The sequence below is a fragment of the Acidimicrobiales bacterium genome, from assembly GCA_035533595.1.
In the GTDB taxonomy this organism is placed as follows: Bacteria; Actinomycetota; Acidimicrobiia; order Acidimicrobiales; family Bog-793; genus DATLTN01.
Map to the genome: position 1 here is coordinate 57091 of DATLTN010000061.1, position 56662 is coordinate 113752.

At 73.1% G+C, this 56662-nt stretch carries 54 protein-coding genes and 1 pseudogene (2 of these 55 running past the window's edge); 18 read left to right on the forward strand and 37 right to left on the reverse strand.

Going from position 1 to position 56662, the window contains the following annotated elements; genetic code table 11:
• The 5 genes from VNF07_11670 to moeB all read right to left on the reverse strand — a co-directional run.
• Positions 1–45: the start of an FtsX-like permease family protein gene (locus tag VNF07_11670; protein ID HVB06893.1), read on the reverse strand. The gene continues 2517 nt to the left of window position 1, outside the view; only the first 45 of its 2562 coding nucleotides appear in the window; it begins with the start codon at positions 43–45; the stop codon falls past the left edge of the window.
• A gap of 33 nt (positions 46–78) precedes the next feature.
• Positions 79–795 (reverse strand): ABC transporter ATP-binding protein, encoded by a 717-nt coding sequence (locus VNF07_11675; protein HVB06894.1) that lies wholly within the window; start codon positions 793–795, stop codon positions 79–81.
• Positions 796–923: 128 nt separating this feature from the next.
• Positions 924–1943 (reverse strand): DUF6596 domain-containing protein, encoded by a 1020-nt coding sequence (locus tag VNF07_11680; protein HVB06895.1) that lies wholly within the window; start codon positions 1941–1943, stop codon positions 924–926.
• Positions 1940–2326 (reverse strand): YciI family protein, encoded by a 387-nt coding sequence (locus VNF07_11685; protein HVB06896.1) that lies wholly within the window; start codon positions 2324–2326, stop codon positions 1940–1942. Before VNF07_11685 ends, VNF07_11680 begins: the two co-directional genes overlap by 4 nt.
• Before the next feature lie 405 nt (positions 2327–2731).
• A complete protein-coding gene (gene moeB, locus VNF07_11690; GenBank protein HVB06897.1) occupies positions 2732–3904 on the reverse strand; it encodes a molybdopterin-synthase adenylyltransferase MoeB in 1173 nt (390 codons plus the stop codon).
• 131 nt (positions 3905–4035) lie between these two features.
• Between moeB and VNF07_11695 the strand changes: the two genes are divergently transcribed.
• The 5 genes from VNF07_11695 to VNF07_11715 all read left to right on the forward strand — a co-directional run bounded on the left by VNF07_11695 (position 4036) and on the right by VNF07_11715 (position 9076).
• Complete coding sequence (locus VNF07_11695) at positions 4036–4638, forward strand: nitroreductase family protein (protein ID HVB06898.1); 603 nt, start codon at positions 4036–4038, stop codon at positions 4636–4638.
• 81 nt (positions 4639–4719) lie between these two features.
• Positions 4720–5580, forward strand: a complete 861-nt coding sequence (locus VNF07_11700) for an EamA family transporter (GenBank protein ID HVB06899.1) — start codon at positions 4720–4722, stop codon at positions 5578–5580.
• A 67-nt stretch (positions 5581–5647) separates the two neighbouring features.
• Positions 5648–6025, forward strand: a complete 378-nt coding sequence (locus VNF07_11705; GenBank protein ID HVB06900.1) for an FKBP-type peptidyl-prolyl cis-trans isomerase — start codon at positions 5648–5650, stop codon at positions 6023–6025.
• Positions 6026–6055: 30 nt separating this feature from the next.
• A complete protein-coding gene (locus tag VNF07_11710) occupies positions 6056–7066 on the forward strand; it encodes an LLM class flavin-dependent oxidoreductase (GenBank protein HVB06901.1) in 1011 nt (336 codons plus the stop codon).
• Between the two features lie 60 nt (positions 7067–7126).
• The gene (locus VNF07_11715; protein HVB06902.1) at positions 7127–9076 is read left to right on the forward strand and encodes a S9 family peptidase; all 1950 of its coding nucleotides are present in this window, start codon (positions 7127–7129) and stop codon (positions 9074–9076) included.
• 46 nt (positions 9077–9122) lie between these two features.
• Here VNF07_11715 and VNF07_11720 read toward each other — a convergent pair whose 3' ends face one another.
• Positions 9123–9689 carry a TIGR03086 family metal-binding protein gene (locus VNF07_11720; protein HVB06903.1) on the reverse strand — a complete coding sequence of 189 codons (567 nt, stop codon included), beginning with the start codon at positions 9687–9689 and terminating at the stop codon, positions 9123–9125.
• 96 nt (positions 9690–9785) lie between these two features.
• Here VNF07_11720 and VNF07_11725 point away from each other — a divergent pair, with 96 nt between their 5' ends.
• On the forward strand, positions 9786–10490 hold the full coding sequence (locus tag VNF07_11725) for a hypothetical protein (protein ID HVB06904.1): 705 nt from the start codon (positions 9786–9788) through the stop codon (positions 10488–10490).
• An 88-nt stretch (positions 10491–10578) separates the two neighbouring features.
• Complete coding sequence (locus tag VNF07_11730; GenBank protein ID HVB06905.1) at positions 10579–11238, forward strand: hypothetical protein; 660 nt, start codon at positions 10579–10581, stop codon at positions 11236–11238.
• A gap of 93 nt (positions 11239–11331) precedes the next feature.
• Here the strand turns inward: VNF07_11730 and VNF07_11735 are convergent, their stop codons facing one another.
• Entirely contained in the window at positions 11332–13632 is a 2301-nt protein-coding gene (locus VNF07_11735) for an Ig domain-containing protein (GenBank protein ID HVB06906.1), read from the reverse strand.
• Between the two features lie 416 nt (positions 13633–14048).
• Between VNF07_11735 and metH the strand changes: the two genes are divergently transcribed.
• The 6 genes from metH to VNF07_11765 all read left to right on the forward strand — a co-directional run bounded on the left by metH (position 14049) and on the right by VNF07_11765 (position 23483).
• Positions 14049–17510: a methionine synthase gene (gene metH / locus VNF07_11740; GenBank protein ID HVB06907.1), complete on the forward strand. Its 3462-nt coding sequence runs from the start codon at positions 14049–14051 to the stop codon at positions 17508–17510.
• Positions 17511–17581: 71 nt separating this feature from the next.
• Complete coding sequence (locus tag VNF07_11745) at positions 17582–18292, forward strand: tetratricopeptide repeat protein (protein ID HVB06908.1); 711 nt, start codon at positions 17582–17584, stop codon at positions 18290–18292.
• A gap of 2 nt (positions 18293–18294) precedes the next feature.
• Positions 18295–19158: a dihydropteroate synthase gene (folP, locus tag VNF07_11750; protein ID HVB06909.1), complete on the forward strand. Its 864-nt coding sequence runs from the start codon at positions 18295–18297 to the stop codon at positions 19156–19158.
• The gene (gene holA, locus VNF07_11755; GenBank protein ID HVB06910.1) at positions 19158–20204 is read left to right on the forward strand and encodes a DNA polymerase III subunit delta; all 1047 of its coding nucleotides are present in this window, start codon (positions 19158–19160) and stop codon (positions 20202–20204) included. Before folP ends, holA begins: the two co-directional genes overlap by 1 nt.
• On the forward strand, positions 20201–21025 hold the full coding sequence (locus VNF07_11760) for an inositol monophosphatase family protein (protein HVB06911.1): 825 nt from the start codon (positions 20201–20203) through the stop codon (positions 21023–21025). Before holA ends, VNF07_11760 begins: the two co-directional genes overlap by 4 nt.
• A gap of 142 nt (positions 21026–21167) precedes the next feature.
• A complete protein-coding gene (locus VNF07_11765; protein ID HVB06912.1) occupies positions 21168–23483 on the forward strand; it encodes a sodium-translocating pyrophosphatase in 2316 nt (771 codons plus the stop codon).
• 110 nt (positions 23484–23593) lie between these two features.
• Here the strand turns inward: VNF07_11765 and VNF07_11770 are convergent, their stop codons facing one another.
• A complete protein-coding gene (locus VNF07_11770) occupies positions 23594–24682 on the reverse strand; it encodes a DUF459 domain-containing protein (GenBank protein ID HVB06913.1) in 1089 nt (362 codons plus the stop codon).
• Positions 24682–26118, reverse strand: a complete 1437-nt coding sequence (locus VNF07_11775; protein HVB06914.1) for an MBOAT family protein — start codon at positions 26116–26118, stop codon at positions 24682–24684. The genes VNF07_11770 and VNF07_11775 overlap by 1 nt, the downstream gene beginning before the upstream one ends.
• A gap of 291 nt (positions 26119–26409) precedes the next feature.
• Here VNF07_11775 and VNF07_11780 point away from each other — a divergent pair, with 291 nt between their 5' ends.
• Positions 26410–26703 (forward strand): WhiB family transcriptional regulator, encoded by a 294-nt coding sequence (locus VNF07_11780; GenBank protein ID HVB06915.1) that lies wholly within the window; start codon positions 26410–26412, stop codon positions 26701–26703.
• Between the two features lie 56 nt (positions 26704–26759).
• Here the strand turns inward: VNF07_11780 and VNF07_11785 are convergent, their stop codons facing one another.
• The 5 genes from VNF07_11785 to VNF07_11805 form a co-directional block, all read right to left on the reverse strand.
• Positions 26760–28271 (reverse strand): sensor histidine kinase, encoded by a 1512-nt coding sequence (locus VNF07_11785; protein ID HVB06916.1) that lies wholly within the window; start codon positions 28269–28271, stop codon positions 26760–26762.
• Positions 28268–29152 (reverse strand): histidinol-phosphatase, encoded by an 885-nt coding sequence (locus VNF07_11790; protein ID HVB06917.1) that lies wholly within the window; start codon positions 29150–29152, stop codon positions 28268–28270. Before VNF07_11790 ends, VNF07_11785 begins: the two co-directional genes overlap by 4 nt.
• Positions 29153–29242: 90 nt before the next feature.
• Positions 29243–30442 carry an ArsA-related P-loop ATPase gene (locus VNF07_11795; protein ID HVB06918.1) on the reverse strand — a complete coding sequence of 400 codons (1200 nt, stop codon included), beginning with the start codon at positions 30440–30442 and terminating at the stop codon, positions 29243–29245.
• Positions 30443–30466: 24 nt separating this feature from the next.
• Positions 30467–31417 (reverse strand): ArsA family ATPase, encoded by a 951-nt coding sequence (locus tag VNF07_11800; protein HVB06919.1) that lies wholly within the window; start codon positions 31415–31417, stop codon positions 30467–30469.
• Positions 31418–31442: 25 nt separating this feature from the next.
• Positions 31443–31676, reverse strand: a complete 234-nt coding sequence (locus VNF07_11805) for a DUF3107 domain-containing protein (GenBank protein HVB06920.1) — start codon at positions 31674–31676, stop codon at positions 31443–31445.
• 139 nt (positions 31677–31815) lie between these two features.
• Here VNF07_11805 and VNF07_11810 point away from each other — a divergent pair, with 139 nt between their 5' ends.
• Entirely contained in the window at positions 31816–32331 is a 516-nt protein-coding gene (locus tag VNF07_11810) for an NfeD family protein (protein HVB06921.1), read from the forward strand.
• Complete coding sequence (locus tag VNF07_11815) at positions 32328–33287, forward strand: SPFH domain-containing protein (GenBank protein HVB06922.1); 960 nt, start codon at positions 32328–32330, stop codon at positions 33285–33287. The genes VNF07_11810 and VNF07_11815 overlap by 4 nt, the downstream gene beginning before the upstream one ends.
• 12 nt (positions 33288–33299) lie before the next feature.
• Here the strand turns inward: VNF07_11815 and VNF07_11820 are convergent, their stop codons facing one another.
• The 15 genes from VNF07_11820 to cysS all read right to left on the reverse strand — a co-directional run bounded on the left by VNF07_11820 (position 33300) and on the right by cysS (position 45876).
• The gene (locus VNF07_11820) at positions 33300–34445 is read right to left on the reverse strand and encodes an HD domain-containing protein (protein ID HVB06923.1); all 1146 of its coding nucleotides are present in this window, start codon (positions 34443–34445) and stop codon (positions 33300–33302) included.
• A 207-nt stretch (positions 34446–34652) separates the two neighbouring features.
• Entirely contained in the window at positions 34653–35777 is a 1125-nt protein-coding gene (locus VNF07_11825) for an Mrp/NBP35 family ATP-binding protein (GenBank protein ID HVB06924.1), read from the reverse strand.
• 95 nt (positions 35778–35872) lie between these two features.
• Positions 35873–36724 (reverse strand): hypothetical protein, encoded by an 852-nt coding sequence (locus tag VNF07_11830; protein HVB06925.1) that lies wholly within the window; start codon positions 36722–36724, stop codon positions 35873–35875.
• Positions 36717–37166: a cytochrome c-type biogenesis protein CcmH gene (locus tag VNF07_11835; protein HVB06926.1), complete on the reverse strand. Its 450-nt coding sequence runs from the start codon at positions 37164–37166 to the stop codon at positions 36717–36719. Before VNF07_11835 ends, VNF07_11830 begins: the two co-directional genes overlap by 8 nt.
• Complete coding sequence (locus VNF07_11840; GenBank protein ID HVB06927.1) at positions 37159–37653, reverse strand: TlpA disulfide reductase family protein; 495 nt, start codon at positions 37651–37653, stop codon at positions 37159–37161. Before VNF07_11840 ends, VNF07_11835 begins: the two co-directional genes overlap by 8 nt.
• A 50-nt stretch (positions 37654–37703) precedes the next feature.
• Positions 37704–39701 (reverse strand): cytochrome c-type biogenesis CcmF C-terminal domain-containing protein, encoded by a 1998-nt coding sequence (locus VNF07_11845; protein HVB06928.1) that lies wholly within the window; start codon positions 39699–39701, stop codon positions 37704–37706.
• A gap of 13 nt (positions 39702–39714) precedes the next feature.
• Positions 39715–40212 carry a cytochrome c maturation protein CcmE gene (locus tag VNF07_11850; GenBank protein HVB06929.1) on the reverse strand — a complete coding sequence of 166 codons (498 nt, stop codon included), beginning with the start codon at positions 40210–40212 and terminating at the stop codon, positions 39715–39717.
• A complete protein-coding gene (locus VNF07_11855) occupies positions 40209–40352 on the reverse strand; it encodes a hypothetical protein (protein ID HVB06930.1) in 144 nt (47 codons plus the stop codon). The genes VNF07_11850 and VNF07_11855 overlap by 4 nt, the downstream gene beginning before the upstream one ends.
• Positions 40349–41110: a cytochrome c biogenesis protein CcsA gene (gene ccsA / locus VNF07_11860; GenBank protein ID HVB06931.1), complete on the reverse strand. Its 762-nt coding sequence runs from the start codon at positions 41108–41110 to the stop codon at positions 40349–40351. The genes VNF07_11855 and ccsA overlap by 4 nt, the downstream gene beginning before the upstream one ends.
• Positions 41107–41775, reverse strand: coding sequence for a heme exporter protein CcmB (locus VNF07_11865; protein HVB06932.1), 669 nt, complete (start codon positions 41773–41775; stop codon positions 41107–41109). The genes ccsA and VNF07_11865 overlap by 4 nt, the downstream gene beginning before the upstream one ends.
• Positions 41765–42472: a heme ABC exporter ATP-binding protein CcmA gene (ccmA, locus tag VNF07_11870; GenBank protein HVB06933.1), complete on the reverse strand. Its 708-nt coding sequence runs from the start codon at positions 42470–42472 to the stop codon at positions 41765–41767. The genes VNF07_11865 and ccmA overlap by 11 nt, the downstream gene beginning before the upstream one ends.
• A 56-nt stretch (positions 42473–42528) precedes the next feature.
• Positions 42529–43494, reverse strand: coding sequence for a GDP-mannose 4,6-dehydratase (gene gmd / locus VNF07_11875; GenBank protein ID HVB06934.1), 966 nt, complete (start codon positions 43492–43494; stop codon positions 42529–42531).
• Positions 43495–43542: 48 nt separating this feature from the next.
• Complete coding sequence (locus VNF07_11880; protein HVB06935.1) at positions 43543–44019, reverse strand: universal stress protein; 477 nt, start codon at positions 44017–44019, stop codon at positions 43543–43545.
• Between the two features lie 155 nt (positions 44020–44174).
• Positions 44175–44375: a cold shock domain-containing protein gene (locus tag VNF07_11885; protein HVB06936.1), complete on the reverse strand. Its 201-nt coding sequence runs from the start codon at positions 44373–44375 to the stop codon at positions 44175–44177.
• Positions 44376–44493: 118 nt separating this feature from the next.
• Positions 44494–45876, reverse strand: coding sequence for a cysteine--tRNA ligase (cysS, locus tag VNF07_11890; GenBank protein ID HVB06937.1), 1383 nt, complete (start codon positions 45874–45876; stop codon positions 44494–44496).
• 22 nt (positions 45877–45898) lie between these two features.
• Between cysS and valS the strand changes: the two genes are divergently transcribed.
• Positions 45899–48469 carry a valine--tRNA ligase gene (gene valS / locus VNF07_11895; protein ID HVB06938.1) on the forward strand — a complete coding sequence of 857 codons (2571 nt, stop codon included), beginning with the start codon at positions 45899–45901 and terminating at the stop codon, positions 48467–48469.
• A gap of 8 nt (positions 48470–48477) precedes the next feature.
• On the opposite strand, the gene VNF07_11900 is transcribed toward valS, so the two are convergent.
• The 3 genes from VNF07_11900 to VNF07_11910 all read right to left on the reverse strand — a co-directional run bounded on the left by VNF07_11900 (position 48478) and on the right by VNF07_11910 (position 50701).
• Positions 48478–48903, reverse strand: coding sequence for a VOC family protein (locus tag VNF07_11900; GenBank protein ID HVB06939.1), 426 nt, complete (start codon positions 48901–48903; stop codon positions 48478–48480).
• 79 nt (positions 48904–48982) lie between these two features.
• Positions 48983–49771: an SDR family oxidoreductase gene (locus VNF07_11905; GenBank protein ID HVB06940.1), complete on the reverse strand. Its 789-nt coding sequence runs from the start codon at positions 49769–49771 to the stop codon at positions 48983–48985.
• A gap of 126 nt (positions 49772–49897) precedes the next feature.
• The gene (locus VNF07_11910) at positions 49898–50701 is read right to left on the reverse strand and encodes a TIM barrel protein (GenBank protein ID HVB06941.1); all 804 of its coding nucleotides are present in this window, start codon (positions 50699–50701) and stop codon (positions 49898–49900) included.
• Between the two features lie 71 nt (positions 50702–50772).
• Here VNF07_11910 and VNF07_11915 point away from each other — a divergent pair, with 71 nt between their 5' ends.
• A complete protein-coding gene (locus VNF07_11915) occupies positions 50773–51987 on the forward strand; it encodes an alpha-hydroxy acid oxidase (GenBank protein ID HVB06942.1) in 1215 nt (404 codons plus the stop codon).
• Here VNF07_11915 and VNF07_11920 read toward each other — a convergent pair.
• From VNF07_11920 to ahcY, 5 genes and pseudogenes are all read right to left on the reverse strand, one after another.
• Entirely contained in the window at positions 51914–53410 is a 1497-nt protein-coding gene (locus VNF07_11920) for a hypothetical protein (protein HVB06943.1), read from the reverse strand. The genes VNF07_11915 and VNF07_11920 overlap by 74 nt on opposite strands.
• 74 nt (positions 53411–53484) lie before the next feature.
• Positions 53485–54483, reverse strand: a complete 999-nt coding sequence (locus tag VNF07_11925) for an ABC transporter substrate-binding protein (protein HVB06944.1) — start codon at positions 54481–54483, stop codon at positions 53485–53487.
• A 42-nt stretch (positions 54484–54525) separates the two neighbouring features.
• Positions 54526–54750 (reverse strand): annotated as a pseudogene (locus tag VNF07_11930) (formyltransferase family protein).
• Positions 54741–55025: a formyltransferase family protein gene (locus VNF07_11935; GenBank protein HVB06945.1), complete on the reverse strand. Its 285-nt coding sequence runs from the start codon at positions 55023–55025 to the stop codon at positions 54741–54743. Before VNF07_11935 ends, VNF07_11930 begins: the two are co-directional and overlap by 10 nt.
• 396 nt (positions 55026–55421) lie before the next feature.
• Positions 55422–56662 carry the 3' portion of an adenosylhomocysteinase gene (gene ahcY, locus VNF07_11940; GenBank protein ID HVB06946.1) on the reverse strand. The gene runs 223 nt beyond the window's last position, so 1241 of the gene's 1464 nt are visible here — the last part of the coding sequence; its start codon lies beyond the right edge, outside the window; its stop codon occupies positions 55422–55424.

Sequence of the window (56662 nt, forward strand, 5' to 3'; positions counted from 1 at the left end):
GGCGGGGCGGGATTCGGCGAGGGGTGCGAAGACAGCGGTGGTCATCGGGGCTCCTTCGGAATCGTGCGTTCGGTCGCGCTACGCGCGGGGCGACGCGAGGGAGGACTCGGCAAGGTCGGGGGCGATGTCGTCGACGGCTCGCCCGTCGCGGATGAAGATCACCCGGTCCGCCCACGAGGCGAGGTGCGCGTCGTGGGTGACCACGATCGCGGCCACGCCGCGCTTGCACGCGTCGAGGATCATCCGCATCACCGCCTCGCTGTTGAGCGAGTCGAGGGCGCCCGACGGCTCGTCGGCGAGGAGGATCTTCCGCTCGCCGACGACGGCGCGGGCGATCGCCACCCGCTGGCGCTCCCCCCCGGAGAGCTGATCGGGGTAGTGCCCGGCGCGATCGGCCAACCCGAGCTGCTCGAGGGCCGCGATCGCCGCCTGCTGCGCCTTGCGCGCCGGGACGCCGTCGAGCTCCAGGGGGAGGGCGACGTTCTCCGCGGCGGTGAGCCCCGGGAGGAGGTTGAAGTCCTGGAAGACGTAGCCGATCGTCCGCCGGCGAAGGCGCGCCTTGTCGTTGCGCGACATCGAGGAGAGCGCCGCCCCGCCGACGTGCACCTCGCCGCTCGTCGGCTCCTCGAGGCTGCCGGCGATCGTGAGCAGCGTCGACTTCCCCGAGCCGCTCGGCCCCATGACCGCGACGAGGTGGCCCTCCTCCACCGAGAGGTCGATCTCCTCGAGGGCACGCACGGCGGTGGCACCCTCACCGTAGGACTTCGAGATCTGATGCAGTTCGAGCAGGCTCATCCCGGGCACACCATCCTTCGCCGCGAGCGCGGCAACTGGTTTAGTAGGACACGTAAGAGAATACGCAGTATCCTACAGACGAGCAGGGGCTTGTCAAGGGAACCGTCCGACGAGGCTTCCCCCGAGCCTCACACGGCGGGCGCGGTGAGCGCCGCGAGGGCCTGCAGCGCTCCGGTCGTCGGCGCGATCGCGACGAGCCCGCGGTAGAGCTGCACGATCGTCGCGCGGTCGACGGCCCCGGTCCGGGCCCGATCGCAGTGCGCGGACTGGATCGCGGCCTCGAGCTGGAAGCGCCCGAGGGGGGCGCCGAGCGCGTGCGCGCGCCGCAGCAGCGCCTCCCCCTCGGCGATCAGGGCGCGGTCCCACAAGGAGGTGTCCTGCTCGTCGAGCGGGGGCCACGGGCGACCCGTTCGGGCGGGCGCGCGGGACTGCGCGAGGGTGAGCAGGGCGGCGAGGCCCCACGCCTCGGGCTCGGAGTCGAGCAGGCTCGCGGTCAGCACCGCGAGCCACCGCGCCTCGTCGGCGATCGATTCGCGGATCCGTTCGTGCTGGTCGAGCCAGTCGATCGCGTAGGCGCCGTAGATGGCCTCGAGCACCGCGGGGAGGCGCGCGGGCAGCTCGGCGCGGTCCGGCACCCGGAACGGGATGCCCGCGTCGCGGATGCGGCGCTTGGCCCGGACGAGGCGCTGTGCCATCGCCGGGGGCTGCAGTCCGAAGACGCGAGCGATGCGGTCGGCGTCGAAGCCGAGCACGACCTGCAGCATGAGCGGGGTGCGCACCGCCGGATCGATGGCCGGGTGCGCGCACGCGAAGAGCAGCTCCAGGCGCCTGTCGGGGATCGCCTCGGGGTCGGGGTCGGCGAGCGTGGTGGCGCCGTGCTCGTGCTCCTCGAGCGGCGCTGCGCTGCGCACGGCGGCGGAGGCGAGCAGGTCGCGGATGCGGTTGCGGGCAACGGTCATGAGCCACCCCTGCGGGTTCTCGGGGACGCCGGTCGTCGGCCAGGTGCGCAGCGCCCGCTCGAAGGCGTCGGCGAGACCGTCCTCGGCAAGGGCGATGTCTCGAGTCGAAGCCGCGAGCAGCGCCACCAGCCGGCCGTAGGACTCCCGCGCGGCACGTGCCGCGGCGGCGCGGGAGTCGTCCACGGTCACCGGACCGGCTGTGCGCCCTGCCACGAGCCGTCCACGTAGCGGGTCGCCGTCGGTCGGATCTCCACGGGGCCCCACGAGACCGACGGCGCCTGTCGCGCCCACTCGATCGCCGCGTCGAGGTCCGCGACATCGATGACGAACGTGCCGCCGAGGCGCTCCTTCGTGTCGGCGAACGGGCCGTCCTGGACGACGAACTCGCCGTTCACGAGGGTGACGGTGGTGGTCGCGTTCGACTGCTGGAGCACCTCGGCGCTCGCGAGCACGCCGGCGTCGTCGAGCGCCTTCGCGTACGCCTGGAAGGCGCGCATCGCCTCGGCGAGCGCCTCGGGTGCGAGCTCCTCGGCGCTCGGCTCGGGGTAGTGGAGCAGGAGTGTGTAGCGCATGGCTGTCGTCCTTTCGGATCGCGTTTCGAGTCTGGCATTGAAGTGACGGGCGAACCGCGACGAAATCGACAGCGACCTCGCCGCGGCCGTGTGGCCCGGTCGAGGGCGGCCGGCCCTCCGCGAACCGAGCGCGAGGCCGACGCGCGGGCTCGTCGTCGTTGCCCTCACTACCGGGCCGGCGCGTCGCCGTTCGGGGTGCGGTGCGGTCGATTCGGGGCACACCACGGGTGCGTGATCGTCGACCACGTCGCCCAGAGATCGGCGCCGGCTGAACGGCGCTTCTTCTCCCTGGTGCGCGCGGGATGTCCGGTTGAGGCTCGCCGCGTTGGGTGCATCGTGCCTCGGTGAATCACTGGGATCGTCCGTCACCCGCCCGAGGGAGACAGGAAGGACGGGCCAAGCCCTTCACGCCGCGGTCGGTGGCTCCTTCACGTGCGGCATGCAGAGCTGGTCGTACTCGGCGATGACGATCTCCGCACCCTCGCCGCAGGCCGGGCAGGCGGGGTCGCGCCGGGACTTGAAGGTCCGGAACTCCTCATCGAGCGCGTCGTAGGCGAGGATCCGCCCGACGAGCGGGTCGCCGAGGCCGAGCAGCATCTTCACGGCCTCGACCGCCTGGAGGGAGCCGATGATCCCGCACAGCACCCCGAGGACCCCCGCCTCCGCGCAGCTCGGCGCGAGCTCGGGAGGCGGCGGCTCGGGGTAGTTGCAGCGGTAGCAGGGGCCGACGTAGGGGCTGAACACCGTGACCTGGCCGTCGAAGCGGAAGATCGAGCCGTGCACCACCGGGGTGCGGGTGACGAGCGAGGCGTCGTTCACGAGGTAGCGCGTCGGGAAGTTGTCGGTGCCGTCGACGACGAGGTCGTACTGCTCGAAGAGCTCGACGATGTTGTCGGCCCCGAGGCGCACGTCGTGGGTCTGCACGATGACGTCGGGGTTCATCGCGGTGAGCGTCTTCTTCGCGGAGTCGACCTTGCGCTCGCCGATGCGGTCCATGTTGTGGAGGATCTGCCGCTGCAGGTTCGAGGCGTCGACGACGTCCATGTCGAGGATGCCGATCGTGCCGACACCGGCCGCCGCGAGGTACATCGCGGCGGGTGAGCCGAGGCCGCCCGCGCCGAGGAGGAGGACCTTCGAGTCGAGCAGCTTCTGCTGGCCCGCCTCGCCGACCTCGGGGAGCAGGATGTGGCGCTGGTAGCGGTTGCGCTGGTCAGCGTCGAGGACGCGCGGGGCGGACCACTCACGCCCCTCGTCCTTCCAGCGGTTGAAGCCCCCGGCCATCGAGACGACGTCCTCGTAGCCGAGCTCCTGCAGGGTCTTCGCGGCGAAGGCGGAGCGCGTCCCGCCGGCGCAGTAGACGACGACCGGCACCGACTTGTCGGTGAGGCGCCCCTCGACCTGGGACTCGAGGTGGCCGCGGGGGATGTGCACCGCGGCGGGCAGCGCGCCTTGCTCGAACTCGTCGGGCTCGCGCACGTCGAGGAAGGTCGCCGTCCCGAGGTGCGCCTCGGCCTCGACCGGGTCCACCTCTCGGATCTGGGCCTTCGCCTCGTTCAACAGGTCCCTGAAGCTCGCCACCGCTGGACACTCCCTTCACGCGCCGGCGCGTCGCGCCACTGCGTCGCTCGCGTAAAGAAACACTACCCGGCGGGTCAGGAATTCCCGAACGGCCGGCGAAGACGTCGACGCGGAGTTGCTAGGTTCCCGCGATGGAGCTCCACGAGGCGATCGACGGCCGCCGGATGACCCGGCGTTTCCGGCCCACCCCCCTCGACGAGGCGCTCGTCTCCCAGCTGCTCGCGTTCGCCGCGAGCGCGCCGAGCGCCGGCTTCTCCCAGGGCGTCGAGCTCCTCGCGCTCGTGCGCGCAGAGCGTCGGGCACGGTTTTGGGAGCTCGCCTCCGCAGTCGAATGGCGCGAGCAGGCACCCGAGGCCGCGGGGCTGATGGCGGCGCCGCTCGTCGTCGTGCCCTTCGCCGACCCCGCCGCCTACACCCGCCGCTACGCCGAGCCCGACAAGGCCTCGTCGCGCCTCGGCGGCCGACCCGCTCGCGAGTGGCCGGTGCCCTACTGGATCGTCGACGCCTCCTTCGCGGCGATGCTCGTCCTGCTCGCGGCCGAGGACGCCGGCCTCGGCGGGCTCTTCTTCCAGCTCCACGGGGAGGCCGACGAGATCCTCGCCGGCCTCGGCGTCCCCGAGGGGCGGGTGGCGATCGGTGCGCTCGCGATCGGCGAGCGCGACGGCGACGCCGCGGGGACGAGCCGTCCGGCGCGGCCGCGCCGCCGGCTGGTGCACCTCGATGACGTCACCTGAGATCGGGGCGCCGCCGCTCGCCGGCAGCGCGGCCCGACGGGACCTCGCCGGCTGGCTCCCCCTCAGCGTCGTCTACGTCGTCTGGGGCTCCACCTACCTCGCGATCCGCGTCGCCGACGAGCCGCTCCCCCCTTCACGATGGCGGCGATCCGCTATTTCGTCGCCGGCCTCGTGCTGCTCCCCTTCGTCACGGGCCGGGGGGCGCACGACGCGGGCGCCGTCGGGCGGCGGGCGCGGCCGAGCGGGCGCGAGCTCGCGAGCTGCGCGCTCGCCGGCGTGCTGATGCTCGCCGGCGGCAACGGCGGCGTCAGCTGGGCCGAGACCCGCATCTCGTCGGGGCTCGCTGCCCTCCTCGTCGCCACCGTGCCGCTGTTCATGATCGCCGGCGAGCGCCTCGTCAGCCGCGCCGCGCCGGCGCCGCGCACCCTCGCCGCACTCGTCGTCGGCTTCGCCGGTGTCGGGGTGCTCGCCTCGCCCGGTGGCCACCATTCCTCCCCGGCCGGCATCGTCACGGTGCTCGGCGCGAGCCTCAGCTGGGCGGTCGGCTCGCTCTGCATCCGCCGCCTCCCGCACCCGGCGCACCCGCTCGCCACCACCACCACCTACCAGATGCTCGCCGGCGCCGTGGCGCTCGCCGGCGCCGCCGCGGCGAGTGGCGAGCTCGCCCACCTCGACCTCGGGGCGGTGAGCCTGCGCTCCTGGCTCGCCCTCGCCTACCTGATCGGCCCGGGCTCGATCCTCGCCCTCACCTGTTACAGCGATGCCCTGCGGCGCCTCCCGACCTCGGTCGTCGGCACCTACGCCTACGTGAACCCGATCATCGCCGTCTTCCTCGGCTGGCTCATCCTCTCCGAGCAGGTGCGGCCGGCGACCCTCCTCGGCGGCACCCTCGTCGTCGGCGCGGTCGCCCTCGTCATCTCCGAGAACCGCTCCCGGCGCTGAGGTGCGGTGCGGCGCCCACGCCGCGCCGCACCGACGGCCCGGGGGCCCTTTGCTCTACGTTGGCCCCATGGCCAACGACGACAAGCCCGAGATCGCGATCCCCGACAGCGCGCCGCCGAGCGCCCTCGAGCACGAGGACCTCGTCGTCGGCGAGGGCGACGCGGCGACGCCGGGCAAGAGCGTCGTCGTCCACTACGTGGGCGTCTCCTGGTCCTCCGGCAAGGAGTTCGACTCCTCTTGGGACCGCAACGAGCCCTTCGACTTCCCCCTCGGGGCCGGCCACGTCATCCCGGGCTGGGAGGAGGGGGTGCGGGGGATGCGCGTCGGCGGCCGCCGGCGCCTCACGATCCCGCCCTCCCTCGCCTACGGCCCCTCCGGGGCGGGCGGCGTGATCGGGCCGAACGAGACGCTCGTGTTCGTGGTCGACCTGCTCGGCGTGCGCTGAGCGCCGGGCAGCCCGGGAAGGGGGACAGGAGTGGAGTTCGGGATCTTCGACCACGTCGAGCGCCGCGGCGCTGACGCCGCCGCGGTCTACCGTGACCGCCTCGCCCTCCTCAGGGCGGCCGACGAGGCGGGCTACTTCTGCTACCACGCCGCCGAGCACCACGGCACGCCCCTGTCACTCGCGCCCTCGCCGGCGCTGCTGCTCGCCGCGGCGGCGACGGTGACCTCGCGGATCCGCCTCGGCCCGCTCTGCTACGTGCTCCCCCTCTACGACCCGCTGCGGCTCATCGAGGAGGTCTGCATGCTCGACCAGCTGAGCGGGGGCCGCCTCGAGCTCGGCATCGGGCGGGGGGTCTCGAGCGTCGAGATGAACTTCTTCGGCATCGAGATGGAGGAGAGCCGCAGCCGCTTCGAGGAGACGCTCGCGATCCTGCTCCGCGGGCTCAGCGAGGAGGAGCTCTCCCACGAGGGCGAGCACTTCAGCTACGACCGCGTCCCGATGGCGCTCGCTCCGCTGCAGCGCCCGCACCCGCCGATCTGGTACCCGACGAGCAACCTCGAGAGCGTCCCGTTCGTCGCCGCGCAGGGCTACCACACGATCTTCCAGGGCTCGCTCGAACGCGTCGCCGCGCAGGTCGAGAGCTACCACGCGCACGCCGCGGGGGAACTCGCCGGGCGCAAGATCGGCCTCCTGCGCTTCGTCGTCGTCGCCGCCGACGACCGCACCGCTTACGAGCGCGCCGACCGGGCGCTCGCCGCCCACCTCGCCCACCTCGACTACCTCTCGCACTGGCAGGGCGCCAAGCGCACGATCAGCCGGGTGCGCAACGTCACCCTCCCCGAGGACGCCGCGCAGGCCGTCGCGAGCGGCTGGGGGGCGATCGGCTCGCCCGAGACCGTGATCGAGCAGATCGCCGCGATGCGCGAAGCGACCGGCTGCAACTACCTCGTCTACAACCCCCTCCTCGGCGAGACCCCCCTCGCGGAGGGGCTCGAGGCGGTCGAACGCTTCGCCGGCGAGGTCCTGCCCGCCCTGGCCTGACCGAAGGGAGCGGCGCCGGGGGGATGCGCCGGTGCGAGACTGACCCCGACAAGGAGGGGCATGGCGAGAACCGCACCGTACGGATCCTGGAGCTCCCCGATCAGTGCCGAGCTGCTCGTGCAGGAGGCGGTCGGCCTCTCCCAGGTCCTCGCGGCGGACGGCTACTGCTACTGGAACGAGCTCCGCCCCTCCGAGGGGGCGCGCAACGTGCTCATGCGGCGCAGCCTGAGCGGCACAGCCGAGGAGGAGCTCCTCCCCGAGGGCTACTCGGCGCGCAGCCTGGTGCACGAGTACGGGGGCCTCTGCTACGCGCTGCACGGCGGGGAGCTCTACTTCTCGAACTTCTCCGACCAGCGCCTCTACCGCCTGCGCCCCGGCGGCGAGCCGCGGCCGATCACCGAGGCCCCCGCGGTGGCGCGCGCCGTGCGCTACGCGGACCCCGTCGTCACCCCCGACGGGGCGCACGTGATCTGCGTGCGCGAGCGGCACCAGATGGAGGGGGTGAGCGGCGCCTCGGGGGTGGAGAACGACCTCGTCGCGGTGCCCACCGACGGCCTCGGCCCGGTCACCGTCCTCGCCGAGGGCCACGACTTCTACGCCGCCCCCCGCCTCTCCCCCGACGGCCGCCGCCTCGCCTACCTCACCTGGGACGACCCGCACATGCCCTGGGACGAGAGCGCCGTCTACCTCGGCGAGCTCGACAGCGCGCTGCGCCTCGTCGCGCCGCGCCTCGTCGCCGGCGGGCCGGGGATCTCCATCTCCCAGCCCCGCTTCTCGCCGGAGGGGGTGCTGCACTACCTCTCGGACGACTCGGGCTTCTGGAACCTCTACGACGAGGAGGGCTCTGGCCTCGCCCCGCTCCCCGCCGAGTTCGGCGGCCCCGACTGGGTCTTCGGCCAGTCCTCCTTCGCCTTCACGCCGACGGGGCGGCTGCTCGCGGTGTGCGCGAGCCCCGGCGGCGACGAGCTCGGGGTGATCGAGAAGGGGGCCTTCTCGCCGCTTCCCCTCGAGTACAAGTCGGTGCACTCGCTCGCCGCCACCGAGGAGGGGGTGGTCGCCCTGTGCGGCTCGCCGACGCTCCCCCTCGCCGTCGTCGCCGTCGCCGAGTCGGGGCGCAGCCAGGTGCTGCGCGAGAGCCGCGCCGCCACCGTCGCCGTCGACTACCTCTCCGTGCCGCGCGCCATCGAGTTCCCGACGACGGGGGGCGGGCGGGCGCACGCGCTCTTCTACGGCCCGCGCAACGCCGAGTACATCGGCCCCTTCGGTGCCCGCCCTCCCCTCATCGTGCAGAGCCATGGCGGCCCCACCGCACAGGCGAGCGCGCTCTTCGACCTGAAGATCCAGTTCTGGACGAGCCGCGGCTTCGCCGTCGTCGACGTCGACTACCGGGGCAGCACCGGCTACGGGCGCGCCTACCGCGAGGAGCTCGCCGGCGGCTGGGGCATCGCCGACGTCGAGGACTGCATCGCGGCGGCCCGCCACCTCGCGAAGGAGGGGCGCGTCGACCGCAACAAGCTGGTGATCCACGGCGGCAGCGCCGGCGGCTTCACGACGCTGTGCGCGCTCACCTTCCACCGCGTCTTCGCCGCGGGGGCGAGCTACTACGGGGTCTCGGACCTCAGCGCGCTGGCGCGCGACACCCACAAGTTCGAGGCGAACTACCTGGAGAAGCTGGTCGGCCCCTACCCCGCCGCGGCCGAGACCTACGCCGAGCGCTCGCCGATCCACCACGCCGAGCAGCTCTCGAGCCCGGTGATCTTCTTCCAGGGCATGGAGGACGCGGTCGTCCCGCCGGCCCAGACCGAGGAGATGTACGACGCGCTCCGCAGGAGGGGGATCGCGACCGCCTACCTCGCCTTCCCCGGCGAGCAGCACGGCTTTCGGCGCGCCGAGACGATCATCGCCGTCGCCGAGGCCGAGCTCTCCTTCTACGCCCAGGTGCTCGGCTTCACCCCCGCCGACGAGGTGCCGAAGGTGGCGATCGCCAACCGCACGACGCTCATCCACTGAGCGGGCGCGCGGGCAGGCCCGTGCCCGGCCGCCCCCGGCCCGTGGCTCAGCGGGGCGTGCGACCGAAGAAGGCGGCGAGGCGGTCGAGGGGCGGCGCGTCCGCGGCGAGCTCGACGGGGACGCCGAAAGCGCCGCCGGGCTCGCGTGGCCGGCCGGCGAGCATCTCCTCGTAGAGGGCGATGCAGCCCGGCACGAGCGCCTCGGGAAGCACCGCCGCCGACTGCCCGGTGGCGTTCGCGAGGTCCCAGCCGTGCACCATGTACTCGTTGGTCCGCATCGCCGCGAGGCGAGCGCCGCTCACGGCGCCGAGGCGGTGCCCCTCGTAGCTGGCCTCGAGCGCCCCCGGCTCGCCGAGCGCGCCGACGAATTCTCCGAGCGCCGCCCGGTAGGCCGCCGCCGGGTCCTCGCCGAGCTGGTCGACGCTGCGGTCGGGCGCGGGCTCGGCACGCAGCATCGTCGTGAACCACTGCGTACCGGTGACGACGTGGTTGAGCAGCGCGCGCACGTCCCACTCGCTGCAGGGCGTCGCCGCGGCGAGCTGTGCGGCGCTCGTGCCGGCGACGAGCTCGCCGAAGGCGCTCCCCGCCTGCTGCAGGTCTTCCAGGCTCCCCACGGCGCCCCCCTTCCTCGGTCGCGCCGATGGTACGTGCGGCGAGAAGACGCTGTCGCTGCGGCCTGCGGCACGGGGCGGAGCCGATAGCTTGCTCGCATGCGCAGATCCCTAGCCACCTCGCTCGCGCTCGGCCTCGCCGGCGCCCTCTCGCTCTCGGCGCTCCCCGCCGGGGCCTCCGCCCCCACCGCGACCTCGGTGCTCGGCGCGGCGAAGAAGGCGATCGCCGGCGAGTCCGGGGTGCACATCGTCGTCGCCGCCGTCTCGGGCAAGACCAGCAACAAGGTCGTCGCCGATCTCGGCGCCAAGACCGGGATGGAGTCGGTGACGTCGGGCAAGGCGCAGGCGACGGTGAAGGTCACCGACAAGGCCGCCTACATCGGGGGCAACTCGACGGGCCTCACCTCGCTGATCGGCCTCACCGCCGCGCAGGTGAAGAAGGTCGGCAAGCTCTGGATCTCGGTGAAGTCCGGCACCAGCGAGTACACCCAGCTGAAGACCGAGACGACGATCGCCGCCGTCGCCAGCATCCTCCCGAACGCGACCGGCACGGCGCTCACGACCGGTCAGGCCGGGACGAGCCCGCTCTACATCTTGAAGTGGACCGTCGCCGCCACCTCGACCGCGCCGAAGCTCTCCGACACCGTGAAGCTGCAGGCCAAGGGGGCCACCCTCCCCGTCGAGGAGGACGAGACCGACTCCGCCGGCTCCGGCTCGACGAAGTTCACCAAGTGGGGCGAGCACGTCTCGATCAGCCCGCCAGCCACCGCCTCGACGATCGATATCTCCAAGGTCACCGGCTGATCTCGTCGCCGGTAGGTCGCGAGGTAGCGACCCCGGCGATCCTCTCTCGCGGCCGGGCCGACCGGCTCGCACCGCGAAGGAGGATGCGATGGCGACGTCGCTCGATGGCTTCCACTTCGGCTCGACCTTCCGGCTGCTCGCCTGGGAGGACCCCGTCGGCGAGGTCGCCGGCGTCGATCCCCGCTCGAGCTACGTGACCCGCTACTGGCTCCCCTTCCTCGGCCCCTCGACGACCCTCCTCCTCGGCCTGCTCGCGGCGCGCCTCGACGCCTTGCCCGCGGGCTGTGAGCCCGAGGTCGCCGAGCTCGCCTTCGCGCTCGGCCTCGGCCAGCACCCCGGACGCCACGGGCCGCTGCTGCGTGCCGTCGCCCGCGCCGTCGACTTCCGCCTCGCCGCGGTGCGCGGCGCGGGCACCCTCGCCGTGCGCCGCCACCTCCCGCCACTGCCGGCACGCCTCGCGGCGCGTCTCCCCGAGGGTCTCGCCGCGGAGCACGCCGCGCTCCTCTCCTCGAAGAGCCCGGCGCTCCCCCTCGACGCGCTCGCCCGGCGCGGCCGCCAGCTCGCCCTCAGCCTCCTCGAGCTCGGCGAGAGCGCGGACGAGGCCGAGCGCCAGCTGCTGCGCTGGCGCTTCCCGCCGCCGCTCGCCCGCCACTGCGCCCGATGGGCGGCGGCACAGCGCGCCGGCGCGGACGATCCCGCGGGCCTCGCGGCGGTGCTCGTCTCGAAGCCCACGGGGACGGGTCGCTGACCGAGCCCCGCGACGCGCAACTGCCGACGGAACGGACAGATCGTCCGCTCCGTCGGCAGCGACACAGCTACCTCTTCGTGTCCTCCCGCTGACCTACCGCACCGCGGCCGGGAAGACGGCCACCTTCGCGCCCTGGATGCGGGCGACGACGCTCATCCGGTAGTAGGTGAACGAGCCGCTGTTCGCAAAGCTCGTGACGCCCGCCGGCGTGAGACGGAAGGCGACGCGGCCATTCTTCCCGGCACCGAGCGACACCTTGGCGGTGGCGAGCGCCACGTGACGGACGACCATGTGCTTGCCGACCATGTGGTTACGGGCCACCGTCAGCGCCGCCGTGCCCTGGCAGAGGACGCCGGCCCGGCAACTGAACATCATCGTCACCTGCTTGGGCGACTTGATCTTGCCCACGGTCCGCACGAGGCCGGCCCTGGGCGTCGCGGCGATGACGAAGGCGGGGTCGTAGCTGAAGGGGATGGTGGTCATGCCGGAGTGGGTCGCAGTGGCGTTCAGGTGCAGGCCCGTGGGGACGACCTGGTAGATGGAGTCGCCACGGTGGATCGTCTTGTCGAGCACCACCAGTCTGATCGGCTTGCTCGCGGGCGGCGAGGTGCCGGACGGCGTGACCCACGAGATCGCGAAGCCGAGCTCGTAGCCCTTACCCTTGGGCAGTTCACTGGCGAGCGTCGTGCTGACGAGGATCGGATAGAGGCTGACGACCGTGCCCGGCGGCAATGCGCCGGGGGGAATCGTGAGGGTCGCCGAACCGTTGGAGTCGGTCGCCTTCAGCGTGGTCGCGAGACCGGCGACCACGGTGCCGGTCGTCGGCGTGCCGACAGACGAAGCGCTGATACCAACGGGGAGGGGCGCGCTGCCCGCCACAACGGCGAGCGAGAGCGCCGCGGTCGCCGACTGTGCCGGCGGTCCGTTGTCAGAGACCTTGAAGGTCACCGGCGAGGCGCCGACCGCGGTCGGCGTCCCGGAGATCACCCCTGCCGAGCTCAAGCTGAGACCAGCGGGGAGTGACCCTGAGCTGACCGAGTAGCTGAAGTTGCCCGAACCGCCCGAAGTGGCGAGCGAGGAGGAATAGCTCACGCCGGTGGTCGCGGCCGGAAGGCTCGAGGTCGTGAGGGCGAGCTGTGCGAGAGAGGTGAACGCCAACGGCAGCGTCTTGATCGGCGTGCTGGTGTCGTTGTACTCACCGGCGGCCGTGCAGACTCCCGAGACGGGACAGGAAATTGCCGCCGGTGAGGAGAACTCGCTCATGGCGACCGTGGTCGCGTTCGCCGGCGCCACGAGCGCAGTGGGGGTAGCGAAGGTACCGGAGGTCTCCGTCGCCATCATCGAGGCTCCGTCAAAGGTGGCGTCGAGGGTGTAGCCCCCGACCGCGGTGCAGTTCCCTGGGCTCGTGCAGCTGACGCCGTTCATCGTGGCGGCCTGATCGCCGGGGATGCTCACGGCATTGGACGGAAGGCCGAGCTGCACCGACGGCGCGAAGGTCCCCGAGCTCTGCGTCGACGTCAGCGGCTCGAAATCGCCCGCCGCGTCGGTGAAGAAGCCAACGGCGGTGCAGTTACCGGCGCTCGGGCAACTGACCCCCGTGAAGTTGGCGGTCCGCTGGCTCGAGGGAGCGGCGGAGGGAGGCGCCACGAGCGCAGCGGCGCCGAAGGAGCCGCCGTTTTGCGTGGCGACCATCAGCGACAGGGTGCTGGCGGTGTCCGCGTAGTTACCGACCGCTGTGCAGTTGCCTGCGCTGGTGCAGCTGATGGAGTGGAGGGTGCCGGTGGGGTTCGTCGAAGTCGACGCGGGGCTGGCGACCTCGACGGCGGTCGACCAGCCGCCCGAGGTCTCGTTGAGCGACATCGCCTGCTGGTTCGAAGGAGCGATGGCGTAGTCACCGACAGCGGTGCAGTTGCCGACACTCGAGCAGCTGACCGCGTCAAGCTCGGCGAACTGCTGGCCGACAGTGGCGAATGCGTTGGCGGGGAGGGAGGCCTCGACGGCTGTCGCGGCGGTCCCGTTCGCGATGGTGACCGCCATCGTCTGCTCAGAACCCGTGGAATCGGTGTAGTTGCCGACTGCGGAGCAGTTGCCGACGCTCGAGCAGCTGACGCCGTTGAGCGAGGCGGTCTGGGCTCTGGCGGTCGCCATTGCGTTGCCGGGGAGGGCGACCTCGACGGCGGTGGCGAAGGTACCGCCTGTCTCGGCGACGGCCAAGCCCTGCTGGTTATTGGCGGTGTCGGTGTACTGGCCGACCGCCACGCAGTTCCCGACCGAAGCACAGCTGATGTTGCTGAAGAAAGCGCTGGGCGAGGAGGTGTTGGCGTTCGCCGGCAGTTGCAGCGTGACGCCCGTGTTGAAGACGGCCGTCGCCGCGGAGGCCGCGAGCGGTGCCACCACGAGGGAAGTACCGACGAGGGCCCCGAGGCCAGCGACGACACCGAGGGCCCGCAGGCGCAGTCGCGCATGGCCACGGCCGCTTTCAGGCGCGGGGCGCGAACGACTCAAATAGAAAAAGCGATGCAAGTTGACTCCCAATGCAAAGAGGGCGACGACGCCACACCAATTGTCGGAGCGCAACGCAATTCGCTTGTTCCAAAGCAAGTATAGCGGGTTTCATTACGATTTCCAGTAGCGCTTCGTTCGATCTAGAGCGGCGACCTCTTTCCGCAAAGTCGTGGCCCGTGAATTTCCGATCGCGCAGCCAGAGCGATACAGCCGCTCACTCGCGAGAGGTGCTGCAGCGAACACGCCGGTTTCGACGAAGAGCGGAGGTGTCCAGCCCGGCTGAGGTGGACCGGTAACGTGCCGAGGTGCACGATTACCTCTCCCTGCTCGGTGAGCGCGTCCTCATCTACGACGGCGCGACCGGCACCAACCTGCAGCTGCGCGAGCTCTCGGCCGACGACTTCGGAGGGCCGTCGCTCGAGGGCTGCAACGAGCACCTCGTCCTCACCCGCCCCGACGTCGTGCAGGACATCCACCGCTCCTTCCTCGAGGTCGGCGTCGACGCGGTGAAGACGAACTCCTTCGGCGCGTTCTCGGTGGTGCTCGCCGACTACGGCATCGCCGACCAGGCGCACACCCTGGCGCGACGCTCCGCCGAGCTCGCCCGCGAGGTCGCCGACGGCTACACGACCCCGGACCGCCCCCGCTTCGTCGCCGGCGCGATCGGCCCCGGGACCAAGTTCCCGACGCTCGGCCAGATCCCCTTCGCGGCGCTCCGCGACGCGTACCAGGAGGAGGCCGACGGCCTCCTCGAAGGGGGCGTCGACCTGCTGCTCATCGAGACGAGCTTCGACCTGCTCTCCGCGAAGGCGGCGATCATCGGGGCCCGCCGAGCGATGCGCAACGTCGGCCGTGAGGTCCCCCTGCAGGTACAGGTGACGATCGAGCTCACCGGGCGGATGCTGCCGGGCACCGAGATCGCCGCCGCCCTCTGCGCCCTCGAGGCGATGCGCCCCGACGTCATCGGCCTCAACTGCGCGACCGGCCCCGCAGAGATGTACGAGCCGCTCCGCCACCTCACGGCGCACTCCCGGATCCCCATCTCCGCGCAGCCGAACGCGGGTCTGCCGAGTGTGCGTGAGGGCAAGATGCACTACGACCTCACCCCCGACGAGCTCGCCGAGCACCTCTTCACCTTCGCCGGCGAGCTCGGCGTCTCGGTGGTCGGCGGCTGCTGCGGCACGACCCCGGCGCACATGCGCGCCGTCGTCGAGCGCTGCGGCGGCCTCGCCTCGCCTTCCCGCCCGGTCGTGCACGAGGCGGGCGCGACCTCGCTCTACAGCTTCGTCCCCTTCGCCCAGGAGACCTCCTTCCTCGTCGTCGGGGAGCGGACCAACGCGAACGGCTCGCTGCGCTTTCGCGAGGCGATGCTCGCCGGTGACTTCGACACCACGACGGCGATGGCCCGCGACCAGGTGAAGGAGGGCGCGCACGTCATCGACGTGTGCGTCGACTACACCGGCGCGGACGGCCTGGCGAACATCGGCGAGGTCGTCTCCCGCCTCGCGACGCAGTGCTCGGTGCCGGTGATGATCGACTCCACCGAGTCCGACGTGGTGCGCACCGCCCTCGAGTGGCTCGGCGGGCGGAGCATCCTCAACTCGGTCAACCTCGAGGACGGCGACGCGCCGGGCACCCGCCTCGACGCCTTCCTCTCCCTCGCCGCGGAGCACGGAGCGGCGGTCGTCTGCACCTGCATCGACGAGGAGGGCCAGGCGCGCACCGCGGACTGGAAGGTGCGGGCCGCGAGGGCGATCCACGACCTCGCCGTCGGCCGCTACGGCCTCTCCCCCGAGGACCTCTTCTTCGACCCGCTCGCGCTGCCGCTCTCGACGGGGATGGAGGAGAGCCGCCGCGACGGGATCGAGACCATCGAGGCGATCGGGCGCATCAAGGCCGAGCTGCCCGGGGTGCACACCGTCCTCGGCCTCTCGAACGTCTCCTTCGGCCTCTCGGCCGCCACCCGCCAGGTCCTCAACTCGGTCTTCCTGCACGAGTGCGTGCAGGCGGGGCTCGACGCGGCGATCGTGCACGCGGCGCGCATCCTGCCGCTGCACCGCATCGACGAGCAGGCCCGCGAGCTCTGCCTCGACCTCATCTACGACCGGCGACGCGAGGGCTACGACCCGCTCTCCTCGCTGATCGAGCACTTCTCCGGCGCGAGCCACTCCTCGGCGGCCGCCGAGGACCGCAGCGGCTGGCCGGTCGAGCAGCGCCTCTCGCGGCGCATCGTCGACGGCGACCGCGTCGGGCTGGAGGACGACCTCGACGAGGCGCTGGCCGCGGGGACCGCGGCGCTCGACATCGTGAACGACACGCTCCTCGTCGGGATGAAGGAGGTCGGCGAGCTCTTCGCCTCGGGAGAGATGCAGCTCCCCTTCGTCCTCCAGTCCGCGGAGACGATGAAGGCCGCCGTCACCCACCTCGAGCCGCACATGGAGCGCAGCGAGAGCGGGGGACGCGGGCGGGTCGTCCTCGCCACGGTGAAGGGCGACGTGCACGACATCGGCAAGAACCTCGTCGACATCATCCTCACCAACAACGGCTACGAGGTGCACAACCTCGGCATCAAGGTGCCGATCAGCGACATGCTGCAGCGCGCCGAGGAGGTCGCCGCCGACGCGATCGGGATGAGCGGGCTGCTCGTGAAGTCGACGCTCATCATGCGCGAGAACCTCGAGGAGATGAACCGCCGCGGCGTCGACAAGCTGCCCGTGCTCCTCGGCGGTGCCGCCCTCACCCGCAGCTACGTCGAGCGCGACCTGCGCGCGGTCTACAAGGGGCGCCTCTTCTACGGGCGCGACGCCTTCGAGGGGCTGCGGGTCCTCGAGCGGCTGATGGAGCTGCGCGACCAGGGGGTCGAGGACCCCGACTTCGGGCGCGCCCCGGGCGGGCGGGTGCTGCCGCCCCGAAAGAGCCAGCGCCCCCGCCCCGAGGACGCCGCGCCGGTGCGCTCGACGAGCGTCGCTACCGACAACCCGCTCTTCGTGCCCCCCTTCACCGGGACGCGGGTGGCGAAGGGGATCCCCCTCGACGACATCACCGACTACCTGAACGAGACGGCGCTGTTCCGCAACCAGTGGGGCTACCGCCCCGAGGCCGACGAGAACGACGCCGACTTCAAGGCGCGAGTGCGCGCCGAGCTGCGCGCCCGCCTCGACGCGGCGAAGGCCGACGACGTCCTCGTCCCCCAGGTGGTGTGGGGCTACTTCCCCGCCAACTCCGACGGCAACGACCTCATCATCTGGTCCGACGTCGACCGCACCGCCGAGCTGCTGCGCTTCAGCCTCCCTCGCCAGGCGGTCGAGCCGAACCTGTGCATCGCCGACTTCTTCCGCCCGATCACCGACGAGGTCACCGACGTCGCCGCCTTCTTCCTCGCGACGATGGGGCACAAGGCGAGCGAGCGGGCCCGCGAGCTCTTCGCCGCCGACCGCTACCTCGACTACGTCGGGCTGCACGGCCTCTCGGTGGAGATGACCGAGGGCCTCGCCGAGCTCTGGCACCACCGCATCCGCGAGGAGCTCGGCTACGCCTCCGAGGACGGCCCCTCGCTCAGCGGGCTGTTCCGCCAGAAGTACCGCGGCGGGCGCTACTCCTTCGGCTACCCGGCCTGCCCGAGCCTCGAGGACAACGCGAAGGTCGTCGAGCTGCTACGCGCCGAGCGGATCGGCGTGACGGTCTCGGAGGGCTTCCAGCTCGAGCCCGAGCAGACCACCCTCGCGATCGTCTGCCACCACCCCCAGGCGAAGTACTTCGTCGTCTGACAGCCCGGCGCTGCCCCGGAGCGGTGGCCGCGGCGGGTGCCGTGGGGCGGGGCGGACGGTAGGTTGGCGGCATGCCGACTGACGTGACCGACGCCTCCTTCGAGCACGACGTCCTCGACGTCTCGGCGACCCGCCCGGTCGTCGTCGACCTCTGGGCGCCCTGGTGCGGGCCCTGCCTCTCGCTCGGCCCGATCATCGAGAAGGTGGTCGACGAGACCGAGGGCGCGGTCGAGCTCGTGAAGGTGAACATCGACGAGAACCCGCAGGTCGCCGCCGCCTTCCAGGTGCAGTCGATCCCGGCCGTCTTCGCGATCAAGGACCGCAACGTGGTCGACGCCTTCGTCGGCGCGCTCGGTGAGGCCGCCGTCCGCGAGTTCGTCGGCCGCCTCGTCGAGGCCCCGAGCGAGGCGGACCAGCTGAGCGCAGCCGGCGACGAGGCCTCGCTGCGCAGAGCCCTCGAGCTCGAGCCCGACCACGGCCAGGCCCTCCTCGCCCTCGCCGAGCTGCTCTCCGAGCGGGGCGAGCACGAGGAGGTGCTGACGCTTCTGCAACGCCTCCCCGAGTCGCCCGAGAGCCGCCACCTCGCCGCCAAGGCGCGCCTCGCGGCCGAGGGCGGCGCACCCTCCGGCGACGGCGTGGAGGCGCGTCTCGACGCCCTCCTCGAGCGCGTGAAGGACGACGACGCGGCCCGCCAGGAGTTCCTCGACCACCTCGAGGCGATGGACCCCGAGGACCCCCGACGGGCGCGCTACCGGCGCGCCCTGTCCTCCAAGCTCTTCTGAGCGTGCGGCTCCCGCCGCTCGCCCTCGGCCGGCCGCTCCCGCTGCGCCTCGGGGCGCGTCACTACGACCTCTCGGCGCGCGCGCTCGTGATGGGGATCGTGAACCGCACCCCCGACTCGTTCTACGACCACGGCCGCTACTTCGCCCTCGACGACTCGCTGCGCCTCGCCGAGGAGCTGGTCGGCGCCGGCGCCGACCTCATCGACGTCGGCGGCGTGCGCGCCGGGCCGGGGCCGGAGGTGACCCCCCAGGAGGAGATCGACCGCGTCCTCCCGGCGATCGAGGCGATCGTCGAGCGCTTCGACCTCCCCGTCTCGGTGGACACCTTCCGCGCCGGGGTCGCGGAGGCCGCCTACAAGGCGGGGGCGGTGCTCGGCAACGACATCAGCGGCCTCGCCGACCCGGAGTACCTGCCCGTCGCCGAGCGCTACGGTGCGAGCGTCGTCGCGACCCACATCCGCATCGGCCCGCGCATCGACGACCCCGACCCCCGCTACCCCGACGACGACGTGGTCGGCGCCGTCGAGGCCTTCCTCTCCGAGCGCCTGGCGCGGGCGCGCGCCGCCGGCCTCGCGGACGACCGCGTCATCCTCGACGCCGGCCTCGACCTCGGAAAGACCACCCCGCAGTCGCTCGCCCTGCTGCGCGCCTCGGCGCGCCTCGCGGCCCTCGGCCCACCGCTCCTGCTCTCCGCGTCCAACAAGGGCTTCCTCGGCGAGCTCCTCGACCTCGCGATCGACGAGCGGCGCGAGGCGACGATGGCCGCGCTCGCCCTCGGGATCACCCTCGGCTGCCGGGTGCTGCGGGTGCACGACGTCACCGGAGCGCTGCGCGTCACGCGCACCCTCGAACGGCTCGTCGGCTGATGGCCGAGAGCCACCTGCGCGCCGACGGCACCCCCGAGCGCGCCTACCTGCTCGCCGGCGAGGACGAGGGCCTCGTCTCCCAGCAGCTCGTCGCGCTCGTCGAGGAGCTCGCCGCGATCGAGGCGCTGCCTGGCGCGATCGAGGAGTACGAGGCGCCGTCGGCCGACGACGGCGTCGCGCTCGGCGCGGTGCTCGACGCGTGCCGGACGCCACCGTTCCTCGCCGACCGCCGGGTGATCGTGGTGCGCGAGACGAACCTCGACGCCGCCGGCCAGAAGGAGCTCCTCGCCTACCTCGCCGACCCCCTCGAGACGACGGTCCTCGTCTTCGCCCTCCTCGGGAAGAAGGCGACGGCCACGCTGCAGAAGGCCTTCGCCGCGGCCGGCCGGGTGCTCGCCGTCGCCCCCGCGAGCGGCGCACGGGGTCGCCAGCAGTGGTTCAGCGAGCACCTCGCGGGCGCCCCCGTGCGCCTCGACAACCAGGCGGTCGTCGCCCTCGACCGCCACCTGGGGGGCGACCTCGCGCGCCTCGCGCCGCTCCTCGAGTCGCTCGCCGCGGCCTACGGGGAGCACGCGCACGTGAGCGTCGAGGAGCTCGAGCCCTTCCTCGGGAGCGCCGGCGAGTCGACGCCCTGGGACCTCACCGACGCGATCGCCGAGGGGGATGCGGGCCGCGCCCTCGAGGTGCTCGGGCGCCAGTTCGGGGCCGGCCGCCACCCGATGCAGCTGCTCGCATCGCTGCACCGCCACTACGGGGCGCTGCTCCGCCTCGACGGCGCCGAGATCCACGACGAGGCGGCCGCCGCGTCGGCGACCGGGCTCGCCCCCTACCCCGCCCGCAAGGCCCTCGAGCAGTCGGGGCGCCTCGGCCACGAGCGGGTGGCGCGGGCGATCGGCCTGATCGCCGGGGCCGACCTCGACCTTCGCGGCCGCGTCGACTGGCCCGACGAGCTCGTGATCGAGGTGCTCGTCGCCCGCCTCGCGCAGCTCTCGCGCCTCGGCCGTCCCGCGCCGCGGGGGCGCCCGGCGCGCACCGGCCGCCGGTGAGCGAGGGCGTCGACCTCCACCTCCTCCTCGAGTTCGCCGGGGAGACGGCGCAGCGCGCCGGCGAGCTCCTCCTCGAGGGGCTCTCCGAGCGCGGCGCGAGCGAGCGCCTCGCGGCGGCGGCCACCAAGAGCTCGCCCACCGACCTCGTCACCGAGCTCGACCGGGCGAGCGAGGCGCTGATCGTGAAGGCGCTGCGCACCCGCCGCCCCGAGGACGGCCTGCTCGGCGAGGAGGGGACGAGCCGCGCCGGCAGCTCGGGCCTCACGTGGGTGATCGACCCCCTCGACGGCACGACGAACTTCGTCTACGGCTACGGCAGCTTCGCCGTCTCGATCGCCCTCGTCGACGCCGGCGGCCCGCTCCTCGGCGTCGTCCACGACCCGCTGCGGGGGGAGACCTTCAGCGCGGCGCGCGGCCTCGGCGCCCACCTCGACGGCCGCCGCCTCGCGGCACCGGCGGCGAGCGGCCCGCTCTCCGAGGCGCTCCTCGGGACGGGCTTCGGCTACGACACCGAGCTGCGCGTCGCGCAGGCGCGGCTGTTGCCGACGGTCCTCGGCGCGGTGCGCGACCTGCGCCGCGGCGGCTCGGCGGCGCTCGACCTCTGCAGCGTCGCGAGCGGCCGCCTCGACGGCTACTTCGAGGCCGGCCTCGCGCCCTGGGACCGCGCCGCGGGCGAGCTCGTCGTCACCGAGGCGGGCGGCGTCGTCCTCGAGGTCTCGGGGCCGCACGCCGGCCGCACGACCCTCGTCGCCTCTCCCCCCGACCGCCTCGAGGCACTCCTCGCCCTCCTCGCCTCGGCGGCCGAGGGCGCGACCCGCTGATCCCCGGCTCCCGGGCGGCACCGCTTTACACTCGACCCGGCGCCGCCCTGGCCATTAGGGTGCGCTGCTCGAATTCTCGAGACTCCTCGACCCCATCTGCGCAACGGTCAATGGGGACCGACACGAAGGGAGCAGTAAACCGATGACCAACCTCCTTGCTAGTGAAGGCGGCTACCAGGCCTTCACGCTGGGGTCGGCCGAGAAGGATTGGCTGTACTTCGCGCTCGCGACGGGCTTCCTCGCCCTCGTCGTCGCCCTCGGGCTGATGCGCAACGTGCTCTCGGCGGGCACCGGCACGCCGCTCATGCGCGAGATCGCGGCGGCGATCCAGGAGGGCGCGGAGGCCTTCTTGAAGCGCCAGTTCCGCGTCATCGGCATCATCGTGGTGCCGCTCGCCGTGCTCGTCTTCCTCACCGCGACCAAGGTCGTCGAGCCGAACGGCGTGCTCGCGCTGAGCTTCGGCCAGTCCGGCCTCTACCGCGCGATCGCCTTCCTCGTCGGCGCGACCTTCTCGGGGGCGACGGGGATCATCGGCATGAGCCTCTCGGTGCGCGGCAACGTGCGCACCGCGGCGGCCGCCCTCGGCGGCGAGCTCGCCCCCGCGCTGCGCGTCGCCTTCCGCACCGGCGGCGTGACGGGGATGTTCTGCGTCGGCCTCGGCATGATCGGCGCCTCGAGCTTCACCCTCATCTTCCAGAACTCCGCGAGCGCCGTGCTCGTCGGCTTCGGCTTCGGCGGCTCGCTGATCGCGCTGTTCATGCGTGTCGGCGGCGGCATCTTCACCAAGGCGGCCGACGTCGGCGCTGACCTCGTCGGCAAGGTCGAGGCGGGCATCCCCGAGGACGACCCCCGCAACGCGGCGACGATCGCCGACAACGTCGGCGACAACGTCGGCGACTGTGCGGGGATGGCGGCGGACCTGTTCGAGTCGTACGCGATCATGATCGTCGCCTCGCTGATCCTCGGCTACGCGGCCTTCAAGTCGATCCACCTCAACCCCGCGAAGGGCGTGCTCTTCCCGCTCATCATCGCCGGCTTCGGGATCATCGCCTCGATCATCGCGATCTTCTCGGTGCGCGGCCGCAAGTCCGACAAGACCGCGATGACGGCGATCAACCGCGGCTACCGCGTCGCCGGCCTCTCGACGATCGTCGCCGCGTTCCTCGTCGCCGAGTTCTACGTGAAGGACCTCGTCGTCTTCTGGGCGGTGCTCACCGGCGTCGTCCTCGGCCAGGTGGCCTCGCTCATCACCGAGTACTTCACCTCGACCGACCGCCCCCCCGTGCAGGAGATCGCCGAGGCGGCGCGCACCGGCCCCGCGACGACGGTCCTCGCGGGCATCGCGATCGGCCTCGAGTCCTCGGTGTGGGCGATCCTCTCCATCGCCGTCGCGATCGCGGTCGCCGTCGCGATCTCCTTCGGCGCGGCGCACGGCAACATCGAGCTCACCCTCTACCTCGTCGCGCTGATCGGCATGGGCCTGCTCGCGACCACCGGGATGGTGGTCTCCGAGGACAGCTTCGGCCCGGTCTCGGACAACTCGGCGGGCATCGCCGAGATGGCCGGCGAGTTCGGCGGCGAGGCCGAGCGGGTGATGGTCAGCCTCGACGCCGTCGGCAACACCACCAAGGCGATCACCAAGGGCGTCGCCATCGCCTCGGCGGTGATCGCCACGGTCGCGCTCTTCGCCTCGTTCATCGAGACGATCGGCAACCAGCTCGGCCTGGCTTCGGGCAACTCGCTCTTCCACGACGCGGCCACCCAGATCAACGTCGCCAACCCGATCACCTTCATCGGCGCGCTGATCGGCGGCTCGATCGCCTTCCTCTTCTCGGGCCTCGCGATCCGCGCCGTCGGCCGCTCGGCGGGGACGGTCGTCGAGGAGGTGCGCCGCCAGTTCCGGGAGCACCCCGGGATCATGGACCGCACCGAGAAGCCGGAGTACGGACGGGTGATCGACATCTGCACCAAGGCCGCTCAGCGCGAGCTCGCCACCCCGGCGCTGCTCGCGGTGCTCTCGCCGGTGATCGTCGGCTTCGGGATCAACTACTTCGCCCTCGGCGCCTTCCTCGTCGCGGCGATCCTCACCGGCCAGCTGATGGCGAACTTCCTCTCGAACTCGGGCGGCGCCTGGGACAACGCGAAGAAGTACATCGAGGACGGCCACGAGGGCGGCAAGGGCTCCGAGGCGCACAAGGCGGCGGTCATCGGCGACACCGTCGGCGACCCCTTCAAGGACACCGCCGGCCCGGCGCTGAACCCGCTCATCAAGGTGATGAACCTCGTCTCGCTGCTCATCCTGCCGGCGGTGATCACCACCCACTACCACCCCTGGGAGCGCTTCCCGATCGCCATCGCGGCGCTCGTGGTGCTCCTCTTCTTCATCGCCTTCTCCAAGCGCAAGTCGCCCGGCATCGAGGCCGCGAGCAACGAGCGCCCGGTCGGCAGCACGCTCTGAGGACCGCTCCGACCGAGGTCGGAGGTCGCCCCGGCGACGTGCACTCTGGAGGCCCCGGCGCAGCTCGCCGGGGCCTCCTCCGCGTCACGCCCCGGCGCGCGGCGCTGCGCCTAGAGGTGGATGTGCAGGGTGGACTCGATCGCGCGCACGACCGCGGCGGCCGCCCGGTCGTCGCCGGCGGGCGGGGCGATGTGCACGCCGTCGGCATCGCGCACCTCGACGAGGTTCCCCGAGGCGTCGGGGAGGAACTGTGCGTAGCTACCCGTCGGGCTCGCGAAGAGGTTGTAGATCGAGACGTAGCTGGCGTTCGGGTTCCCCGAGCAGGCGGCGGCGAAGGCGGCGTTGAGGCTCGGCGCGACGCTCCCCGCGAGCCCCGAGGAGGGGGACATGATCGGCAGCCCGACCCAGAACAGGTGCGCCCCCGAGGCGGTGACGAGGTCGACCATCTGGCGGAGCCGCGCCGTGTACTGCTGCAGCCAGAAGCTGCTGCCGGGGTCGGCGCGCCGGCCCTCGGCGATGAAGGGCTGCCAGTCGTTGCCGCCGAAGAGCGCCACCACGACCTGGGGGTGGTAGCGCGCGAGCTCGACGGAGAGGTTCGCCGGCCAGTCGTAGTAGGCGGGGTTGGCGAGGCCGGTGTTGCCGACCGACGCGCTCTGCAGCTCGACGCTCCTCGTCGTGCCGAGCAGGTCCTGTAGCCCGTAGCCGAGGTCGATGCCGATCGAGTCGCCGACGTCGAGCACCGAGAGGGGGTGCGCGGCGCTCGGCTGCAGGAAGGAGTTCGCCGTCGTCGGCGGGCTCGCGGCGCCCTTCGCCCTGCCGCCCCCGTGCCCGGCGGTCGCCGGCGGGAGCGCGATCACCCCCGGCGTCACCCCGGCCCTCCCGCCGAGGGCGCGGTTCGCGCCGTCGACGACGCGGTCGAGGCCGAAGAACTCCTGGACGCGGGCGATCGGCGTGAGGATCGCGAGCGCCACGCTGCGGCGGGCGCCGAGCGGCGAGGCGCCGGCCGAGGTGTAGAGCTGGCGGGCGTCGAGGGCGAGCCAGATCCCGAAGGCCGCGAGCGAGACGAGGAGGGCGCGACCCGCGGCGAGGGTGCGCCCCTCCGGCGCGACGTACGGCGCGCGCCGTCGCCCGCCGGGAGCGCGTCGGCGTGACGGGTGGCGGGGCGGGCGGGCCGAGGGCGCTCGGCGCTCGGGGACCATCAGAACTTGTAGTAGATGAAGGGCGCGACCCCCGGGGGGCCGAGCGTCGTGATGAGCAGCAGGCCGCAGCCGAGGAACGCCGCCTTGGCGCCGGCGTGCATCGCCGCGAAGCGCACCTGCACCGCCTCGGCGAGCCCCTTCGGCAGGTACTGGAGGGCGATCGAGCCGACGATCGTCGCCACGACCGGCAGGCGGAACAGCGGTGCTGCCTCCCCCCAGGTCGTGAAGAGGCGGCGCAGCAGGGTGAAGGCGGTCCCGAAGGTATCGGCGCGGAAGAAGAGCCAGCCGAGGCAGACGACGTGGAAGGTGCACAGCCTCCCGAGGAGGAGCGCGGCGCGCCCCGTCGGCTCGGGCGCGCGGCCCTGCGCGACGCGCCGCTCGCGGTGGAGGTGCCCGGCCACCTGCCCGACACCGTGGATCCCGCCCCAGGCGACGAAGGTCCACGCCGCCCCGTGCCAGAGCCCCCCGAGGAGCATCGTGATCATGATGTTGCGGGCCACCTGCCGGCGCGGGCCGCGGTTGCCCCCGAGGGGGATGTAGAGGTAGTCGCGCAGCCAGCTCGACAGGGTCATGTGCCAGCGCCGCCAGAAGTCCTGCAGCGAGCGCGCCGCGTAGGGGCGGTCGAAGTTCTGCGGGAAGCGGAAGCCGAGCAGCAGCGCGACCCCGATCGCGATGTCGGTGTAGCCGCTGAAGTCGCAGTAGATCTGCACCGCGTAGCCGTAGACGGCGAGGAGGATCTCCGGCGCGGTGTGCACCGTCGGGTTGTTGAAGACGGGGCCGACGATCGCCGAGGAGACGTAGCTCGAGATCACGACCTTCTTGAAGAGGCCCCCCATGATCAGGTAGGCGGCCTCGGGGAACTCGACCTTGCGCGGGTCGCGCAGCCGTGAGCGGGCGATCTGCGGGAGCAGGTCGCGGCCGCGCACGATCGGCCCGGCGATGAGGTGGGGGAAGAAGGCGACGTAGACCGCGACGTCGAGGAAGGGCGCGGGCTCGAGGTCGCGGCGGTAGATGTCGATCACGTAGGAGAGGCCCATGAAGGTGAAGAAGGAGATCCCGACGGGGAGGGTGACGCTGAGGGGCGGCAGCGGCGTGGCGTGCAGCCCCAGACTGTGCAGCGCGTTGTCGAAGGTCACCGACAAGAAGCCGTAGTACTTGAACCAGCCGAGCAGCGCGAGGTGGCCGACGACGCTCATCACGAGCGCGCCGCGGCGGGCGCGCCGCGTCCGCCCCTGCGCGACGGCGAGGCCGCCGACGGCGCTGATCAGCGTGGAGACAGCGAGGAGGAGGACGAAGCGCCAGTCCCACCAGGCGTAGAAGACGTAGCTGGCCGTGAGGATGAACGGCTTCCAGCGGCGTGGCGAGGGGGAGAGGAGCCAGTTGCCGAGAAAGACGACGGCGAAGAAGATCGCGAAGTCGATCGTCGGGAACAGCACTGAGCGGAATTCCTTGGCTACGGCGTCGGCGCCTCCCGCCGGACGGTGCCCGACTGTAGGTGACGGTCAGAAGTGCACCCCGTCACCTTTCCCTGATCAGCACCAGAATTTTCTCGTTACATCCTTGAAACGATGCGGCGGCCCCCCTAGCATGTTTCCGCCTTAGGGCTTGATCTCGGACTTCCGGGGTCGCTCACGGGACTGCTCGGTGGGGGGGCGTCGGTCTTGTGCAGGCGCGCGCTCGCGCACGCCGCCTGATGGCCGAGTGTCGCTCAGAGCAGAGGAGGCATCGTGGCCCTCACATGGAATCGAACGGTGGAATGGGACAGCGACGAGTGGCGCAACAGCGCCGCCTGTCGGGACACTGATCCGGACCTTTTCTTCCCGATCGGCACCACCGGCCAGGCGATCGAACAGATCGAGTCCGCGAAGGCGGTGTGCGAGACCTGCGAGGCGCTGGAGCCCTGTCTCGCCTTCGCCCTCGCGACGAACCAGGAGTCGGGAGTCTGGGGCGCAACCTCCGAGGAGGAGCGCCGCAAGCTGCGCAAGAGCTGGCTCGCCGAGCAGCGCCGCGCCGCCAGCTGAGGCCGCTCCGCCCGCTCGTCGGCCGGGCAGCCCGCGCCTGAGCGGCGCGGGCGTCGTCAGCTCGGGCCCTCGCTGCGCTGCAGCGGGATCGCGAGGCGCACCGCGGCGCCGTCCGCGCTCGTGACGGTGATCGAGCCCCCGAGCTGGCTGCGCACGAGGTCGCGCACGATGGCGAGGCCGAGGCTCGAGGTGCGGTCGATGTCGAAGTCGGGGGCGAAGCCGCTCCCGTTGTCCTGCACCGTGACGTCGAGCACGCCGTCGTGGGTCGCGAGGTCGACGGTGATCCGCGCCGGCAGCGCGTGCTCGCCGTTGAAGGCGTGCTCGACGGCGTTCTGCAGGAGCTCGGCGATGACCACCGCGAGCGGCGTGGCGACGTCCGCGGAGAGGTCCCCGACGTCCCCGTTCACGGCGACCTCGACGGCGTGACCCGAGAGGTCGGCGTCGCGGGTGAGGTGGATGAGCGCAGGGATGATCTCGTCGAAGCGGACCTGCTCCCCCGGCTCGCGGGCGAGGATCTCGTGCACGAGGGCGATCGCCGTGATCCGCCGCTCCGCCTCGAGGAGGGCGTCCCGGGCGCTCGGGTCCCCGAGGCGACGCGACTGCAGGCGCAGCAGCGAGGAGATCGTCTGCAGGTTGTTCTTCACCCGGTGGTGGACCTCGCGGATCGCGGCGTCCTTGGACAGCAACAGGCGGTCGCGGCGCCTCAGGTCGGTGACGTCGCGGAGCAGCACCACCGCGCCCGTCACCTCCGCCTCCTCGATGAGCGGGATGCAGTGGACGATCACCGTCACCTCGCCGCGGCGCTCGATCTCGTCGATCGCCGGCACCTGCCGCTCGAAGGCGCCGCGCACCGCCGGTGAGTCGACGCCGAGCTCCCCGAGGGTCGAGCCGATGATCTGGGTGAGGATGCCCATGCGGTGCAGCGCGTTCACCGCGTTCGGCGAGACGAAGGTGACCCGCTCGTCGGAGTCGAGGACGATCACCCCGTCGCCGGCGCGCGGCGCCTCCTCCATCATCTCGTCCTCGGCGAAGAAGGGGAACAGCCCCTCCGCGACCATCGCCGCGAGGCGGCTGAAGAGCTGCAGGTAGACGCGCTCGAGGCCGCCGGCGCGCCGCCCCCCCGTCGGCGACCAGACGCGCAGGAGGACCGCCACCACCTCGGCTTTGAAGCGGACCGGGATCGCGATCGCCCGCACCGCGCCGAGGGTGCGGTGCTCGGAGCCCTCCATCTCGGCGCTCGCGCCCCCCTGCCAGGCCTCGGCGACGACCGGCCACTCGTCGGCGCCCACCAGCTGGCCGACGACGTCGAGTTGCACGAGGGTCTGGCTCGTCGTCGGGCGCATCTGGCCGAAGATCACGAAGTGCAGGCCGAGCAGCCCCGCCTCGGCCGCCTCCCCCCCCGCCGCGCCGACGGCGAGCGAGTACTGGTCGACGGGGACGAAGAGCAGCAGGTCCGAGAAGGAGAGGTCGGCGAGCAGGCCCCAGGTGGCCATCAGCCGTTCCAGGTGCTGGCGGGCGGCGGTGTCGAGGCCGGTGAACTCCTGGGCCAGCTGGCGGGGCTCGCTCACGGCCCGATCGCCACGTCGCGCCCCTCGCGGGCGCGAAAGGCGCGCAGCTGCTCGTAGCCGGCGGCGCGGGCGAGGGCGGCGAGCTCGGCGGAGCGGTCGGCGACGTCGCCGGGGCCGTGGCTGTCCGAGGCCGTCGTCACCGGCACCTGGCGGGCGGCGAAGGCGGCGAGCAGGCTCGCCGAGGGGTAGGCCTCGGCGGCCGGCTTGCGCAGCCCCGCCGAGGAGATCTCCGCCGCCAGCCCCGAGGTGGCGGCGGCCTCGGCGATGCGCGCCTCGCACTCCTCGCGCGCCGCCGCCGAGGGGCGGATGCCGGCGACCTTCACGAGGTCGGGGTGCGCGAGCACGTCCACGGCGCGCGTCGCCGCCAGCTCCTCGAGCGCCCCGGTGTACTCCCGCCAGACCGCCTCGCCGCCGCGGCGCGACCACTGCGCCATCGCCACCTCGTCCTCCAGGTTGTCGAACATCCAGGTGCCGAGCCAGTGGACCGAGCCGAGGAGGACGTCGAAGGGATAGCCGGCGAGGAAGTCCGCCACCGCCGCCATCTGGCCGGGGTAGTAGTCGACCTCGAGGCCGAGGAGGACCGGGAGGCCCGCCGCCTTGGCGGTGAGCACCGCCTCCACGTAGTCGTCGAGCTCGGCGGTCGCGTGGTGCTCGAAGTAGGAGGAGATCGAGGTCGCGAGCGCCCGCTCCGGCTCGTCGCGCCAGAAGTCGCCGACGAGGCCGCGCACCGCGGTGAAGCGGAAGAGGTGCTCGGTGAGGGCGATCTCGGCGACGCCCCGTTCCGCGGCGCGCTCGCAGTAGACGCGCAGCCGCTCGAGGCGCTGCTCCCCGGCCTCGGCGCGCTCGCGGTGCGGCCAGAGGTGGACGTGGTAGTCGAGCACCCCGACCAGGCTAACGGTCCCGCCCCGGCCCACCCGGGAGGCCGGGCGATCGGGCCGGGCGATCGGGCCGGGCCGATCGGGCCGGGCGGGCTAGTCGAAGAGGTGCTCGGCGATCTCCAGCAGGCCGCCGAGGTCGGTGACGTCGCGCATCAGGTGCGGTACCCGCACGACCTGCTCGGCCTCGGCCGCGAGCTCGTCGATCAGCTGCTGCTCGCGCGTCGCCACCTGCGCGAAGTTGCAGAAGCCCGCGCCCACCTCGGCGAGCACCCGCGCCAGGCGCTCGCCGTCGGGGAAGCTTCCCGGCAGTGCCCGGGAGATTCGCTCGGCGAGCGGCGCGGCGTCCCCCTGCAGCGCCTCGGCGGTGCGCAGCGCGCCGCGGGCGGCGAAGGCCGCCGGCAGGGCCTTGTTCGCCACCACGAGGCCGAGGTGCAGCCGCCGCTCGGCGAGCGCACCGACGAAGGCGCGCGCCTCGCGGACCGGGACGGGCTCGGGGCTCGTCACCACCATGAAGGTCGTCTGCGGCTCGCGCAAAAGCGCCGAGACGGCGTGCGCGCGCGCGACGAAGCCCGGGTACATCGACTGGAAGAGGTTGAAGAAGACCGCCAGCTCCTCGAGGAGCTGGCTGCCGAGGATGCGGTCGGCGAGCTGGGTGAACGGGCGCGAGGCGAGGCCGACGAGGCGCGAGCGCGCCGGCGCAGTGAGCCAGCGCAAGAGCCGCGAGGAGAAGAACTCGGCCATCTTCTCCGGGGCGTCGACGAAGTCGAGGGCGCCGAGCGCGGGGGGCGTGTCGACGACGATGAGGTCGTAGCGCCCCTCGGCGTAGAGCTCGTAGAGGCGCTCCATCGCGATGTACTCGTGGCTGCGCGCGAAGCGCTGGGTGAGGTTGACGTAGAAGGGGTTGGCGAGGATCTGCCCGGCGACCTCGCGGCTCGGCGCGTGGCGCGTCACGAGGGCGTCCCAGGACTGCTTGGTGTCGAGCATCGCGGCGAAGAGCTCGCCCTTCGGGCGGGTCGCGCCGAACGCCGCCGCCGGCACGGGCCGCGCCTCGTCGCCGAGGCCGTCGAGGCCGAGGGCATCGGCGAGTCGGCGCGCCGGGTCGACGGTGATCACGAGGACGCGCACCGGGGCGCGCAGCGCCGCCCCCGCGGCGAGCGCCGCGGTCGTCGTCGTCTTGCCGACCCCGCCCGCCCCGCAGGCGATGAGGACCTCCTTGGTCGACAGCAGCCCCTCGAGGAGGAGCGAGGGCGCGCTAGCGCGCGCCCCCCGGCGGGGCGCCTCGGCGGGGCTCACGAGGCGGCGCTCACGAGGCGGCGCTCACGAGGAGGAGAGCTCCTCGCCGAGCAGCTCGGCGACGCGGTGCACGGCACGCGGCCCGTGCGCCCGCCCGAACAGGTACGGGAGGTGCAGCAGCGGCACCCCAGCCGGCAGCGCGGCGGCGAGGCGGGCGAGGTGGCTGGCGCCGGCGCGGCGGATCCCGACGGCGAGCGCCGCCCCCTCGAGGACGGCGGCGACCTCGCCGCCGAGCGCCTCCTCGACAAGGAGGAGGGCCTCGGGGCGGCGCAGCGCCTCGAAGTCCTCCTCCTCGCCGCGGCTGAACAGCTCGGGAAGGACGCGGTTGGCGACCACCGCGGCGAGCGCCACCCCGGTCTCCTCCTCGAGGCGACCGGTGAGCTCGAGCGCCTCGTTCACCGGCATCTCCTCGGGGGTCGCGACGACGACCACCCCGGTGCGCGCCGCGTCGCCGAGCAGCTCGAGCATCCACTGCGTCTCGGAGCGCACCGGCCCGACGCGCACGAGCTCGGAGAGGGCGACGGGCGCCGCGAAGTGCCCGACGATGTGCCCCGACGCGGTGGCGTCGACGACGACGAGGTCGTAGTGGCCCTCGCGCACCTCGTAGCAGAGCTTGCCGATGGTGAGCACCTCGCGCACGCCGGGCGCCGCGGCGGCGACGAAGTCGAGCGCCTGCGCGACGGGTGCGAGGCGGGTGAAGACCGGGAGGTGCAGGTGGAGGCGGAGGTACTCGCCGAGCGCCGCCTCGGTGTCCATCACCATCGCCGAGAGGCGGGGGGCGACGGCGCGGGGCGTGTAGGAGAGGGGGCCGCACTCGAGGGCGCGCGCGAGGTCGCCGCGCGGCTCCATCTCGCAGACGAGGGCCCGCTTGCCCGCGCCGCTCGCGAGGATGCCGAGGGCGCTCGCCACGGTGGTCCTCCCGACCCCGCCCTTGCCCGTGACGAACAGCAGCCGGTGGTCGAGGAGGCCGCTCACGGCCGCGGGGTGGGGCGCGCCCCCGCTACGACGCCCCGAAGCCGACGCGGCGGGCGTCGTCGGCGCCGATCTCGACGTAGGCGATGCGCGCCACCGGGACCGCGACCTGGCGGCCCCGCTTGTCGGTCAGCCACAGCACCCCGTCGCTGTCGGCGAGGGCCTTGTCGATGCGCCCGTGCACGGCGTCCTGGCTCTCGCCTTCGGCGAGCTCGATGTCGAGCTCTCTCGGTGCCTGGATGATGCCGATCCGCAGGTCCACGTGCGCTCCTTTTTCGTCGGCCGCCATCGTAGACAGAGGGGGAGGCGGCGCCGACCCGCCGGGCGCCGGCGTGGGCGGCCGCGAGACGCGAAATCCCTGCTGACGGTAGGATGGGGGTGAATCGACGAGGGGAGGCACCATGTGGGCGATCGCCGGCGTGCTGCTCGGACTTGTCGCCGTCGCGTCGCTCGTCGGCTTCCACGCCGGGCCGCACAGCCACGCCTTCGCCGGCGGGGTCGGCCTCGTCGCCGCGGTGTGGCTGGTGGTGATGGCCCTCACCGGGCAGTCGGGGCCGCTGCTCTGGCTCTTCTTCGGCGCCGACGTCGCCGTCTCCGCCGCGGTCGGCACCGCGGCCTGGAAGGGGCTGCAGGCCGCCCACCAGGTCCCCGCCGTGCAGCCGACGCGCCTCGAGGGCGCGCACGGCCACGCGCTCGTCGACCTTAACCCCGAGGGCACCGTGCGGGTGCGCGGCGAGACCTGGTCGGCGCGCTCGCTGAACGGGCGCATCGCCGCGGGGAGCGAGGTGCAGGTGATCAACGCCAAAGGGGTGCGCCTCGAGGTGTGGGGCGAGGGCAACGTCGGGCACCCGCCCTTCGCCCTCGGTGATGCCGGGCTCGACGACAGCTCGGACAATGGGAGGACGGCTTCATCATGATTGGGATCATCGTCGGCGTGGCGGTCTTCGCCGCCCTCATCGGCCTCGGGACCTCCGTACGGATCGTCCGCGAGTACCAGCGCATCGTGCTCTTCCGCCTCGGGCGCGTCATCGGGGTGAAGGGGCCCGGGCTGATCTTCCTCAACCCGATCACCGACCGCACCTCGCTCGTCGACCTCCGCGAGCAGTACCTGGAGGTCCCCCACCAGACCGCGATCACCGCGGACAACGCGCCGATCTCGATCGACTTCATCATCTTCTACAAGGTCGTCGACGCCTCGATGTCGGTCGTCGCGGTGCAGAACTTCGCCGGTGCGGCGCTCAACGTCGCGGCGACGACGCTGCGCAGCGTCGTCGGCGACATGCCGCTCGACGACGTGCTCTCCAAGCGCGACGACATGAACGCGCTGCTGCGGGTGCGCCTCGACGAGGTCACCGAGCGCTGGGGCGTGAAGGTCACCAACGTCGAGGTCCGCGAGGTCAACCCGCCGCCTGGTGTCCTCGAGGCGATGACCCGCCAGATGTCGGCCGAGCGGACCCGCCGCGCGCAGGTCACCGAGGCCGAGGGGCAGAAGTCGGCGGCGATCCTCTCCGCGGAAGGTGAGCGGCAGGCGAAGATCACCCTCGCCGAAGGCCAGCAGAAGGCGGCGATCCTCGCCGCCGAAGGTGAGCGGCAGTCGGCGCTCTTGAAGGCGCAGGGCTTCTCGGGCGGCCTCGAGACGATCCTCGGCGTGGCGAAGGGCCTCGACGAGAACACCCTCCTCCTCCAGTACCTGGAGACCCTGAAGCAGATCGGTGCCTCGCCCTCCACCAAGCTCGTCGTCCCGATGGAGCTCGGCGGGCTGCTGAACGGGCTGCGGGCCCTCATGCCCGCCGCCCCCTCGAGCAACGGCGCGAAGGCCCCCGAGGCAAAGGTCGCCGAGCCGAAGGCCGTGGAGGGCGCGACGCGCGACTGAGCGCCGCGGCGGTCAGGCCCGCCGGCCCCCCGGCACGTCCACCCCGCGCGGCAGCCGGGCGATCGGCCAGCCGAGGCGCTCGACCGCGAGGTCAAAGGCGTAGCGGTCGGTCATCCCGGCGACGTAGCTGACGGCGGCCGTGGTGCGCGCCGTGTCGTCGGCGTCGGCCGGGAGGGCGCCCGCCATCGCCTGCGGGCGGCTCGCGAAGTACTCGACGAGGGCGCGCAACACCGCGATCACGCTCGCCGCCTGCGCGACGGACTCCTCGCGGAGGTAGACCCGCTCGTAGTTGAAGCGGCGGAACTCGGCGAGGCCGTCGGCGAGGGGGGCGGGCATCAGCACCTCGCCGGCCGCCGCGCTCGTCGTGACGAGGGCGTCGACGAAGGCCCCGAGCTGGTCGCTGCGGCGACTCCCGCAGCGCTCGCGCACCACCGCGGGCAGCTCGCCCGCGGCGACGACCCCCGCGGAGACGGCGTCCTCGAAGTCATGGCAGACGTAGGCGATGCGGTCCGCCCAGCTCACCACCTCCCCCTCGGGGGTGCGCGGCGCGGGGCGGGACCAGGAGTGGTTGCGGATCCCGTCGGCGACCTCGGCGGTGAGGTTGAGCGAGGCGAGGGCGACGTCGGCGCCGAAGACGGCGTGGTCGAAGCCCCCCTCGAGGTAGGGGGTGAAGGCGTCCTCGCTGGCGTGGCCGCCGGGGCCGTGGCCGCAGTCGTGGCCGAGGGCGATCGCCTCGGCGAGGGCCACGTTGAGGCCGAGCGAGGCGGCGAGCGAGCGGGCCACCTGCGCGACCTCGAGGGCGTGCGTGAGGCGGGTGCGCTGGTGGTCGCGGGGAAAGACGAAGACCTGGGTCTTGCCGGCGAGGCGGCGGAAGGCCGGGGAGTGCAGCACGCGGTCGCGGTCGCGCTCGAAGGCGGTGCGGAACTCGTCGGGCGCCTCGGGGCGGAGGCGCTCGCCGCCGCCGCGGGCGCGCGTCGCGCCGGGCGCGAGCAGGCGGTCCTCGAGCTCCTCGCGCGCCTCGCGCCGCAGCGGGGTGACCGCGCCGATCTTCGCCCGGCTCCCCTCGTGCGCGCTGCGCAGCGCCCCCGCCGCGTCGAAGCCCCCCATCGTCTCCGCCCAGGCGGCGGCGCGCTCTTGGATGAACGGCTCCTCTGGCACATCGAAAGCGTAGAGGTCGGTCGCGACAGTGCCGGCGGCTGCCGGCAGTCGCGACGGTGAGGCGGCTGCCGGCCCATTAGGGGGCATCGCCGTTCGCGTGAGCGCTCGGTGAAAGGCGCCAACATTACGAAAAGATGTCGGTAACGTGGTGAACGGGGAGCTTCCGGCGGCGCCCGAGGGGGAGGAGGGCGTCGCCGGCCCCGCCCGTCAGCTGATCGAGAGCTCGGAGCGGTAGATGCGCGCCGGCCCGGCGGCGACGATCTGCTCGGCGAGGTCGGCGAAGATCTGCGCCACCTCGCCCTCGGGATCGGCGATCACCGCCGGGATGCCCTCGTCCGCGTCCTCGCCGCCGACGGCGGGGACGAGCGGCACCTTGGCGAGCAGCGGCGCCTCGAGGGTCTTCGCGAGCAGCTCGCCGCCGCCCGAGCCGAAGAGCTCGTAGCGGGTGCCGTCGGGGGTGCGGAAGTAGGACATGTTCTCGATCACGCCGCGGATCGGCAGCCGCAGCTGGCGCGCCAGCGAGCCGGCCCGCTGCGCGATGCGCGCCGAGCCGAGCTGCGGCGTGGTCACGAGGTAGAGCTCGGCGCGTGGCAGCTGCTGGCCGACCGAGAGGGCGATGTCGCCGGTGCCGGGCGGCATGTCGACGACGAGGAACTCCGGCGTCCCCCAGTGGACGTCGTTCAGGAACTGCTCGAGGGCGCGGTGCAGCATCGGCCCCCGCCAGGCGACGGCCTTGTCCTCGTCGACGAAGAAGCCCATCGAGATCGCCCGCACGCCGCGCGCCACGGGCGGGAGGATGGTCTTTCCGAGCACGAGCGGGGCGTAGCCGACCTTCAGCATGCGCGGCACCGAGAAGCCGTGGATGTCGGCGTCGAGGAGGCCGACGCTGTGCCCGGCGCGGGCGAGCGCGACCGCGAGGCTGACCGTCACCGAGGACTTCCCGACGCCCCCCTTGCCCGACGCGATCGCGAGGACCCTTGTCCGCGAGGAGCGGCTCGTGAAGGGGTTCTCGCGCGCCTCTCCGCCCGCCGCCGACTCCCCCTGCATCGCCTTCAGCAGCCCGCCGATCTCGACGCGCCGCGCCTCGTCCATCTCGATGAGGCGGAGCTCGATGCCCCGCCGCTCGCCGTCGGGGAGCGCGGCGGTGAGGCGCCCCGTGAGCTCGTTGGTCGCCGGGTACTCGCCCGGCGGCACCTCGACGGTGACCTCGATCGCACGGCGGCCGCCGCGCACCTGGCGCAGCGTGCCGAGCTCGCCGAGCGGGTGGAACAGGAGCGGGTCTTCGACGAGCGCGAGGGCGGCACTCAGCGTCGCGTCGTTGCTGTCCGCCATCTCTTTACCTGCCGCCCCGTCGTTGCCGCGGGCGCTTCCCGGCGGCGCCACTGTCAGATCGACCTTAGAGGATCGGGCTCGCGCCCCCGGCCGCCTCAGCGCGTGCTCGTGGTCGTGGTCACCGACGCGAGGAGGCCCGCCAGCGCGGCGGGCGGGCTGCGGTGCGCCTCGCGGTAGGCGACGGCGATCTCGGGGGCGAGGCTCTCGGCGAGGGGGCGCGCCGGCGAGTCGGCGAGGAAGGCGGCGAACTCGCCCGCCGCCGCCGCCGGCTCGGCGCGGTCCTGCAGGTCGGCGAGGCCGAGAAAGCCGCGCGCTGGGGCGTAGCCGGGGTGCTCGCGTGCCACCGCGTCGAGGCCGGCGTCGCCCGAGCGCACCTCGTCGCGCGCCCCGCCGGCGATGCCGATGAGGCGGATCAGCCACGCCCGGTAGGTGCGCGCCTCGAGCTCGCCGGGCTGGCGGGCGAGCACCGTGTCGTAGAGCGAGACCGCCTGGGAGAACTGCCCCTCGTTTCCGAGGACGAGGGCCTGGCTGAGCTCCTCGGCGGTGGCCTCGTTCGCCGGGAGGTTGACCGTGCCGGTCGCGCTCTCGCCGGGGAGGCGCACCCCGGCGACGAGCAGCGCGACGACGACGAGGAGGCCGAGGAAGCAGGCCACCGCCCCGCCGGCGAGGAGGCGGCGGGTCGCCGTGCGCCCGAGGCGGCGACGCAGGCGCGCGGCGGCGGAGGGGCGCGGCCCCCCGTGCGCGGGCGCGGCGGCGGGGGTCGCGGCGAGCGCCTCCTCGGCGGCCGCGAGGCGCTCGCGGTAGCCGGCCTGCAGCGTCGCGAAGTCGGCGTCGTCGACGTCGCCGGCGCGGTGCTCGAGCTCGAGGTCCTCGATCGAGCGGAGGAGGAAGTCCCGCTCGGCGACGAGGCCCTCGCGGGCGCGCGCCGCGGGGCGCCGCTCAGCCACCGGCCCCCCCGCCGCCGACCGCGGGCACCACCCCCCGGCGGCGGGCGCGCACGAGGAAGGTGACGCCCGCCGCCCCGGCGAGCGCGACCAGCGCGGCGGGGATCGCGACGACGAGCGCGCCGAGGCCGCCGCGGGGCTCGAGGATCGCCCCCGGGTACTTCGCGAGGACGGCGGACTCGATCGCGTCGTTGCTCTCCCCGGCGGCGACGCCGCGCGCCACGTCGCGGTCGAGCGCCTGCGCGATGTTGTCGGTCGACTGCCCGATCGAGAGGTCCGTGCAGCTCGGGCACTTCAGCACCGACTCGAGGTAGCGGACGCGCGCCGCGCCCGCCGGGAGGGGGTGCACGCTCCCGATCGCGAGGAAGGTGAGGGCGACCACGACGGCGAGGCCGAGGCCGAGGAAGGTGCGTCGGGAGCCCCCGCGGCGAGGTGCGTCAGCCAACGCCGGCCCCCTCGGACTCGGCCTTTTGCAGCTCCCGCTCGGCGGCGCCGGCGGTGACCGCCCCGGGGAGCCAGGCGACGACGCGCCCCGCGGGCGAGACGAGGAAGGACTGCGGGGGGTTCGCGACCCCGTAGGCGACGGCGATGTCGCTCGTCGGGTCGGCGACGGCGGGCCAGGTGGCGCCGTAGCGGCGGAGGAAGCCGGCGGCGTTCCCCGCGGAGTCGTCGAAGACCACGCCGAGCACGGAGGCGACCTTGCGGTCGGTGAAGGCGAAGCTCGCGAGCTGGGGTGCCTCGCCGGCACACGGCGCGCACCAGCTGGCGAAGAAGCTCACGAGCACGTAGCGGCCGTGCAGCGAGCCGAGGCGCTCGACGCGGCCCGAGAGCAGGTCGGCGCCGCTGATCGCCGGCGCCTGCTCGCCGACGAGCGGGTTGGCCGCCGGGCCTGGGGGGTGGCTGACGACCGTCGCGAAGACGGCGATGAGCACGACGGCGACGACCCCCGCGACCGCGGCGGCGAGCGCGACGCGGCGGCGCTTCAGCTGCCCACCCCGGCGGGGACCGGCGGGAGGAGCTCGGGGATCGCCACCGAGATCGGGTCCGTCGGCCGCCGCCGCCGCCCCGGCCAGGCCGCGAGCAGCGCGCCCGCGCCGGCGAGGAAGCCGCCGATCCACATCCAGATCACGAGGGGGATGACGAGGATCGTGAGCGTCGCCCGGCGGGCGCCGGCGGTGATCTCACTGCCGGGCGAGAGGTAGACGTCGTCGATCAGGGTGCTGCGGATCGACGGCGTGCCGATGTGCTCGGTCTGGCCGGCGAAGGTGTCGACCGCGGGGCGGAGCGTGTAGCGGCCGTCGACCGAGACGACCGCCTGCACGCCGCTGCGGTCGGGCGAGGAGAACGAGCGCACCCCCTCGAGCAGGAAGCGGTGGTGGTCGATCGTCACCGGGCGGCCGACGGTGAGGGTCTCGTAGCGCGAGACCTGGAACGAGCTCGAGGCGCTGAGGCCGACGGCGATGACGATGATCCCGAGGTGGACGATCATCCCGCCGTTGGCGCGCCCGACGAGGCCGCGCAGCGGGGAGAGGCCGTGGCGGCGCGAGGCGAGCGCGGCGAGGACGAGCTGGCGCAGCGCCGAGGCGGCGGCGAAGGCGCCGAGGCCGAAGGCGCCGAGCGGCAGCAGCCCGCGCAGGCCGCAGAGCACGCAGATCGCGATCGTCCCCGCCGCGGCCCACGCCGAGACGAGGAGGCGGCGGGCGAGGAGGCCGGGGGCCGCCACGCGCCACGGGAGCACCGGCGCGATCGCCATGAAGAAGAGGAGCGCGATGCCGATCGGCACGGTGAAGGTGTCGAAGTAGGGGCGGCCGATCGAGACCTGCTGGTTGGAGAAGGTCTGCACGAACAGCGGGAAGACCGTGCCGACGAGGACGACGACGGCGAAGGCGGCGAAGAGGAAGTTGTTGACGAGGAAGGCCCCCTCGCGCGAGAGCGGCGAGTCGATGCCCCCGGGCGAGGCGAGGCGGTCGCCGCGCCAGCCGATGAGCACCACCCCGCTCACGACGACCACGGCGAAGAAGCTGAGGAGCGCGGGGCCGATCCCCGAGTCCGAGAAGGCGTGCACCGAGTTCACCGCCCCGGAGCGGGTGAGGAAGGTGCCGAGGATGGTGAGCGAGAAGGTGGCGATGAGGAGCGAGAGGTTCCAGATCCTGAGCAGCCCCCGCCGCTCCTGGACCATCACCGAGTGCAGGTAGGCGGTGGCGGTGAGCCAGGGCAGCAGCGCCGCGTTCTCGACGGGGTCCCACCCCCAGAAGCCCCCCCAGCCGAGCACCTGGTAGGACCACCAGCCGCCGAGCATGATCCCGACGGTGAGGAACGCAAAGGCGACGAGGGCGAAGCGGCGCACCTCGACGAGCCACCCCTCCCCCACCCTGCCGGTGACGAGCGAGCCGATCGCGAAGGCGTAGGGGATCGTGAAGCCGACGTAGCCGAGGTAGAGGAGGGGCGGGTGGATCGCGACGAGCAGGTTGTTCTGCAGGAGCGCGTTCGCCCCCGCCCCCGCGCCGCTGTTCGCCACCGCCCCGACCTGCGCGGCGAAGGGGTCGGCGGGGCCGAGCATGAGGGCGAGGAAGAAGGTCGCGACCGCGAGGCCGGTGACGAGCGCGACGGCGACCACCCGGTCGGTCGCGCGCGCCCGGAAGTGGCGGGCGACGAGGGCGAGGTAGCCGGCGAGGATCAGCACCCACAGCAGGATCGAGCCCTGCAGCGCCGACCACATCCCGGTGATCGAGAAGAACAACGGCGTCGTGCGGGCGTTGTTGGCGGCGACGAAGGCGAGAGAGAAGTCATGGGTGACGAGCGCCCGCTCCATCGCCGCGCTCGCGACGAGGGCGCCGGCGAGGGCCACGAGCGGCCAGCGCGTCGCCCGCACGAGCAGCGCGTCGCGGCCGCGCAGCAGGCCGCGCAGGCCGTCGCCGATCCCGCCGAGCGCCCCGATGAGGGCGAGGAGGAGGCCGGCGTGGCCGAGGAGGGCGTTCAACGGGGGCGGCGGCTCAGCGGACGCTGCCGTTCGGGGCGCGCACCCGGCCGGGGTGGGCGGCGATGTAGCTGTTCGAGTGCTTCACGAGGATCTGCACCGAGTCGAAGACGTCGCTGTGCGCCTCGAAGTGGCCGACGAGGACGACGGGCACGTTCGGCGTGAAGAGCTGCGGCGGGTCGGCGGCGTTCTCGACGCGCACCCGGGCCCTCCCCGACGAGATCGTGAAGGCCCGGAGGGCGTCGTCGGTCGTGACGAGCGACCCCTTCACGACCACGCCCTCGATGTCAAAGGTCGACGAGCCGAGGCTCGCGCGCGCGGCGATCGCCTGGTCCGCGGTCTTGAAGTAGACGACGGCGGAAGTGAGCGTCTTGTAGAGGAGGAAACCCATCGCCCCGAGGAGGACGACGAAGACGACGATGAGGCGGCGGCGGAGGGCGCTCCGTCCCCGCGGCGCAGCCGGCGGCGGGGGCGGGAGGACCCGCGCGCCCGCCGCGTGCTCGGTGGTGGTCATCGCTCCTCGGGCTCCTCGGCGGGGAGCACCGGCAGCTCGCGCCGCCTGAGCGCCCGTTGCTCGCGCAGCCGCAGCGTCGCGCCGTAGGCGACGAGCGAGACGAGGGTCACGCTGTAGCCGGCCTCGATGTAGCCGTTCACAGCCCCTCCCGGCGGCGGGCCTCGAGCTCGCGCCGCAGCGCCTGCTCGTCGCCCTCGTCGACGAGGCGGGCGAGGCGGTAGCGGTGGCCGACCAGCCAGACGTAGACGAGGGCGAAGGCGACGAAGCCGAGGAGCAGCGTGTAGAGCATCGAGCCGTGCACGTAGGTCTTGCCGGCGGTGAGCGAGGGGCGCTGGTGCAGGCTCGTCCACCACTGCACCGAGAAGTAGACGACGGGGACGTCGATGAAGGCGATCAGCGCGGCGATCGCCGAGCGGCGGGCGCGCACCTCGGGGTCGCCGGGCACGGCGCGGATCGCCAGGTAGCCGAGGTAGAGGACGAGGAGCAGCGCCGTCGTCGTGAGTAGTGGGTCCCAGACCCACCAAGCCCCCCAGGTCGGCCGCCCCCAGATCGACCCGGTGACGAGGGTGAGCGCGGTGAAGACGACGCCGACCTCCGCGGAGGCGCCCGCGAGGCGGTCGAGCACGAGCGAGCGGGTGCGCGGCCAGAGGTAGCCGAGGCTCGAGAGGAACGAGACGCCGTAGGCGAGGAACGAAACGAAGGCCATCGGCGGGTGGATGTACAGCAGCCGCACGAGGTTGTGCATGTAGACGTCGGGCGGCGTCACCCACAGGCCGAGGACGACGTCGGCGAGGACGCCGCCGATCCCGAGCGCGCCGGCGAGGGCGAGGAGCGGCGGGCTGCGGCGCGGCGGCGCGGCGGCGACCGGCGGGCGCCGATCGGCGGTGAGCACGCTCACCGGTCCTCGAGCATCGGGCCGAAGACGACGACGCCGAGCGCCGTGTAGACGAGCGCGAAGGCGGCGACGAGGCCGATCCAGCCGAGGGACTGCCCCGGTTGGTGGGCGAGCGCGTGCTTCCAGGCCGTCGTCGCGCCGAGGAGCACCGGCGCCGCGGCGGGGAGGAAGAGCAGCGGGAGCAGCGTCTCGCGCACCCGCGCCGAGGCGGAGAGGGCGCCGTAGAGCGCGCCGAGGGCGGCGAGGCCGGCGGTCGCGGCGAGGGCGCTCACGACGAGGACGCCTCCGCTCGTGAGCGGGAGCGAGAACAACAGGGCGGCGACGACCGAGAGCAGCACCTCGAGCAGGCACAGCTGCAGCGCGATCGCGCCGGCCTTGCCGAGGAAGACCCCGGCCGGGTCCAGGCCCGAGAGGCGCAGCCCGTCGGCCGCGTCGTCGGCGGCCTCGATCGCGAAGCTGCGCTGCACCGCGAGGGTCGTCGAGAACAGCACCGCCAGCCAGAAGAGCCCCGCCTCGGCGCCGGCGAGCGTCTTCGGGTCGGGGCCGAGCGCGAAGCCGAAGAGCACGAGCACCGAGAGCGCGAAGGGCGCGATCTGGTTGAGCGCGACCCGCGAGCCGAACTCGATGCGCAGGTCCTTGCCGCCGACGAGGAGCGCGTCACGCCACATCGGCGCCGGCCTGTTCGCGGTAGTCCGGGGCGGCGACGGCGTGCGGCGCCTCGGGTGCCTCGGGGAGGGTCCGCCCACCGGCGAGGCACACGCTCCGGTCGGCGAGCGCGCCGGCGCGCGCGAGCTCGTGGGAGGAGAAGAGCACCGAGCTGCCGACGGCGCGCGCCTCGGCGACGAGCTCGTCGACGAGGGCCCTCCCCTCCTCGTCGATCCCCGCGTGCGGCTCGTCGAGGAGCCACAGCCGCGGCGAGCGGGCGAGCAGCACGGCGAGGTTGCAGCGGCGCCGCTGGCCCTGGGAGAGGGCGCCGGCGCGCGTCTGGCGGAGGCGCCCGCCGAGGCCGAGGCGCTCGAGCGAGGGCCCCACCCGCGCCTCGTCGGCGCGCCCGGCGCGCACCGCGAAGCGGACGTTGGCCTCGACGGTGAGGTCGTCGTAGAGGAAGCTCGAGTGGCCGAGGAGGTGGACCTCGCGGCGCAGCGCCCTGCGGTCGACGGCGAGGTCGTGGCCGAGGACGCTGGCGCTCCCCGAGGTCACCCGCAGGAGCCCCGCGCACAGGCGCAGCAGGCTCGTCTTGCCGGCGCCGTTCGGCCCGTGGAGGTGGACGACCTCGCCCTCCTCGACGGTGAGGGTCAGCCCCGACAGGAGGGGGAAGCGGCCGGCAAGCGAGACGGCCTCACGGAGATCGACGGCAACGGCCATGAGCGCCCGCCCATGCTACGGGGCGGGGGGCTCCCCCCACCAAGCGGGGCGGCGGGCTACTTGCCGGCGACGAGCGCCATGTCGGCGTCGACCATCATCTCGATCAGCTCGTGGAAGCCGATCTCGGGCTGCCAGCCGAGGGTGCTGCTCGCCCGCTTCGCGTCGCCGACGAGCAGGTCGACCTCGGCGGGGCGGAAGAAGCGCTCGTCGATCTTCACGTGGTCCTCGTAGCTGAGGCCGGCGCGGGCGAAGGCGATCTCGCAGAGCTCGCGCACCGAGTGCGTCTCGCCCGTCGAGACGACGAAGTCCCCCGGCTCGTCGGCCTGCACCATCAGCCACATCGCCCGCACGTAGTCGCCGGCGAAGCCCCAGTCGCGCTTGGACTCGAGGTTGCCGAGGCGCAGCTCGCTCTGCAGGCCGGCCTTGATGCGGGCGACGCCGTGCGTCACCTTGCGGGTCACGAACTCGAGGCCGCGCCGCGGGCTCTCGTGGTTGAAGAGGATCCCCGACGAGGCGTGCAGGTCGTAGCTCTCCCGGTAGTTCACCGTGATCCAGTGGCCGTAGACCTTGGCGACGCCGTAAGGGCTGCGGGGGTGGAAGGGGGTGAACTCGTTCTGCGGGACCTCGCGGACCTTGCCGAACATCTCCGAGGAGGAGGCCTGGTAGAAGCGGATCTCCGGGTCGACGAAGCGGATCGCGTCGAGCACGCGGGTGACCCCGAGCGCCGTCGCCTCCCCGGTGAAGACCGGCTGGGAGAACGAGGTCTGCACGAAGGACTGGGCGGCGAGGTTGTAGACCTCCTGCGGCCGGTGCTCGCGCAACGACTCGATGATCGAGACCTCGTCGAGGAGGTCGCCCGAGGTGAGGGTGATGCGGTCCTGGATGTGGGCGATCCGCTCGAAGTTCACCGTGCTCGAGCGGCGCACCATGCCGACCACCTCGTAGCCCTGCTCGAGCAGGAACTCGGCGAGGTAGGAGCCGTCCTGGCCGGTGACCCCGGTGATCAGCGCGCGCCGTGGCATCAGACTGTTCTAGGCCCTCTCTTGTTTGCTGACAAGGATCGCGCCGACTCAGGCCGGCGCGCGGTCGGGGCGGATGATGAGCAGCGGCAGGTCGCAGTGGTGGACGAGGTGGTCGGCGACCGAGGCGACGAGGAGCGCGGCCACCGGGCCGTGGATCGTGGCGCCGATCGCCACCATCGTCGCCTCGCGCTCGTGTGCCACGGCGAGGATCCCGAGGCCCGGGTCGCCTTCGCGCACGACGAACTCGTAGCTGACGCCGCTCCCCCGGAAGAGCTCCTCGGCGTCGCGCCGCGCCTGCTCGGCCATCTCGTCGATCGTCTCCTCGACGATCGCGATCGCCTCGCCGGCGCTCGGCTCGGCGAGCACGGGGAGGTGGCGCACGAAGACGGCGATGACCTCCCCCCCGGCAGCCCCGACGAGCGGCGCCACGGCGCGCGCCGCGGCGATCGAGGGCTCGGTGCCGTCGATGCCGAGGACCACCCTGGCCAGCAGCCCTGCTCCTACGTGCTCCCTGGCTGTCGTCACCTTTGCCTCCTCTTGGCGCTCGGGCGCCGAGGATAGAGGCTGCCTCCCGCGGCCGCGGGCTGCCCGCCGCGCGCGAGTCCGCGGCGGGGCGGGTGCCGCTGGCGGAGAGCGCCCGGCCGGGCGCGCCCGCCGTCCGAGCCGGAGGGTGGAGGGCCTTACGCGGAGCGCACGTTCGCGGCCTGGAGGCCCTTGTGGCCCTCCTGCACCTCGAACTCGACCTCCTGGCCCTCTTCGAGGGTGCGGTAGCCCTGCATCTGGATCGCAGACTGGTGCACGAAGACGTCGCCGCCGCCACTCTGGGAGATGAAGCCGTAGCCCTTCTCCGCGTTGAACCACTTCACCGTGCCGTTCGCCACCTGGGCGCTCCCCTTCTCTCTGATGCTGTGCACAGCGGAACGGCCTTGGGAGCGGTCGTTTCGCCGGCGGGGAGAATACCAGCCACCTCAAGGGGACCGCAGGGTCCCCGCGGTCGGTTCACCCCGCTTGAGCTGGCCTTCGGTGGATGCGCGTGCCGCCCGGCGTGTCCTCGACGGCGTAGCCGAGCGCCTCGAGCTCGGCGCGCAGGGCGTCGGCCGCGGCGAAGTCGCGCGCGCCGCGGGCCGCGTCGCGGCGGCCGACCAGCGCCTCGGCGGCGGCGGCCTCCCGCTCGTCGACGGCGGCCGTCTCGCCGCTGTCGATCCCGAGCACCGAGAAGAGGCTGCGCACCGCCCCGGCGAGGGCCTCCGCCCCGCCACCGTCACCCTGGTCGGCGAGGGCGTGCGCGCGCCGCAACGCCTCGAAGAGGCCGGCTGTCGCCCGCGGCGAGTCGAGGTCGTCGTCCATCGCTGCGGCGAAGCGGGCCGCTTCCTCCCTCGCGAGCGGGTGCTCGCTCATCGCCGCGCCGGGGAAGCGGCGGGCGAGCGCGTCGACGCGCGCGAGCGCCGCCGAGGCGTCCTGCAGCGTCTCGGCGTTCACCTCGAGGGGAGAGCGGTAGTGGGCGCGCACCGAGAGCATCCGGTAGGCGCGCGGCCCGGTCTGCTCGAGGAGCTCGGCGAGGGTCGTGAAGTTGCCGAGGGACTTCGACATCTTCTCGCCGCTCACCGTCACGAGGCCGTTGTGCATCCAGTGGCGGGTGAAGCGCCGGCCGGCGGCGACCGCCTGCGCGCGCTCGTTCTCGTGGTGCGGGAACATCAGATCCTGGCCCCCACCGTGCAGGTCGAAGTCCTCGCCCAACAGGGCGAGCGACATCACCACGCACTCGGTGTGCCAGCCCGGGCGCCCCTCGCCGAAGGGGGCCGGCCAGCTCGGCTCGTTCGGCTTGGCCGCCTTCCAGAGGACGAAGTCGACCGGCGAGCGCTTCTCCTCGATGACGTCGACGCGCGCCCCGGCGCGCAGCGAGTCGAGGCTCTGATGGGCGAGCAGGCCGTAGCCGGGGATCTTCGAGGCCGCGAGGTAGACGCCGTCCGAGGTCTGGTAGGCGGCGCCCGACGCGAGGAGCTCGGCGATGAGCTCGACCATCTCCGCGACGTAGGCCGTGGCGTGCGGCGTCTCGTGCGGGCGCAGGATGCCGAGTCCGTCCATCGCCGACCACCACTGCGCCTCGCACTCCTCGGCGATCTCCTGCCAGGGGCGCGCCTCGGCGTTGGCGCGGTTGATGATCGTGTCGTCGATGTCGGTGACGTTCGAGACGTGGTGCACGACGAGGCCGCGGTGCTCGAGGTAGCGCCGGAGGAGGTCGTAGGCGAGCGTCATCCGGCCGTGGCCGACGTGCGGCGCGCCGTAGACGGTCGGCCCGCAGACGTACATCGCGAGCTCCCCGGGATCGCGCAGCTGGAGCTCGCCGACGCGGCCCGTCGCCGTGTCATGCAGCGCGAGCACGGGAAGTACCGTACTAGCCACGATGTCGGGCCCCGAGAGCGTCCCCACGCCCCCGCGCGTCCCGGAGAAGCCCTCCCTCGACGGCCTCGAGGAGAAGTGGGGCAAGGCCTGGGAGCGCGACGGCACCTACCTCTTCGACCGCAGCCGGCCGCGCGCCGGGGTTTACTCGATCGACACCCCCCCGCCCACGGTGTCGGGCTCGCTGCACGTCGGCCACGTCTTCTCCTACACCCAGACCGACGTCATCGCCCGCTACCAGCGGATGACCGGGAAGTCGGTCTTCTACCCGATCGGCTGGGACGACAACGGCCTCCCCACCGAGCGGCGGGTGCAGAGCTACTACGGGGTGCGCTGCGAGCCGGCCCTCGCCTACGACTCCGACTTCCGCCCGCCCTCCGAGCCGCCCGAGCACGCCGTCGCGGTCTCGCGGCGCAACTTCGTCGAGCTGTGCGCGCTCCTCACCCACGAGGACGAGACCGTCTTCGAGGAGCTCTTCCGGCGGATCGGCCTCTCGGTCGACTGGTCGCTCAAGTACACGACGATCTCCCCCGCCTCCCAGCGCGTCTCCCAGCGGGCCTTTCTGCGGATGCTCGCCGCCGGCCACGCCTACCGCCAGGAGGCGCCGACGCTGTGGGACGTCGACTTCCGCTCGGCGATCGCCCAGGCCGAGCTCGAGGACCGCGAGGTCGCCGGCGCCTACCACCGCCTCGCGTTCGCGCGCCGCGACGGCGAGGGGAGCATCGAGATCGAGACGACCCGCCCCGAGCTGCTGCCGGCCTGCGTCGCGCTCGTCGCCCACCCTGAGGACCCGCGCTACCGGCCGCTGTTCGGCTCGACGGTGCGCACGCCGCTCTTCGGCGTCGAGGTCCCCGTCGTCGCGCACGAGCTCGCCGACCCCGAGAAGGGCTCGGGGATCGCGATGGTCTGCACCTTCGGCGACCTCACCGACGTCATCTGGTGGCGCGAGCTCGCCCTCACGACGCGCACCGTCGTCGGGCGCGACGGGCGGCTCGAGCCGGTCGAGTTCGGAGCCGAGCCCTTCTGCTCGGTCGACGCCGCAGCCGCCAACGCCGCCTACGGCGAGCTCGCCGGCCGCACCGTGCGCCAGGCGCAGCGGCGGATCGTCGAGCTGCTCGGCGAGGCGGGCGCGCTCGTCGGCGAGCCGCGGCCGATCACCCACCCGGTGAAGTTCTACGAGCGGGGCGAGCGGCCGCTCGAGATCGTCTCCTCCCGGCAGTGGTACGTGCGCACGATGGAGCTGCGCGAGCGGCTGCTCGCAGCGGGCCGCGAGCTGCGCTGGCACCCGGAGTTCATGGGCGGCCGCTACGAGTCCTGGGTGAAGGGGCTGAACGGCGACTGGAACATCTCCCGCCAGCGCTTCTTCGGCGTCCCGTTCCCCGCCTGGTACCCCGTCGGCGAGGACGGCTCGATCGACGACGACCACCCCCTCCTCGCCGACGAGGCCTCGCTCCCGGTCGACCCCTCGGTCGACACCCCCGCCGGCTACCGCCCCGAGCAACGGGGGGCGCCGGGCGGCTTCGTCGGGGACCCCGACGTGATGGACACCTGGGCGACCTCCTCGCTCACCCCGCACATCGCCGGCCGCTGGGGGGACGACGACGACCTCTTCGGCCGCATGTTCCCGATGGACCTGCGCCCGCAGGCGCACGAGATCATCCGCACCTGGCTCTTCTCGAGCGTCGTCCGCTCGCTCATCGAGCACGAGGGGCTCCCCTGGTCGCACGCCGCGATCTCCGGCTGGATCCTCGACCCCGACCACAAGAAGATGTCGAAGTCGAAGGGCAACGTGACGGTCCCGACCGACCTCCTCGACGCGCACGGCACCGACGCCGTCCGCTACTGGGCGGCCTCGGCGCGCTTCGGCGTGGACACGATCTTCGACGAGGGCGAGATGAAGGTCGGCCGCCGCCTCGCGATCAAGATCCTCAACGCCACCAAGTTCGCGCTCTCCCGCGTCTCAGCCGGCCCCCCGCCCGAGCGCCACGAGCCCCTCGACGCGGCGATGCTCAGCGCGCTCGGCGCGCTCGTCAGCGAGGCGAGCGCGGCCTTCGCCGGCTACGAGCCGGCGCGCGCCCTCGAGCTCACCGAGTCCTTCTTCTGGTCCTTCTGCGACGACTACCTGGAGCTCGTGAAGACCCGCGCCTACCGCGACGACGCGGGCGCCGCCTCCGCCGGGGACGCGCTCGGGCGCGGCCTCGACGTGCTCCTCCGGCTGTTCGCGCCCTTCCTCCCCTTCGCGACCGAGGAGGCCTGGTCGTGGTGGCACGAGGGGTCGCTGCACCGCGCCCCCTGGCCGCGGCCCGAGGAGCTCGCGAGCAGTGGGGCGGCCGACCCGGCGCTCCTCTCCGACGTCGCCGCGGTGCTCGGTGAGGTCCGCCGGGCGAAGACCCTCGCCAAGCGCTCGATGCGCGCCCCCGTCGAGCGCGTCGTCGTGCACGGCGAGGCGGCCGTGCTGGCGCGCATCGAGTCGGCACGTGGCGACCTCACTGACGCCGGTGGCATCGTCGCGCTCGAGCTCGTCGAGCGCCCCGGCGAGACGGCCGTCACCGTGGAGCTCGCCGAGGCGGACTGAAAGGCCCCTCAGGCCGAGGCGGCCGCCGCCTCCCGCTCGCGGGTGCGCTCGTGTGCGCTCTTCGGGAGCATCTCGATGCGGTGGCCGTCGGGGTCGAAGATGAACACCGAGTTGCGCCTGGTCCGCTCCGAGGCCTCGATCCCTGCGGCGGTGAGCGCCTCCACGACCTCGTCGAGCTCGTCGGCCTCGACGTTCAGCGCCATGTGGTTCATCTCCTCGCCGCCGTGCGCCTCCTCGGCCTCGAACAGGTCGAGGCCCTGCATCCCGCAGCGCAGGAAGCTGGCCCTGCGGGCGGGACCACCACCACCGCCGCCTCCGGCGTTGCGATCCTCGAAGCCGAGCACGCCCATGTAGAACGCGAGCGAGCGGTCAAGGTCCGCGACGTGCAGCACGACGTGGTTGATCCCCGTCACCTTCACCATCGGATCCGCCATTCGGGTCCCTCCCCTCGGGGCGACTGGCACCCCGCCGCGAGCTTACGGGTGGCGGCTCCCCGGCGCCGGGTAGCTCAGCTCAGACGGTGCGGCCGAGGCGCTCGCTCACCGAGACGATCTCGCCGTTCTCCTCGCCCTGCAGCATCTCGAGCGCGATCCCCGCTGGCACGTCGGGGGTGAGGAGCTGGCCGGCCTCGTAGCGCTCGACGAAACGGTCGATGAAGCCCTTGCCGACCTCGGCGGGGTCCTGGTTGCGGATGTAGGTCTGCATCGCGGTGTCGACGACGCCGGGGCGCAGCAGGTTGGCGGTCACCCCGCTCCCCGCGAGCTCGGTCGCGAGGCCGAGGGTGTGCGCCTCGAGGGCCGCCTTGGAGGCGATGTAGCAGTTGTAGGGGTCGCCCGAGCTCGCCCGACCGACGGCGCCGGTCGAGACGTTGAGGATCCGGCCGAAGCCGCGCGCGAGCATCCCGGACAGCACCGCGACGCTGAGGCGCACCGGCGCGGCGACATTCACCTGCAGGGCGAAGGCGTAGGCGTCGGGGTCCGCCGAGGTCGTCGGGCCGAGCGGCCCGACGACCGCCCCGTTGTTCACCAGCAGGTCGACAGGGCCGAAGGCGTCGACGACGGCCGAGAGGGCGGCGTCGAGCTCTGCGGCCGCGGCGAGGTCGGCCTGGGCGACCACGCCTGCGGCTCCCGCCTCCTCGACGAGCGCGAGCGTCTCCTCGAGCTCGGACTCGGTGCGCGAGAGGAGGCCGACGCTCACCCCCGCGCCGGCGAGCGCCACCGCGATCTCCCGACCGATGCCCCGACCCGCACCGGTGACGAGTGCCACCTTTCCCCGAAGCGCCGTCACGATGACCTCACTCACTCAACTCTCGAGGCGGGGAGCTCCCGCAGCCCCTCTTGATAACCGCGACCGGCCCTCCTCCGCACCTCGCGGCGTCGCGGCCGCGCCGCGCCCCGATGGAGCGCCCGCCCGCGGCGCCGGGCGCACTCAGCTGTCGGCGGCCACCGAGGCGAAGAAGCGGCGCGATCCCTCGAGGACGGCGCGCGCCTGGTCGGCGAGCGCGAGCCCCTCGAGGGCGCGGCAGGGGACCTCGAGGCTCACCGGCAGGCCGTCCGGGAGCGCCTCGACCATCTCCGCGAGCGGCAGCTCGCCATCACCGGGGACGAGGCGGTCGGCCGTCGACTCGGCGCGCAGCGCGTCGAAGGGCGGCGCCTCGGCGCGGGCGTCGGAGAGCTGGAGGATCCCGAGGCGGGCCGCCGGGACCGCGGCGAGCTCGGCGACCGCGCCGCCGGAGCGGAAGAAGTGCAGGCTGTCGAGGAGCAGGACGACGTTCGGCGCGCCGGAGTCCTCGAGGAGGGCGAGCGCCTCGGCGAGCGAGCGCGTCGCCGAGTAGGGCATGAACTCGAAGGCGACGGTGAGGCCGCGCTCGGCGGCGAGGCCGGCCACCGCGGCGAGGTGCGCGGCGGCGCGCCCGCGCTCGGGGTCCCAGGAGACCGACTGCACGAAGCGGGCGCCGACGCCCTCGGCGAAGGCGACGATCGCCGCCGCGTCGTCGAGGGAGAAGTCCTCGTCGAGGACGACGTTCGAGACCTCGAGGACCGGCAGGCCGGCCGCGGTGAGCGCCCGCCGCGCCGCCTCCAGGAACTCCGGCTCGCGCGCGAGCGGCGAGAGGGGCTGGCCGTAGAGGGCGAGCTGGATGCCGGTGAGGTCGTAGCCGGCCTCGCCGGCGGCCGCGATCGCCTCCAGGGGGTGCGGCCGGTGCAGGGTGAGGGGCGCGAGCGAGAACTCCATCGGTAATTTCTCCTTGGTCACCTGCATTGTGCCCCTGCTGGCAGAATCCAACGGTCCAACGGGAGGCCACCATGTCCGTCCTCGAGACCCTGCGCTCGGTGATCTCGCTCCGCCCCGTCGAGCTCGACCCGGTGAAGCGGCGCCTCGCGCGCGCCGCGGGGATCGCCGACCTCCGCCGCCTCGCCCGCCGCAGGCTCCCCGGCGGTGTCTTCGACTACATCGACGGCGCCGCCGAGGACGAGCTGAGCGCGGCCCGCAACGTCGCCGCCTTCTCGGACTGGGAGTTCGCGCCGCGGGTGCTGCGCGACGTCGGCAACCTCGAGATCGCCGGCTCGCTGTTCGCCAAGCCCCTCGCCTTCCCGCTCGTCCTCGCGCCGACCGGCTTCAGCCGCATCGCCGACCCGGCGGGCGAGCTCGCCGTGGCGCGCGCCGCAGAGCGCGCCGGCCTTCCCTACACGCTGTCCACGATGTCGACCCGCTCGATCGAGGAGGTCGCGGCGGTGAGCGGCGGGCGGAAGTGGTTCCAGGTCTACGCCTGGCGGGACCGCGGCCTCGTGAAGGAGCTGCTCGCCCGCGCCGACGCGGCGGGCTACGAGGCGGTGATGCTCACCGTCGACACCCCCGTCCTCGGACGCCGCGAGCGCGACCTTCGCCGCGGCTTCACGCTGCCGCCGAAAATCGGCCTCGACACCCTCCTCGACGGTGCGCTGCACCCCGCGTGGACCCTCGACCTGCTGCGCTCCGAGCCGATCACCTTCGCGAACGTGCGCGGCGCGGCGGTCGGCGACGGCACGAGCGCCGTCCACCTCGCCGACTACATCAACAGCCAGTTCGACCCCGCGCTCTCCTGGCGGGACGTCGAGTGGCTGCGCGGCGAGTGGCGGGGGCCGGTGATGCTGAAGGGCGTCCAGGGCGTCGCCGACGCCCGTGAGGCGCGCGCCGCGGGGGTGGACGCGATCGCCCTGTCGAACCACGGCGGCCGCCAGCTCGACGGCTCGCCGGCGATCCTCTCGCTCGTCGCGCCGGTCGCCGAGGCGCTCGGCGGCGAGCTGCCGCTCCTCCTCGACGGCGGGGTGCGCCGCGGCAGCGACATCGTGAAGGCCCTCTGCCTCGGCGCGAGCGCCTGCATGGCCGGCCGCGCCTACCTCTACGGCCTCGGCGCCGGCGGCGAGCGCGGCGTCGATCGGGCGCTCGCGCTGCTCCGCGAGCAGTTCACCCGCACGCTCGCCCTCCTCGGCTGCCCCTCGGTCGGCGAGCTCGGCCCGGAGTACCTGAGGAAGCGCTGAGTGCCGCGGGGTGCCCCTCCCCCGCCCGGCGCACGGCGCGGCGGCGGAGGAGCTCGGCGAGCACGACGACCGCGCCCACGAGGGGCAGCGAGCCGAGGTCGAAGCGGAAGCGGTTGTTCTCGCCGTACTCGACGAGGCTCGTGAGCACGAAGGCGTAGGCGATCGTCACCCAGATGAGGAACAGCGCCCACCGCCGGGCGCGCTCGCGGCTGCGCCAGGCGAGGAGCGGCAGGCCGAGCAGCGAGAGGCCATCGGCGAGGAGCGCCCCGTAGGAGAGCTGCCCGGCCCCCGGCGTCGGCGGCGTGTAGCCGGTGCCGTTCCAGCGCGTCGGCTGCAGCAGGAGGTAGCGGTCGACGAAGTCGACGTAGGGGGCGATGCGCGACTCGTTCGGGTCGAGGAAGACGTACTCCTCGCTCGGCACCAGCCACAGACGCACGCCGCGGGTGATGCTCGCCAGGTAGTCGAGGGGATGGCCGGCGATGAAGGTGAGATCGGCGCGCAGATAGACAGAGGAGATCGGGACGATCGCCGCGTTGTTGAGGTTCGGCCCGACGCGGTCGCGCTTCAGCACCTCGCGCAGCACCGGCGCCCGGCGGGTCGTCGGGGCGACGAACTGCGGCTCGTAGACGCTCACCGGCTGGAAGGGCGGCTGCAATGCGATCGGCGAGAGCTTGTGCTCGCTCACCAGGCTCGAGACGAGGCCGGGGGGCGCCGTGAGAAGGGCCGTCTTCGAGAGGTTCATCCCGAGCATCGAGCTCGTCGAGTCCGAGCCGAAGACGACGGCGTCCTTCACATAGAGCGCCCCGACGACAAGGAGCGGCGAGAGCGCGAGGGCGACGAGGCGCGGCGAGCGGCGGAGCTTCACCGCGAGCGGGGCGAGCAGCACCACGAGCCAGGGCCACTGGAAGGTGCTGTTGAGGAGCACCACGCCCGAGGCCGCCGCCGCGCAGCCGAGGGCGGGGCGGAGGCCCCCGCGGCCGAGCGCGCGCACCCCGCAGTAGCAGGCGAGCGACAGCAGCGCCGCCGTCGGGAAGGTGTAGAACTCCCAGCTCTCATACAGCAGGGTGCTCGGCGCGAGCGCCACCGCGGCGGCGAGGGCCGCGCTCGGCGCGACCGGCACCTCGAGCTCGACGAGCAGGAGGTAGGTCGAGCAGACGAGGACGAGGCCGAGCAGCAGGTTGACGGCGAGCATCGCGAACTCCGCGCCGCCCGAGCCGACTGCGATGTAGCCGCCGACGAGGAGGTTGTAGAGGGGCGGCTGCACGTGCAGGTCGAACAGGCTCTGCCAGAGGTGGTGCTGCAGGTAGAAGCGGTCGAGCACCTGCCAGGGGCCGGTGAGCGCGTAGAGCGAACGGTTCGGCCGCACGCCGAGGGCGAAGAAGAGCGCGCTCGCCGCCGTCTCGACGGCGGCGACGACCCACAACCCCCGCCGACGCGTGAGGCTGCCGAGGGCCCGTCCGGCGCTGCCGGGGAGGGCGGGGGCGGTCGGAGCGGTGGTCAGGTGTCGAGCAGCTCTTCGGGGAAGAGCGCCTCGGGTGCCGGCGCCTCGCCGATGACGCCCTGCTCGTGGCAGAAGCCGATGAGGTCGGCGAGCAGCTGGCGGTTGGCGGCGAAGCCGTAGGGATAGGGGTCGTCGCCGAAGTCGGCGGCGGTGCGCGCCAGGTACTCGGCGTCGAAGAAGAGCGCATCCGGGAGGTGCTGCTCGGCGTCGGCGAGCGCCTTGGAGGCGACGAGCGCCCGCCAGAGGGCCGAGACGGCCGCGGGGTGCTCGCGGGCGACGTCGGCGCGCAGCGCGTAGCAGTGGTTGGAGGGGATGTAGCCGTGGGCGGCGAAGAAGCGCCGGCACTCCCCCGCCTTGTCGTCGAAGACCGGGCGGTAGGCGACCTCGCGGCCGGCGCTCGCCATGCGGTTGCGCTCGACGACGGTGAGCGCCCGCGGCGCACCGGCCGGCGCGACGTCGGCCTGGTGGGTCTCGAGCATCGTGCGCAGCGTCTCGCCGGCCGGCATGTGCTCGACGCGCACCCCCTCGGGTGGGGTGAAGCCCACCGCGCTCGCGTAGCTCACCTCGTCGCTGCGCTCGACGATCCAGGTCACCGAGGAGGCCTTCACCCCGAAGTCGTGCTCGAGGATCCCCCGCGTCCAGACCATCGAGGCCTGCGCGAACTCGACCACCGCGAAGCGCTTCCCGGCGATGTCCGCGGGGGCGTCGATCCCCGAGTCGGGGTGGGCCGAGAGCTCGACCTGGGGGAAGCGGCGCGCCGGGAAGGCGGGGAGGGCGACCATCTCGATCCCGTGCTCGCGGGCGACGAGGAGGGCGGGGAGGGCCATCTCGGCGACGTCGAAGCCGCCGTAGTGCAGCTGGCGCCAGAAGATCTCCGACGGCGAGCAGACGCTCGCCAACAGCTCGAAGCCCTCCGCCTCGACCCGCCCGTCGAGGATCGGCCCGACGAGCTCGGAGGCGCTCGTCGCGAAGGAGAGGGCGGGCACGGTGGTCATTCTTGCGCGCCGCGGCGCCGCCGGCCCGGGGCGCGGCGCCGCTCAGGAGAAGACGACCGTGCGCAGCCCGTTGCGCATCACGCGGTGCGAGAGGTGCCAGCCGACGGCGCGGGCGAGCGCCCGGCACTCGAGGTCCTCGCCGAGGCGCGCGAGGCGGGCCGGCGAGAGGCGGTGGTCGACGCGCGCTACCTCCTGCTCGATGATCGGCCCCTCGTCGAGCTCGCTCGTCACGTGGTGCGCGGTGGCGCCGATCAGCTTCACCCCCGCTCGTAGGCCTGGTGGTAGGGGCGGGCGCCCTTGAAGGAGGAGAGGAAGGAGTGGTGGATGTTGATCGCTCGCCCCTGCAGGCCCTCGACCATCTGCGGCGAGAGGATCTGCATGTAGCGGGCGAGAACGACGACGACCAAGACCCCGAGGGCGCCCGCGAGCCCGAGGGCCTCGCCCTCCTGCTCGGCGCGGTTGGCGGCGCTCACCGGGAGGTGGTGGAAGGGGACCCCGTGGGCGCCGACGAGCGCCGCGAAGTCCGGGTGGTTGGAGACCACGGCGGCGACCTCGCAGTTGAGCGCCCCCGGTTGAGGAGCGGTAGAGCAGGTCGTTCAGGCAGTGGCCGAGCCGCGAGACGAGGACGAGCACCCTCGGCACCTCGTCGCGGTCGCAGCTCGAGGGTCATCTCGAAGCCCGCGGCGAGCGCCGCGAGCTCCCCGGGGCGAGCGCCTCGGGGCCGCGCTCGGCGGGCCCGGGGCCTCGACGCGCATGAAGCGGCCGCTCGAGGGATCGGCGAACTGCTGCGCGTCGTCGATGCTCCACCCGTGCGCGGCGAGCGCGCCCGCGACGGCGCGCACGATCCCGGTCCTGTCCGGGCAGGTGAGCGTGATGACGAGGCCGCCCGAGACGCCACGGGCTTGGCTCATCGCCGCCGGAAGGGCCTCCGGCCCAGTTCAGTACCGGTAGTGGTCGGGCTTGAAGGGGCCTTCGACGGCGACGCCGATGTACTCGGCCTGGTTCGGGGTGAGCTCGGTGAGGTGCACGCCGAGCGCGTCGAGGTGCAGGCGGGCGACCTTCTCGTCGAGGTGCTTGGGGAGGACGTAGACCTTCTTCTCGTAGTTCTCGGGCGACGCGAAGAGCTCCATCTGGGCCATCGTCTGGTTGGTGAAGGAGTTCGACATCACAAACCTCGGGTGGCCCGTGGCGTTGCCGAGGTTGAGGAGGCGCCCCTCGGACAGGATGATCACCGCGTGGCCGTCGGCGAAGCGCCACTCGTCGACCTGCGGCTTCACCGGCTCGCGGACGATCCCCGGGATCATCGCCAGCCCCGCCATGTCGATCTCGTTGTCGAAGTGGCCGATGTTGCCGACGATCGCCTGGTGCTTCATCTTCTCCATCTGCGCGGCGCTGATCACGTCCTTGTTGCCGGTCGCCGTGACGAAGATGTCGGCCGTGCCGACGACCTCGTCGAGGGTCCGTACCTCGAAGCCCTCCATCGCCGCCTGCAGCGCGCAGATCGGGTCGATCTCGGTGATGATCACGCGCGCCCCCTGGCCGCGCAGTGACTCCGCGCAGCCCTTGCCGACGTCGCCGTAGCCGCAGACGACAGCGACCTTGCCGCCGATGAGGACGTCGGTGCCGCGGTTGATGCCGTCGATGAGGGAGTGGCGGCAGCCGTACTTGTTGTCGAACTTCGACTTGGTGACGGCGTCGTTGACGTTGATCGCCGGGAACAGCAGGGTGCCGTCGCGCTCCATCTGCACGAGGCGGTGCACGCCCGTGGTCGTCTCCTCGGAGACGCCGACGATCGCGGCGGCCATCTCGGTGAAGCGCTTCGGGTCCTCCTTCAGCGACTTGCGCAGCGCCTCGAGGAGGAAGACCACCTCTTCTGAGTCCTCGGCGGTGGTGGCGCGCACCGCGCCCTTGTGCTCGTAGGCGAAGCCCTCGTGGACGACGAGGGTCGCGTCGCCGCCGTCGTCGAGGAGCAGGTTCGGCCCCTTCTGCGCGTCGGGCCAGACAACCGCCTGGAAGAGGCACTCCCAGTACTCCTCGAGGGTCTCGCCCTTCCAGGCGAAGACCGGCACGCCCTTCGGGCTCTCCGGCGTCCCCTCCGGCCCGACGACGACCGCCGCCGCGGCGTGGTCCTGGGTGGAGAAGATGTTGCAGGAGGCCCAGCGCACCTCCGCACCGAGCG

Excerpts from the sequence above, each read along its gene's own strand:
- VNF07_11675 (HVB06894.1), bottom strand. The coding sequence starts at position 795 with ATGAGCCTGCTCGAACTGCATCAGATCTCGAAGTCCTACGGTGAGGGT.
- VNF07_11685 (HVB06896.1), bottom strand. The coding sequence starts at position 2,326 with ATGCGCTACACACTCCTGCTCCACTACCCCGAGCCGAGCGCCGAGGAG.
- VNF07_11695 (HVB06898.1), top strand. The coding sequence starts at position 4,036 with ATGGAGCTCCACGAGGCGATCGACGGCCGCCGGATGACCCGGCGTTTC.
- VNF07_11705 (HVB06900.1), top strand. The coding sequence starts at position 5,648 with ATGGCCAACGACGACAAGCCCGAGATCGCGATCCCCGACAGCGCGCCG.
- VNF07_11715 (HVB06902.1), top strand. The coding sequence starts at position 7,127 with ATGGCGAGAACCGCACCGTACGGATCCTGGAGCTCCCCGATCAGTGCC.
- VNF07_11725 (HVB06904.1), top strand. The coding sequence starts at position 9,786 with ATGCGCAGATCCCTAGCCACCTCGCTCGCGCTCGGCCTCGCCGGCGCC.
- VNF07_11730 (HVB06905.1), top strand. The coding sequence starts at position 10,579 with ATGGCGACGTCGCTCGATGGCTTCCACTTCGGCTCGACCTTCCGGCTG.
- VNF07_11745 (HVB06908.1), top strand. The coding sequence starts at position 17,582 with ATGCCGACTGACGTGACCGACGCCTCCTTCGAGCACGACGTCCTCGAC.
- holA (HVB06910.1), top strand. The coding sequence starts at position 19,158 with ATGGCCGAGAGCCACCTGCGCGCCGACGGCACCCCCGAGCGCGCCTAC.
- VNF07_11765 (HVB06912.1), top strand. The coding sequence starts at position 21,168 with ATGACCAACCTCCTTGCTAGTGAAGGCGGCTACCAGGCCTTCACGCTG.
- VNF07_11770 (HVB06913.1), bottom strand. The coding sequence starts at position 24,682 with ATGGTCCCCGAGCGCCGAGCGCCCTCGGCCCGCCCGCCCCGCCACCCG.
- VNF07_11810 (HVB06921.1), top strand. The coding sequence starts at position 31,816 with ATGTGGGCGATCGCCGGCGTGCTGCTCGGACTTGTCGCCGTCGCGTCG.
- VNF07_11815 (HVB06922.1), top strand. The coding sequence starts at position 32,328 with ATGATTGGGATCATCGTCGGCGTGGCGGTCTTCGCCGCCCTCATCGGC.
- VNF07_11825 (HVB06924.1), bottom strand. The coding sequence starts at position 35,777 with ATGGCGGACAGCAACGACGCGACGCTGAGTGCCGCCCTCGCGCTCGTC.
- VNF07_11850 (HVB06929.1), bottom strand. The coding sequence starts at position 40,212 with ATGACCACCACCGAGCACGCGGCGGGCGCGCGGGTCCTCCCGCCCCCG.
- VNF07_11865 (HVB06932.1), bottom strand. The coding sequence starts at position 41,775 with ATGTGGCGTGACGCGCTCCTCGTCGGCGGCAAGGACCTGCGCATCGAG.
- ccmA (HVB06933.1), bottom strand. The coding sequence starts at position 42,472 with ATGGCCGTTGCCGTCGATCTCCGTGAGGCCGTCTCGCTTGCCGGCCGC.
- gmd (HVB06934.1), bottom strand. The coding sequence starts at position 43,494 with ATGCCACGGCGCGCGCTGATCACCGGGGTCACCGGCCAGGACGGCTCC.
- valS (HVB06938.1), top strand. The coding sequence starts at position 45,899 with ATGTCGGGCCCCGAGAGCGTCCCCACGCCCCCGCGCGTCCCGGAGAAG.
- VNF07_11900 (HVB06939.1), bottom strand. The coding sequence starts at position 48,903 with ATGGCGGATCCGATGGTGAAGGTGACGGGGATCAACCACGTCGTGCTG.
- VNF07_11910 (HVB06941.1), bottom strand. The coding sequence starts at position 50,701 with ATGGAGTTCTCGCTCGCGCCCCTCACCCTGCACCGGCCGCACCCCCTG.
- VNF07_11915 (HVB06942.1), top strand. The coding sequence starts at position 50,773 with ATGTCCGTCCTCGAGACCCTGCGCTCGGTGATCTCGCTCCGCCCCGTC.
- VNF07_11925 (HVB06944.1), bottom strand. The coding sequence starts at position 54,483 with ATGACCACCGTGCCCGCCCTCTCCTTCGCGACGAGCGCCTCCGAGCTC.